This is a genomic window from Myxococcus sp. AS-1-15, from assembly GCF_020037055.1.
GTDB lineage: Bacteria > Myxococcota > Myxococcia > Myxococcales > Myxococcaceae > Myxococcus > Myxococcus fulvus.
Genome location: NZ_JAIQDF010000001.1, coordinates 513,883 through 571,078, shown reverse-complemented (window position 1 = coordinate 571,078; position 57,196 = coordinate 513,883). Strand labels below are relative to the sequence as shown.

Annotated in this window: 48 protein-coding genes (2 of these 48 running past the window's edge); 28 read left to right on the top strand and 20 right to left on the bottom strand. The window is 70.3% G+C overall.

The genetic code is table 11. From position 1 onward, the window contains the following. Positions 1 to 1,964, top strand: the 3' portion of a protein-coding gene (locus K8625_RS02385) for a U32 family peptidase (RefSeq protein ID WP_223748073.1). It extends 658 nt beyond the left edge of the window; only the last 1,964 of its 2,622 coding nucleotides appear in the window; its start codon lies beyond the left edge, outside the window; it ends in the stop codon at positions 1,962 to 1,964. Positions 1,965 to 1,967: 3 nt separating this feature from the next. On the opposite strand, the gene K8625_RS02380 is transcribed toward K8625_RS02385, so the two are convergent. The 3 genes from K8625_RS02380 to dnaE all read right to left on the bottom strand — a co-directional run bounded on the left by K8625_RS02380 (position 1,968) and on the right by dnaE (position 7,491). After that, a complete protein-coding gene (locus K8625_RS02380) occupies positions 1,968 to 3,005 on the bottom strand; it encodes a prephenate dehydrogenase/arogenate dehydrogenase family protein (protein ID WP_223748072.1) in 1,038 nt (345 codons plus the stop codon). A gap of 35 nt (positions 3,006 to 3,040) precedes the next feature. Then, complete coding sequence (locus K8625_RS02375) at positions 3,041 to 3,868, bottom strand: crotonase/enoyl-CoA hydratase family protein (protein WP_223748071.1); 828 nt, start codon at positions 3,866 to 3,868, stop codon at positions 3,041 to 3,043. A 71-nt stretch (positions 3,869 to 3,939) separates the two neighbouring features. After that, positions 3,940 to 7,491, bottom strand: coding sequence for a DNA polymerase III subunit alpha (dnaE, locus tag K8625_RS02370; protein ID WP_223781723.1), 3,552 nt, complete (start codon positions 7,489 to 7,491; stop codon positions 3,940 to 3,942). A gap of 341 nt (positions 7,492 to 7,832) precedes the next feature. On the opposite strand from dnaE, the gene K8625_RS02365 reads away from it, so the two are divergent. The 3 genes from K8625_RS02365 to K8625_RS02355 all read left to right on the top strand — a co-directional run bounded on the left by K8625_RS02365 (position 7,833) and on the right by K8625_RS02355 (position 10,140). Then, positions 7,833 to 8,282, top strand: coding sequence for a Spy/CpxP family protein refolding chaperone (locus K8625_RS02365; protein WP_141325788.1), 450 nt, complete (start codon positions 7,833 to 7,835; stop codon positions 8,280 to 8,282). 87 nt (positions 8,283 to 8,369) lie between these two features. After that, positions 8,370 to 9,176, top strand: coding sequence for a M14 family metallocarboxypeptidase (locus K8625_RS02360; protein WP_141325789.1), 807 nt, complete (start codon positions 8,370 to 8,372; stop codon positions 9,174 to 9,176). Between the two features lie 73 nt (positions 9,177 to 9,249). After that, complete coding sequence (locus K8625_RS02355) at positions 9,250 to 10,140, top strand: aldo/keto reductase (RefSeq protein ID WP_223781722.1); 891 nt, start codon at positions 9,250 to 9,252, stop codon at positions 10,138 to 10,140. Between the two features lie 21 nt (positions 10,141 to 10,161). On the opposite strand, the gene K8625_RS02350 is transcribed toward K8625_RS02355, so the two are convergent. After that, positions 10,162 to 11,979 carry a glycoside hydrolase family 88 protein gene (locus K8625_RS02350; protein WP_223781721.1) on the bottom strand — a complete coding sequence of 606 codons (1,818 nt, stop codon included), beginning with the start codon at positions 11,977 to 11,979 and terminating at the stop codon, positions 10,162 to 10,164. Between the two features lie 157 nt (positions 11,980 to 12,136). Here K8625_RS02350 and K8625_RS02345 point away from each other — a divergent pair, with 157 nt between their 5' ends. Then, positions 12,137 to 12,808: a TIGR02269 family lipoprotein gene (locus tag K8625_RS02345; protein WP_223781720.1), complete on the top strand. Its 672-nt coding sequence runs from the start codon at positions 12,137 to 12,139 to the stop codon at positions 12,806 to 12,808. 6 nt (positions 12,809 to 12,814) lie between these two features. Next, complete coding sequence (locus K8625_RS02340) at positions 12,815 to 13,537, top strand: double-CXXCG motif protein (protein WP_223781719.1); 723 nt, start codon at positions 12,815 to 12,817, stop codon at positions 13,535 to 13,537. 9 nt (positions 13,538 to 13,546) lie between these two features. On the opposite strand, the gene K8625_RS02335 is transcribed toward K8625_RS02340, so the two are convergent. The 4 genes from K8625_RS02335 to eis all read right to left on the bottom strand — a co-directional run bounded on the left by K8625_RS02335 (position 13,547) and on the right by eis (position 17,978). Next, on the bottom strand, positions 13,547 to 14,758 hold the full coding sequence (locus K8625_RS02335; RefSeq protein WP_223781718.1) for a substrate-binding domain-containing protein: 1,212 nt from the start codon (positions 14,756 to 14,758) through the stop codon (positions 13,547 to 13,549). Between the two features lie 34 nt (positions 14,759 to 14,792). Continuing rightward, on the bottom strand, positions 14,793 to 15,650 hold the full coding sequence (locus tag K8625_RS02330; RefSeq protein ID WP_223781717.1) for a WGR domain-containing protein: 858 nt from the start codon (positions 15,648 to 15,650) through the stop codon (positions 14,793 to 14,795). A gap of 60 nt (positions 15,651 to 15,710) precedes the next feature. After that, positions 15,711 to 16,706 carry an NAD-dependent epimerase/dehydratase family protein gene (locus K8625_RS02325; RefSeq protein ID WP_223781716.1) on the bottom strand — a complete coding sequence of 332 codons (996 nt, stop codon included), beginning with the start codon at positions 16,704 to 16,706 and terminating at the stop codon, positions 15,711 to 15,713. Between the two features lie 90 nt (positions 16,707 to 16,796). Further along, positions 16,797 to 17,978 (bottom strand): GNAT family N-acetyltransferase, encoded by a 1,182-nt coding sequence (eis, locus tag K8625_RS02320; protein ID WP_223781715.1) that lies wholly within the window; start codon positions 17,976 to 17,978, stop codon positions 16,797 to 16,799. A gap of 392 nt (positions 17,979 to 18,370) precedes the next feature. Between eis and K8625_RS02315 the strand changes: the two genes are divergently transcribed. Further along, a complete protein-coding gene (locus tag K8625_RS02315; RefSeq protein ID WP_370640357.1) occupies positions 18,371 to 19,027 on the top strand; it encodes a DUF6310 domain-containing protein in 657 nt (218 codons plus the stop codon). After that, positions 19,024 to 19,779 (top strand): DUF5953 family protein, encoded by a 756-nt coding sequence (locus K8625_RS02310; protein ID WP_223748059.1) that lies wholly within the window; start codon positions 19,024 to 19,026, stop codon positions 19,777 to 19,779. Before K8625_RS02315 ends, K8625_RS02310 begins: the two co-directional genes overlap by 4 nt. Positions 19,780 to 19,786: 7 nt before the next feature. Here K8625_RS02310 and K8625_RS02305 read toward each other — a convergent pair whose 3' ends face one another. The 4 genes from K8625_RS02305 to K8625_RS02290 all read right to left on the bottom strand — a co-directional run bounded on the left by K8625_RS02305 (position 19,787) and on the right by K8625_RS02290 (position 24,300). After that, positions 19,787 to 20,314, bottom strand: coding sequence for an FHA domain-containing protein (locus tag K8625_RS02305; RefSeq protein WP_223781713.1), 528 nt, complete (start codon positions 20,312 to 20,314; stop codon positions 19,787 to 19,789). Between the two features lie 48 nt (positions 20,315 to 20,362). Next, complete coding sequence (locus K8625_RS02300; protein WP_223781712.1) at positions 20,363 to 21,499, bottom strand: hypothetical protein; 1,137 nt, start codon at positions 21,497 to 21,499, stop codon at positions 20,363 to 20,365. 103 nt (positions 21,500 to 21,602) lie between these two features. Next, positions 21,603 to 23,156 (bottom strand): GspE/PulE family protein, encoded by a 1,554-nt coding sequence (locus tag K8625_RS02295; RefSeq protein WP_223781711.1) that lies wholly within the window; start codon positions 23,154 to 23,156, stop codon positions 21,603 to 21,605. 52 nt (positions 23,157 to 23,208) lie between these two features. Then, the gene (locus K8625_RS02290; protein WP_223781710.1) at positions 23,209 to 24,300 is read right to left on the bottom strand and encodes a hypothetical protein; all 1,092 of its coding nucleotides are present in this window, start codon (positions 24,298 to 24,300) and stop codon (positions 23,209 to 23,211) included. A 122-nt stretch (positions 24,301 to 24,422) separates the two neighbouring features. Between K8625_RS02290 and K8625_RS02285 the strand changes: the two genes are divergently transcribed. The 7 genes from K8625_RS02285 (at position 24,423) to K8625_RS02255 (ending at position 34,190) form a co-directional block, all read left to right on the top strand. Beyond that, the gene (locus K8625_RS02285; protein WP_046715727.1) at positions 24,423 to 24,623 is read left to right on the top strand and encodes a hypothetical protein; all 201 of its coding nucleotides are present in this window, start codon (positions 24,423 to 24,425) and stop codon (positions 24,621 to 24,623) included. Continuing rightward, a complete protein-coding gene (locus K8625_RS02280) occupies positions 24,613 to 27,594 on the top strand; it encodes an ATP-binding protein (RefSeq protein WP_223781709.1) in 2,982 nt (993 codons plus the stop codon). Before K8625_RS02285 ends, K8625_RS02280 begins: the two co-directional genes overlap by 11 nt. After that, the gene (locus tag K8625_RS02275) at positions 27,591 to 28,949 is read left to right on the top strand and encodes a sigma-54 dependent transcriptional regulator (RefSeq protein ID WP_223748054.1); all 1,359 of its coding nucleotides are present in this window, start codon (positions 27,591 to 27,593) and stop codon (positions 28,947 to 28,949) included. The genes K8625_RS02280 and K8625_RS02275 overlap by 4 nt, the downstream gene beginning before the upstream one ends. A 187-nt stretch (positions 28,950 to 29,136) precedes the next feature. Continuing rightward, a complete protein-coding gene (locus K8625_RS02270; protein ID WP_223781708.1) occupies positions 29,137 to 30,246 on the top strand; it encodes a porin in 1,110 nt (369 codons plus the stop codon). A gap of 24 nt (positions 30,247 to 30,270) precedes the next feature. Beyond that, positions 30,271 to 32,235 (top strand): acetate--CoA ligase, encoded by a 1,965-nt coding sequence (gene acs, locus K8625_RS02265; RefSeq protein ID WP_223781707.1) that lies wholly within the window; start codon positions 30,271 to 30,273, stop codon positions 32,233 to 32,235. Positions 32,236 to 32,263: 28 nt separating this feature from the next. Further along, positions 32,264 to 32,542 (top strand): DUF485 domain-containing protein, encoded by a 279-nt coding sequence (locus tag K8625_RS02260; RefSeq protein ID WP_046715732.1) that lies wholly within the window; start codon positions 32,264 to 32,266, stop codon positions 32,540 to 32,542. A gap of 13 nt (positions 32,543 to 32,555) precedes the next feature. Further along, on the top strand, positions 32,556 to 34,190 hold the full coding sequence (locus K8625_RS02255) for a sodium/solute symporter (RefSeq protein WP_223748051.1): 1,635 nt from the start codon (positions 32,556 to 32,558) through the stop codon (positions 34,188 to 34,190). Positions 34,191 to 34,214: 24 nt separating this feature from the next. On the opposite strand, the gene K8625_RS02250 is transcribed toward K8625_RS02255, so the two are convergent. Both K8625_RS02250 and K8625_RS02245 read right to left on the bottom strand, forming a co-directional pair. Further along, positions 34,215 to 34,553 (bottom strand): RNA polymerase sigma factor, encoded by a 339-nt coding sequence (locus tag K8625_RS02250; protein WP_223781706.1) that lies wholly within the window; start codon positions 34,551 to 34,553, stop codon positions 34,215 to 34,217. A 57-nt stretch (positions 34,554 to 34,610) separates the two neighbouring features. Beyond that, positions 34,611 to 34,862, bottom strand: a complete 252-nt coding sequence (locus K8625_RS02245) for a hypothetical protein (RefSeq protein ID WP_223748050.1) — start codon at positions 34,860 to 34,862, stop codon at positions 34,611 to 34,613. 474 nt (positions 34,863 to 35,336) lie between these two features. Between K8625_RS02245 and K8625_RS02240 the strand changes: the two genes are divergently transcribed. The 4 genes from K8625_RS02240 (at position 35,337) to K8625_RS02225 (ending at position 38,638) form a co-directional block, all read left to right on the top strand. Next, positions 35,337 to 35,762, top strand: a complete 426-nt coding sequence (locus tag K8625_RS02240; protein ID WP_223781705.1) for a YeeE/YedE family protein — start codon at positions 35,337 to 35,339, stop codon at positions 35,760 to 35,762. Beyond that, positions 35,759 to 36,178: a DUF6691 family protein gene (locus tag K8625_RS02235; RefSeq protein WP_223781704.1), complete on the top strand. Its 420-nt coding sequence runs from the start codon at positions 35,759 to 35,761 to the stop codon at positions 36,176 to 36,178. Before K8625_RS02240 ends, K8625_RS02235 begins: the two co-directional genes overlap by 4 nt. 186 nt (positions 36,179 to 36,364) lie before the next feature. Then, the gene (locus tag K8625_RS02230; protein WP_141333196.1) at positions 36,365 to 37,948 is read left to right on the top strand and encodes a class I SAM-dependent DNA methyltransferase; all 1,584 of its coding nucleotides are present in this window, start codon (positions 36,365 to 36,367) and stop codon (positions 37,946 to 37,948) included. 105 nt (positions 37,949 to 38,053) lie between these two features. Next, positions 38,054 to 38,638 carry a superoxide dismutase family protein gene (locus K8625_RS02225; RefSeq protein ID WP_223781703.1) on the top strand — a complete coding sequence of 195 codons (585 nt, stop codon included), beginning with the start codon at positions 38,054 to 38,056 and terminating at the stop codon, positions 38,636 to 38,638. 73 nt (positions 38,639 to 38,711) lie between these two features. Here K8625_RS02225 and K8625_RS02220 read toward each other — a convergent pair whose 3' ends face one another. The 3 genes from K8625_RS02220 to K8625_RS02210 form a co-directional block, all read right to left on the bottom strand. Beyond that, on the bottom strand, positions 38,712 to 40,301 hold the full coding sequence (locus tag K8625_RS02220) for a serine hydrolase (protein ID WP_223781702.1): 1,590 nt from the start codon (positions 40,299 to 40,301) through the stop codon (positions 38,712 to 38,714). 85 nt (positions 40,302 to 40,386) lie between these two features. Continuing rightward, positions 40,387 to 42,666, bottom strand: a complete 2,280-nt coding sequence (locus K8625_RS02215; RefSeq protein ID WP_223781701.1) for a glutamine amidotransferase — start codon at positions 42,664 to 42,666, stop codon at positions 40,387 to 40,389. Positions 42,667 to 42,694: 28 nt separating this feature from the next. After that, a complete protein-coding gene (locus K8625_RS02210) occupies positions 42,695 to 43,453 on the bottom strand; it encodes a DUF4159 domain-containing protein (RefSeq protein WP_223748044.1) in 759 nt (252 codons plus the stop codon). Positions 43,454 to 43,510: 57 nt separating this feature from the next. Here K8625_RS02210 and K8625_RS02205 point away from each other — a divergent pair, with 57 nt between their 5' ends. The 4 genes from K8625_RS02205 (at position 43,511) to K8625_RS02190 (ending at position 47,678) form a co-directional block, all read left to right on the top strand. Continuing rightward, positions 43,511 to 43,774, top strand: coding sequence for a DUF2379 family protein (locus K8625_RS02205; RefSeq protein WP_223748043.1), 264 nt, complete (start codon positions 43,511 to 43,513; stop codon positions 43,772 to 43,774). Between the two features lie 70 nt (positions 43,775 to 43,844). Further along, entirely contained in the window at positions 43,845 to 44,555 is a 711-nt protein-coding gene (locus K8625_RS02200; protein ID WP_223748042.1) for a hypothetical protein, read from the top strand. Positions 44,556 to 44,648: 93 nt separating this feature from the next. Then, complete coding sequence (locus K8625_RS02195) at positions 44,649 to 46,088, top strand: hypothetical protein (RefSeq protein WP_223781700.1); 1,440 nt, start codon at positions 44,649 to 44,651, stop codon at positions 46,086 to 46,088. A 21-nt stretch (positions 46,089 to 46,109) separates the two neighbouring features. Then, entirely contained in the window at positions 46,110 to 47,678 is a 1,569-nt protein-coding gene (locus K8625_RS02190; protein ID WP_223781699.1) for a beta-ketoacyl synthase N-terminal-like domain-containing protein, read from the top strand. Between the two features lie 31 nt (positions 47,679 to 47,709). On the opposite strand, the gene K8625_RS02185 is transcribed toward K8625_RS02190, so the two are convergent. Next, positions 47,710 to 48,255 (bottom strand): hypothetical protein, encoded by a 546-nt coding sequence (locus tag K8625_RS02185; protein WP_223748039.1) that lies wholly within the window; start codon positions 48,253 to 48,255, stop codon positions 47,710 to 47,712. 87 nt (positions 48,256 to 48,342) lie between these two features. Then, positions 48,343 to 49,458 (bottom strand): RNA polymerase factor sigma-32, encoded by a 1,116-nt coding sequence (locus K8625_RS02180; RefSeq protein ID WP_223781698.1) that lies wholly within the window; start codon positions 49,456 to 49,458, stop codon positions 48,343 to 48,345. Positions 49,459 to 49,526: 68 nt separating this feature from the next. On the opposite strand from K8625_RS02180, the gene K8625_RS02175 reads away from it, so the two are divergent. After that, a complete protein-coding gene (locus K8625_RS02175) occupies positions 49,527 to 51,956 on the top strand; it encodes a DEAD/DEAH box helicase (protein ID WP_223748037.1) in 2,430 nt (809 codons plus the stop codon). A gap of 116 nt (positions 51,957 to 52,072) precedes the next feature. Here K8625_RS02175 and K8625_RS02170 read toward each other — a convergent pair whose 3' ends face one another. Further along, positions 52,073 to 52,570: a helix-turn-helix domain-containing protein gene (locus K8625_RS02170; RefSeq protein WP_223748036.1), complete on the bottom strand. Its 498-nt coding sequence runs from the start codon at positions 52,568 to 52,570 to the stop codon at positions 52,073 to 52,075. A gap of 93 nt (positions 52,571 to 52,663) precedes the next feature. On the opposite strand from K8625_RS02170, the gene K8625_RS02165 reads away from it, so the two are divergent. From K8625_RS02165 to K8625_RS02150, 4 genes are all read left to right on the top strand, one after another. Beyond that, positions 52,664 to 53,893, top strand: a complete 1,230-nt coding sequence (locus tag K8625_RS02165; protein WP_223748035.1) for a Glu/Leu/Phe/Val dehydrogenase — start codon at positions 52,664 to 52,666, stop codon at positions 53,891 to 53,893. A 127-nt stretch (positions 53,894 to 54,020) separates the two neighbouring features. Further along, entirely contained in the window at positions 54,021 to 55,238 is a 1,218-nt protein-coding gene (gene ilvA, locus K8625_RS02160; protein WP_223748034.1) for a threonine ammonia-lyase, read from the top strand. 49 nt (positions 55,239 to 55,287) lie between these two features. Next, on the top strand, positions 55,288 to 56,727 hold the full coding sequence (locus tag K8625_RS02155) for a hypothetical protein (protein ID WP_141323531.1): 1,440 nt from the start codon (positions 55,288 to 55,290) through the stop codon (positions 56,725 to 56,727). A 141-nt stretch (positions 56,728 to 56,868) separates the two neighbouring features. Continuing rightward, a protein-coding gene (locus K8625_RS02150; RefSeq protein ID WP_223781697.1) for a hypothetical protein crosses the window boundary here: on the top strand, positions 56,869 to 57,196 show its 5' portion. The gene runs 5,774 nt beyond the window's last position; the window shows 328 of its 6,102 coding nt (coding positions 1–328); it begins with the start codon at positions 56,869 to 56,871; its stop codon lies beyond the right edge, outside the window.

The following is a 57,196-nucleotide window of genomic DNA, read 5'->3' as shown; positions in this document are numbered from 1 at the left end:
TCAGCCCCAAGGACCTCGCGGGCGTCATGGCGGTGCCGAAGCTGGTCGAGGTCGGCGTGCACTCGCTGAAGATTGAAGGTCGGCAGAAGGGGCCGCAGTACGTGGCCACGGCGGTGCGGGGCTATCGGCGCTGGGTGGATGGAGTCGCCGCGGGACAGGGCGACACGGGCGCGCTGCGCAAGGACCTGGCCGACATGACGCTGTCGTACAGCCGGGGCTTTTCGCACGGGTTCTTCGCGGGCTCGGACCACCAGACGCTGGTGGAGGGGCGTTTCCCCAAGCACCGCGGTGCGTTCCTGGGCGTGGTGGAGTCGGTGCACGGCCGGGACGTGCGCGTCGTGGAGGACCCGAAGGGGCGTCCGTGGACGGGCGGGCTGGGCGCGGACTCGAGGGCCGGGGCGCCGCAGGGCAAGGTGTCGTCTCCGCTGGAGACGGAGGCGCCCGTGGCCGCCGAGCTGTCACCGCGTCCGGGCATGGGCGTGGTGTTCGACGACGGGCATCCCGAGGACAAGCACGAGGCCGGTGGGCCGCTGTTCCGCGTGGAGCGCAAGGGGCACGGGTGGGTGCTGGGCTTCGGCAACCCCGGGCCGGACATGTCGCGCGTCGCGGTGGGGCAGCGCGTCTGGGTGACGAGTGATCCCGCGCTGGTGAAGCAGACGGAGGAGCTGCTCGCGCAGGGGGAGCCCGAGGGGCGTGTGCCGCTGACGCTCACGGTGTCGGGCTCGGCGGGGACGCCGCTGGTGGTGACGGGCACGGCGCGCGGTGGGCATGTGGCCACGGCGTCGAGCACGACGCCGCTCGCGCAGGCGCGGGCGGGAGGACTGGACGCGGCGCTGCTGAAGGACAAGCTGGCGGCGCTGGGTGGGACACCGTTCCATCTGGCGGAGATAGAGGTGTCCGCGCTGGCGCCGGGGCTGCATCTGCCGGTGTCGGAAATCAAGGCGCTGCGGCGCTCGCTGGTGACGGAGCTGACGGAGTCGGTGTCCCGGGGCCTTCCGCGCACGGTGCGCGAGTCGTCCGTGCTTGACGAGGTGCGGGGCTCGGCGCGAGCGCGGGTCGTCGCCCGGTCGGTCGTCGAGGGCGCGCGGCTGTTGCCGCTGTGCCGGACGGACGAGCAGTTGGAGGCGGTGATTGCCGCGGGGCTGCCCGAGGTGGAGCTGGACTGGATGGAGCTGGTGGGGCTCCAGCGCGCGGTGGAGCGGGCGAAGGCGGCGGGGCTGAAGGTGACGATTGCGACGGTGCGGGTGCAGAAGCCCGGAGAGGAGGGCTACGACGCGCGCATCGCGAAGCTCAAGCCGGACGCGGTGCTGGCGCGGCACTGGGGCGCGATGATGCACTTCCTGGAGCGGCCGTTCGCGCCGGGCGAGACGCGGCCCGCGCTGCACGGGGACTTCTCGCTCAACGTGACCAACTCCGTGACGGCGCTGCACCTGTTGGGGTTGGGGTTGGACACGCTGACGTTCGCGCACGACCTGGACGCGGTGCAGCTGGGGGCGATGCTGGAGCACCTGCCCGCCGAGCGCTTCGCGGTGACGGTGCACCACCACATCTCGACGTTCCACACCGAGCACTGCGTGTATTCGCACACGCTGTCGCACGGGCGTGACTACCGCAGCTGTGGGCGGCCGTGTGAGAAGCACCGGCTGTCGCTGCGCGACCACAAGGGCCTGGAGCACCCGGTGGTGGTGGACGTGGGGTGTCGGAACACGGTGTTCAACGCGCAGGCGCAGAGCGCGGCGTCGCTGGTGCCCTCACTGCTGGCCCGTGGGGTGCGGCGCTTCCGCGTGGAGTTCGTGCGGGAGTCGCGCGAGGAGGCCACGCGGGTGCTGGGCGCGTATCAGGAGCTGCTCGCGGGAAGAATCTCCCCGGCGGAGACGGTGCGGCGCGCGGCCGTGCACGAGCAGTTCGGGGTGACGAAGGGGACGATGAAGGTGTTGAACCCCACGTTCACCGTGCAGCGCTGAGGGTCAGGGCTCCTCTTCGGGTTGGGTGACGGTGTCGCGGCACAGGCGCAGCACGGCGTGGAAGACCTCGTCGATGGAGCCGGTGTGGAGACCGTCGTGCTCGGCCCATGCGCGTCGGGTGTCGAGCATGGAGGCTTCCCGCTCGGCGTCGGGGAACGGGAGCCCGTGTTCGGACTTCACGCGGGCCGCGTCCTGGACGAGTCGAGCGCGGCGCGCGAGCAGTGAGACCAGCTCACGGTCGACCTGGTCGATGCGCTGGCGCACGTCGAGCAGGGCGGGAGGCGCGGTGGGGCTGCGCACGGCCTTCGCGGAGGCCTCGAGTCCCTGGTGGAGTTCGGTGAGGGCCGCGAGCAGCTCCGCGCGAGCCTCGCGGGCGTAGGGGTTCTCCGACTGCACGACGTTGAAGAGGTGGGGCACCTCGGTGCGTGCGTACTCCTCCAATCGGGCCACGGGTTGGAAGCTGGGCGGCGCGAAGGGGATGCCCTTCCCCACTCCGGCCTTCACGAGCCCGTGCGCGAGGAAGAACGTGAGCACATGCGTGCGAGCCATCAGCGCGTCGTGTGCCTCGGGAGTCATCTCCGTCACTTCACAGCCGAGCCGCTCGAACAGCGCGCGGGCCCGCTGTGCGGCCTCGGGGTGTAGCGAGTTGGGACACACCACGGTGCGCCGGGCGTCACCGCGCGCGAGGCTCGCGGGGCCAAAGAGCGGATGCGTGCCCACCCACGGGATGTCGCGTCCCAGGACGGAGGCAAGCGCCTGCACGGGGCTCACCTTCACGCTGCCCACGTCGATGACGAGCTGGGTGGGGGACAGCAAGGGGCGCAGCGAGGTCAGCGCGTCGTGCATGGCGGTGACGGGCATCGCCAGCACGAGCAGCGAGGAGCGAGTGGCCAGTTCCGCGAGCGAGCCGGCCTGGAGCTTGGGAGGGACTTCATCGAGCTTCGGGTCATGGACGCGGTGGGGGATGTCCGCGTCCGCGAGCAGCCCCGAGAGGGCGCGACCGAAGCGCCCATAGCCCAGCAAGCCAACCGTCTCCGTCATTCCGAGGGACTCCCGAGACTTGGACGTCGGTGGACTCAGCGGCCCAGGAACCTGGCGGGGCGGCGCTCGGCGAAGGCGGAGAAGGCCTCGGCGAGGTCGTGGGACTGGAGGAAGGCGGAGTTCCACACGGCGACGTAGCGCAGGCCGTCGGCGGTGGACTTGTCGGCGCAGTACTCCATGACCTGCTTGGCGCCCTGGACGACGAGGGGCGGATTGTCGGCGATGCGGCGCGCGGTGGCACGGGCCTGGGTGAGCATCTCCTCCGCGGAGGGGAACACCTCGTTGACGAGGCCCATGCGAAGGGCGCGCTCGGCGTCCACGTCGCCGCCGGTATAGGCGAGCTCGCGGGTGTGGCCCTCGCCGATGATGCGAGGCAGGCGCTGGAGAGCGCCCAGGTCCGCGACGATGCCGACCTTCACCTCGCGAAGGGAGAACTTCGCGTCGCGCGAGCAGTAGCGGAAGTCGCACGCGGCGATGAGGTCCATGCCTCCGCCGATGCACCAGCCGTGCACGGCGGCGATGAAGGGCTTGCGACAGCGGGCGACTCCCTCGGTGGCCTGCTGCATGTCGCCGATGAGCTTGAGCAGCCGGGTGCGCTCCAGGGCGAGGTTGTTGTCGCCGGTGAGCAGCGGCCCCAGGGACTCCATCATGCCCATGAGGTCCAGGCCGTAGGTGAAGTGGTCGCCGTTGCCACGGACGAGCACCACACGGACGGAGTCATCGTCATCGAGTGCGCGGATGGCCTCCGGCATCTCCCGCCAGAAGTCCGGGCCCATGGCATTGCCACGCCCAGGGCCCAGCAGAACCACCTCGGCGACTCCATCCGCCTTCTCGATGCGCAGCGACTTGTACGTGGCGTCCATCACGACCTCCCGCGAGAGTGAGCGCACCGTACCTCACCCACGCGAAAGCGGCGCGTGACAGCGCCCCTTCATCAGCCGAACTCGACCACCTTCATCCCGAACAGTCGGTCCACGGCGAGCAGCAGGTCGTCATGCACCTGGACCTTCAGGGACGTGTTCCCGATGAGCGCCTCCGCTTCACCAGGGAACAGCACGCTGACGGCCACGGGCGTGGCCCCCGCGTACTTCTTCGCCAGCTCGTTGAGCTTCGCCACCCGGTCCTCCGTCAGCAGGTCCGCCGGCACCCGCAGCTCCAGCCGCTTGGTGCGCTTCTCCCGGACCTCCTTCAGGCTCTGGATGTTGTCGACGATGAGCTCCGGCGTGGGCGAGTCCTCGTCACGCTGGCTGATCTGCACCGTCCCCGTCACAAGAATCGGGTCGTCCGACTTCAGCAGGTGCTCCCAGTTCTCGAACCCCGGCTTGGGCCCCTGCTTCGTCCACTTGCCATTGCTCCCCATCACGCTGCGCGTCCCCTCCTTGCCCGGGAAGCACACCAGCTCGATGGAGCCCGACAGGTCTTCAATCGTCACCCACGCCATGCGCTTGCCCGTCTTCGTGGGCCGCTCGCGCAGCACCGTGACGACGCCCGCCACCGTGAGCTTGTCGTCCTTGCGCGCGCGCTGCACCGCGGTAATCGGCTTCGCGTAGCGCTTGAGCTCCTTGTCGTACTGATGCAGCGGATGGCCCGACACGTAGAAGCCGATGGCCTCCTTCTCCAGCGCCAGCCGCTCCTTCTCCGACCACTCCTCCACCACCACGTAGTCGTCCTTCAGCCCCGCCCCGCCCGACGCCGGCCCCGCCAGCATCCCGAACAACGAGCTCTGCCCCGCCGCCTTGTCCTTCTGGCTGGCCGAGCCCCGGTTCATCGCCTTCTCGATGGTGTCGAAGATCTGCCGACGCGGCCGCTTCTCGAAGTCGAACGAGCCCGCCTTCACCAGCGCCTCGAGCACCTTGCGGTTCACCTTGCGGCTGTCCACCCGCTCGCAGAAGTCGAACAGGCTCTTGAAGTGCCCGTCCTTGCGCGCGTCCAGGATGGACTCGATGGCGCCCTCGCCCACGCCCTTGATGGCGCCCAGCCCGAAGCGGATCTTCCCGTCCACCGCGCCGAACTGCAGGTCCGACTGGTTCACGTCCGGCGGCAACACCTGCAGGCCCGACTCGCGCGCCTCGCCGATGTGCTTCACCACCTTGTCCGTGTTGTCCTTCTCGCTGGAGAGAAGGGCCGCCATGAACTCGCACGGGTAATGGGCCTTCAGCCAAGCCGTGTGAATCGTGACGAGGCCGTACGCCGCCGAGTGGCTCTTGTTGAAGCCGTACTCGGCGAACTTCTCCATCAGGTCGAAGATTTCGCCGGCGACCTTCAGGTCGACGCTGTTCTTCGCGCACCCCTCGAGGAAGCCGGCGCGCTCGGCCTGCATGACCTCGGCCTTCTTCTTGCCCATGGCGCGGCGAAGCAGGTCCGCGCGGCCCAGGGTGTAGCCACCCAGGACCTGCGAGATCTGCATCACCTGCTCCTGGTACACGATGACGCCGTACGTGTCCTTGAGCACCGGCTCCAGCGCGGGGTGCGGATACGACACCTTCTCGCGGCCGTGCTTGCGGTTGATGAAGACGTCCACCATGCCGGAGTCCAGCGGACCCGGGCGGTAGAGGGCGCCGGCGGCGATGACGTCTTCGAAGCAGGACGGCTTGAGCTTCACCACCATTTCCGTGAAGCCGCTGGACTCCATCTGGAAGACGCCGGCCGTGTCGCCCTTGGCCATCAGCTCCCAGACCTTGTCGTCGTTGAGCGGAATCTCGTGCCGGGGGATGTCCTTGCCGTGGTTGCGCTTGACCAGGTCCAGCGCGTGCTGAATCACCGTGAGCGTCTTCAGGCCGAGGAAGTCGAACTTCACCAGCCCCGCCGCCTCCACCTCGTCCTTGGCGAACTGGGTGATGAGCGTCTTCTCACCCGGCGGCTGGTAGACGGGCACGAACTCCCACAGGGGCTTGTCGGCGATGACCACGCCGGCCGCGTGCATGCCGGGCTGGCGGTGCAGTCCCTCCAGCGCGAGCGCGATTTCCAGCACGTCCTTCGTCGTGACGGGCTTGCCCTCCACCTCGCCGATGTTGCTGGGCTTCTCCATCATCTCCTTGAGGCGAGGCTCCATCTCGATGGCCTCCTTCAAGGTGATGTTGAGCACCTCCGGCACCAGCTTCGCGATGCGATCTCCCTCGCTGAACGGCAGCGCGAACACGCGGCACACGTCGCGCAGCACGCTCTTGGCCTTCAGCGAGCCGAAGGTGATGATCTGCCCCACGTTCATCTCGCCGTACTTGCGGCCGACGTACTGGATGACCTCGTCGCGCCGGTCCTGGCAGAAGTCGATATCGAAGTCGGGCATCGACACGCGCTCCGGATTCAGGAAGCGCTCGAACAGGAGGTTGTACGGGATGGGGTCCACGTCGGTGATGCGCAGCGCGTACGCCACCAGGCTGCCGGCGCCAGAGCCACGGCCCGGGCCCACGGGGATGCCCATCTTCTTCGCCCAGTTGATGAAGTCCTGGACGATGAGGAAGTAGCCGCTGAACCCCATCTTCTGGATGACGCCAATCTCCAGCGACAGGCGCGCCTGGTACTGCTCGCGGTCGATGGGGTAGGTCACCGTGGCCGCCAGCTCGTTGAAGCGCTCGCGCAGGCCCTCGTAGGCCAGCTCCGCCATGAAGCTGTCCGGCGTGTGGCTGTCGGGCACCTTGAAGGTGGGCAGCATGGGCTTGCCCAGCTTGAGCTCCAGGTTGCACTGCTCGGCGATGCGCTGGGTGTTGTGGACCGCCTCGGGCGTGTCCTTGAAGAACTCCAGCATCTCCGTGGGGCTGGTGACGTAGAGCTTGTCGGTGGCGTGCTTCAGGCGCTTGTTGTCCGCCAGCGTCTTGCCGCTGGCGATGCACATGAGCAGCTCGTGTGCGCGCGCGTCCTCGCGCTTGATGTAGTGCGCGTCCGCGGTGGCGCACAGCGGGATGTCCAGGTCCCGCGACAGCTGCATCAGGTTCTCGTTGGCCTTGTCCTGCTCGGGCATCCCGTTGGACTGCACCTCCAGGAAGAAGTGCCCGGGCTCGAAGATGTCCTTGTACTCCTGGGCCGCGCGGCGGGCGTGGTCCATGTCCCCGCGGAAGCACGCGCTCGTCACCTCGCCGCCCAGGCACGCCGTCAGCGCGAACAGGCCCTTGCTGTGGTCGGCGAGCACCTTCTTGTCGATGCGCGGGTGGTAGTAGAAGCCCTGCATGTACGCCGTGGATGACAGGTAGCGCAGGTTGGCGTAGCCCTCCGCGTTCTTCGCCACGAGGATGAGGTGGTGGGAGACCTTCTCCGAGCGGTCCTCACGCCCCTTGGGACCGGCGACGTACGCCTCCATGCCGAGGATGGGCTTGATGCCCGCGTCCTTCGCCTTCTTGTAGAAGTCGATGGCGCCGAACATGTTGCCGTGGTCCGTCACGGCGACACTCGTCATCCCCTTCTCCTTCACCGTCTTGATGAGGTCCTTCATCCGGATGGCCCCATCGAGCAGTGAGTACAGGGTGTGAAGGTGCAGGTGGGTAAAGGACATGGTGAGGCGAACAGTATGGCCCTCGCCCCCTGCTCGCCAGTCCAGTGTGCGCCCCGCGCGCGAGGGGCCCTGGAGGCCGGAAAATCGGCCTCTTGCGCCGTCGTGTCCCCGTCGGAAAATGGCGGCCCGGGGCCCTCGGAGAACTTGACTCCGCGCGCCTCCCCACCCGGCGTCCAGGCGAGCACGTCCGGGGCGGAACTCCGGGGGCGCACGGGCCTTCATGTTTCTTCACGCCCGGTACAAGCGCGCCCAAAACCCGGCCGGCACATTGGGCAGCGTCGCCAGTACGGCGCAGCCACCCGGGGCCGCTTTCGGCGCGCCCCTTTGCCGGAGAGAAGACCATGATGAAGAAGCTCGCCATCGCCAGTTCCGCCGTCGTCGCCGTCGTGCTGCTCAGCGGCTTCGCCTTTCGCGGAGGGCACCACGGCTGGGGCCACAACCCCGAGCGCATCAAGCAGGTGGTGACGTGGAAGCTCAACGACAAGCTGGATGACCTGGACGCGACGGAGGCCCAGCGTCAGTCCATCCACGCGGTGAAGGACCGCATGCTCGAGCAGGGCGCGAAGCTGGCCGAGGAGCAGCGCGGGGTGCGCTCGGAAGTGGTGGGCCAGCTGGAGTCCGCCACGCCCGACGCGAAGCGGCTGCACGCGCTGGTGGACGAGCGCATCGAGGCCCTGCGCGCGTTCGCCCACCAGGCGACGGACGCCGCGTTGGAGGTGCACGGCACGCTCACGCCCGAGCAGCGCAAGGCGCTGGCCACGGAGTTCCGCGAGCGCACCGGCCTGGAGTGAGGAGCCGCGTCCCCCACTCAACGGCCTTCGTCTGCCCGCGGGTAGGAATGGGTAGGCGACGAGGCGCGCCGCGCATAGGTTGGGAGCGTGAGATACCGGTACACCGACTACGCGCAACGCATCCGCTCCTTCGAGAACCTCGGTGAAGTGGCCGAATACGGACACGTCATCGAGGGCGGGCAGACCTACCCGCTCTTCCGCATCACCGTGCCCGGTGAGCGTTGGCTGGTCATCACCTCCGGCTTCCATGGTGAGGAGCCCGCGGGTCCGCTCACGCTGGCCGAGCGCCTGCCGGAGGTGGTGGCCTACGCGAAGGAGCGCGGCGTGGGGCTGCGCGTGTATCCGTGCATCAACCCCTCCGGCTTCGAGGACGGCACCCGCTACAACCGCAGCGGGGAGAAGCCGAACAACGACTTCATGCGCTACGAGGTGGCGCCGGGCGAGTGGCGCGGAGAGCTGAACCCCGGCCAGGCGCACCTGCGCTGGGCGCTCTACGACGGCGGGCCCAAGGAGACGCGGGCGGTGCGCGCGGACCTGGCGCGCTGGCCCGCGCCGAACGCCGCGCTGGACATCCACCAGGACAACTACCTGGGCGGCGCCGCGACATATGCGTACGTCTTCGGGGACAAGGCCGCGTACCTGCCGCTCGTCGACGCCGCGTCGAAGCACGCCACGGTGATTCGCAACCAGAAGGTGGACGAGAACAACTTCACCGATGACGCGGGCCTCATCTGGTACCACGACGGCAGCGTGACGGACTGGTACATGCGCCAGGGCGTGCCGTACACGGCGGCGCTGGAGACCACCACGCCCACGAGCCTGGACGCGTGCCACCAGGTGAACCTGGCCTGGATCCGGGGCTTCATCGACCTGGCCGCGCGCAAGGAGCGCTGACCGACGCGACGTGCGGCGTGACATGCTGGCTCGCCGGTCCGTTCCCTGCGGGTCGCGCGAGGAGGCTGTCACCGTGCAACGTCTGGAGCGCCGTCCGCTGGGGATGACGGGCCTGAAGGTGTCCGCGCTGGGGCTGGGCGCGGGGCCCTTGGGGAGCGCGGAGCTGGAGGACCGGGCGGTGGAGGCACTGCTGCTCGGCGCGCTGGACGCGGGGGTGAACCTCATCGACACGGCGCCGAGCTACGGCGCGTCCGAGGAGCGCATCGGCCGGTTCCTCGGTGCGCGCCGGGGCGACGTCGTCCTGTCCACCAAGTGTGGCTACGGCGTGCCGGGGGTGGAGGACTGGACGCCCGAGTGCATCACGCGAGGCGTGGACCAGGCGCTGCGGCGGCTGCGGACGGACTACGTCGACGTGATGCACCTGCACTCGTGTCCCGAGGAGGTGCTGCGGCGCACGGAGCTGGTGGATGCCCTGCGGCGCGCGGTCGCCCAGGGCAAGGTGCGCGTGGCGGCGTACTCGGGGGACAACGCCGCGCTCCAGGTGGCGCTGTCCAACGGGGCGTTCGGCTGCGTGCAGACCTCCGTGAATGTGTTCGACCAGCGGGCGCTGGAGGTGGCGGTGCCGCGCGCGGCGGGGATGGGCGTGGGCGTCATCGCCAAGCGGCCCCTGGGCAACACCGCGTGGCGCCATGACACGCGGCCCCAGGCGCACGACGTGGGGCAATACTGGGACAGGATGCGGGCGATGCACGTGGACCTGGGCGGGCTCGAGTGGGATGAGCTGGCGCTGCGCTTCGCGGCCCATGCGCCCGGGGTGAGCGCGTGCATCGTCGGCACCACCCAGGCGTCACGGCTGCGGCGCAACCTGGACATCCTGTCCAGGGGGCCGCTTGCCGAGTCACAGGTCGCCGGGCTGCGCGGGGTGTTCCGCCGCCATGACCAGGGATGGGACGGGGTGATTTGAGCGCCCCACCCCTGTCACGGGTCAGCGTCGCCGTCTCGTCGAGAGGCTCCGCTGAAGCAGGACCATGACGCCGAGCACGGTCAGCACTCCGGATGACGTGGCCCGACCGGGGGTCGCCCCACAGCCGAAGGACTCCTCGGCATCGCTCAGGGCCTCGGTGGACTCGTCACTCACGGACGCCGTGACGCCAGCCCTCACCTGGTGATTCAGGACGCGGAAGTCACTGTCCGCGATGAGGGTCCGGACGGAGGCGCGGCCGAGGTCGTCGATGGGCGGCGCCCCCGTGCGGAAGACAAACCGGTTCGCAATCTGCACCTCACTGCCTCCAGGCGGCCGCACCCAGACGCTGTAGCGACGCGCGGGCAGGTCCGCGAGGATGCGCACGTGGTACGTGCGGCCATTGACATACGGCACCCGGCTGAGTGACGCATACGCGCCTGCATTGCGCACGTCGAAGTACCCCTCCAGGTTCATGCGCACCGTCATGTTCAGCGAGGCGTAGTCCGTCACCGAGGTGGAGCTGTCCGTGTAGCCGATGGTTCCATCCTGCCGGGAGGCGAGCGGCGTCACGTCGAACTCGATGGTGCGCACGCCGGTGTTGCCACTGCCCAGCCGGTGCTGGCTCTCGAAGAAGGAGAGCTTCGAGTACCAGGGGTACGGAGGGTTGGGATTGAAGCGCAGCACCGCCTCCAGGAAGTAGTAGTCGCCGTAGATGAGGCTGACGTCGACCTCCTGGTTCGCGGGCAGGTGCCCCACGCCATGCAGCAGCAGTCCCGGGCTGTTGGTGCCCTGCGCGAAGTACGCGGGAGACACCAGGGTGTCGAGCGTGCGCAGGGCGGCGTCGCGGTAGCGCGTCTTGCGCGCGGCATCCGTCTCCAGCTGACTCAGCTCCAGCAGCGCCGAGGCGACGATGGCCGCTGCGGAGGAGTCCTTCTGCGTTCCTGGCGCATCGAAGTCCCACTTGGGCACCATGTCCGTCGGCACGCGCGACAGGTACCAGTCCGTCACCTTCCGCGCGGCGGCAAGCATCCGAGAGTCTCCCGTGTATCGGTACACCATGGTGTACCCATGGATGAGCCACGCGTGGCCGCGGGCCCAGGTGGAGTTGGTGGAGTACCCCTGGAAGGTGCCCTTGGAGCGGATGGCGCCGGTGGCGGCGTTGTAGTCCACATAGTGGAACGAGCTGCCATCCGGGCGCACCGCGTCTCGCAGCGTGGTGAGCGCATGATTGACGGCCATGGTGCGCAGCTCCGCGCGCCCGCCGTTCGCCGAGGCCCACAGGAGCAGCTCCAGGTTCATCATCGTGTCCGTGACGAGCGGCACGTCCCACGCGGAGTTCCAGTCACAACAGTCGATGATGCCGATGCGCGTGTTGTAGCGGGCCGCCAGGGACTCGGCGGAGGTCAGCAGCACGTTGCGGTAGTAGGCGTCTCCGGTGAGCCGGTAGGCATTGCCGAAGCTGAGGAACATCTTGAAGCCCAGGTCATGCGTCTTCCGGTTCGTCTTCTGCACCTCCAGGGGCCGCGTCCATCGGTCGGCCTTGCTCTGCCACGAGGGCTCCAGCCCCACCTGGTAGAGCTGCCACAGGCCGCCTGGGAAGAAGCCCTGCGTCCACGCGACCTCGTCCGTGTTGGCCACCGTCGTCCACGTCCCATCCGCGCGTGAGGCCTTCGGAGAGCGCGTCTCGTTCGGCATGGCGGCCGCGGACTTCCGAAGCTGCGTCCGCGCGAACCCCACCACCTTCAGCGCGTCCGCGTCATTGAACGCACGGGCCCCACTTCCGCCCAGGAGCAACACCAACCCCAACACCTTCCATGTCCAGGATGCCAACGCCCTCATGCCCCCTCCCCTCACCTGCGGCCAAGGTGGTCGCGAGCGCATCCGGAAGCCAGGGCGCCCAGCACGCGGGGCACTGAACGACGAGGGGAATGTGAAGCGCCGTTCGCGGCCCTCCTTCTCGAGGGCATGACAGATGCCCCTCGTACCATGCCAACCCATGCGAACCCTGCACGCCCCTCTGGTTGCGTTGGTCCTCGCGTCCTTCTCAGGCTGCACCACCCTCGGCAAGCCACCCATGCAGCAGGCCTGGGACGCAGCCGAGGTGGAATGCCACACACCCGAGGAAGACCAATGCGTCTCCCTCCTGTGTCTGGGCGAAGCCTGCGGCTTCTACCCCTGCGAACGCGCTCCCGGAGACATCGAGCTGGCGCGCTTCCCTCCGGCGCGTCCACCTGCGGCGAGCGCGGCTCCAGGCAGAGGGCCCAGGCGGAACTGGGGCGGAGCCCAACAACTCCCAGCAGGCGCGGTCATGGTCTTCCCGAACTGGAATGGCGCACCAGCGACGGTCATTCCGCCTTCACGCCAGCTCACTCCGGGGCGATGGGAGAAGCACCACATCTTCCCCCAGGCCCGAGACCTCGCCGACTGGTTCGAGCAACAAGGCGTCAAGATTCACAGCTACACGATGCCCATTCCCCTTCACGTGCACAGGCGAATCCATGACGGCACGGGGCGAGGTGGAGCCTGGAACGATGCGTGGCGTGACTTCATCCGAACCTCTCCCAGGGCAAGTCCCGAGGAGATCTTCCGGCATGCGGGAGAGCTGATTCATCGATTCGACCTCATCGGAGGTCCCATCCAGCCCTACTATTCCCGCCCAGGAGCCTAGGCACGCATGAGCCGTTACTTCTTGTTGGGCGAGGACAGGGCGGCCACCGCGAAGCACGGCGGGGAAGTCGATGCGACGCATCGGTGGCGACTTCCCGGAGTGAAGTGCCCTGCGTGCGGCGCCACCTGGAGCGACGTGGGGCATGACCATCCCTCCGTCGACCTCTCGGGCCTCGCCGAGCACCGCGCATTCGAGCGACCTCGACCGGAACCTCTCGCCGAGCTCAACCGACTGCGCGAGCTGGTGCGTCCCTTGTTACCTCCCCAAGCGGAGCTTCCACCCGGCACGCACTTCGGCCCGCTGGTGGGTCAGGCCTTCGGCGCCTTCGGTCCACTGGCCTGGGTCGGAGGAATCAGACTCCTCCTCCGGTCGGAGGTCCTGGAACAACTTCGCGCCGCCGGAGTCCGTGGACTCGTCGGCTGCCGCACCGAGCTCCGACACCGGCAGAAGAACCCCCCCGAGCTGCTGGAGCTTCAGCTTCGACCGACAGGCCGGCTGCACCCGAGCAGCCTCCCCGCGGACACGCCTCCGGCCTGCGCAACCTGCGGACGCCAGTCCTTCCGCTGGCCCGATGCGCCCATCCTGGAGGCAGCCACCCTCCCCACCGAGGCGGACCTGTTCCGGTTGGGCGACTTCGCCACGATGGTCATCTGCACGGAGCGGTTTCGCGATGCAGTGAGCCAACTCGCCCTGGAGGGCCTCACCTTCCGCGCGCTGCCGACGCGGTAGACGCTGTCCCTACCGGCCCGACGTCAGCACGCGCGACCAGAGCATCAACAAATCCCTGACCACGGGGCCCTCGGGCACCTCCGCCACGGGCGGCACGTCCACTTGAACTCCGTGGGACGCCAGCCGCGTGAACGGATTGTCCGGGTCCTCGGTCTTCAACGGCACCGCCGGGTCCGCCGGCCGGAAGCCGAACTGGAGCGCCCGCTCCTGCACCGGCCGGCTGTGCAGATAGCGCAGCCACTCCAGCGCCGCGTCCTTCTGCGCGGGCGTCACCCAGTCCCCCTGCAGCACCGCCGCCGGGTGGTCGCTCCACAACGTGAGCGCGGGATACGACACCTTCAGCTCACCCCACCGCCCCTGCGCCTGCGACACCTGCGCAATCGCCAGGTTCTCGTACACCACCGCGATGTCGTAGCGCGAAGGCCCGAAGCGGACCATGTCCGCCATGAAGGTCCCCGTCGAGGCCTCGAAGCGCGTCACCCCCCGCTCCAACGCCTTCATCCAATCCTGGTACCCCGGGTCCAGCAGGTCTTCCACCGTGAGCCCACCCCGCTTGCCGTAGTACTCCAGCGTCGCGAGCAGCAACGCCTGCAGCCCCGAGTTCGAGCGCGTCGGGTCCGTGTGGCCCAGCTTCACCAACCCCCACTCCCCCTTGCCCCCAATCGCCGGCCAGCCCCGAGGGCTCGTCACCGCCTTCTGGAGGACCTTCCACGACACCGCGCCGCCACCACTCGCCTTGCGCAGCACCTCCGCCCGGTCCGCCCACACCACGAACACCAACGGCGTTATCACCAGCGGACGCGGCGCCTGCTCACCGGCCTCCGCGAACAACGGCCGACGCGTGGCGTCCGTCGCCCAGTCCGACGCGAGCATCCGCAACACCGCGCTGTCCGCCGGGCTCCACACCGTGGGCTGCTCGCGGCCCTCCAGGATGGCCTGCGCGGCCTCCAGCGAGCCTCGCCCCACCAACGTCAGACGGATGGACGGGTTCGCGCGCTCGAAGTCCCGCGCCGCCGCCTCCACCCAGTCCTTCTTCTCCGTGCTGTAGAGGAAGGTGACGTCCACCACCTTGCCCGGCCTCGAGGGCCGGGACACCGAGGTGGGCAGCGGCGTCCCCGCCTCCGGGACCTCCGTCGACCGGGGCCCCCGCTCCGAGGTCAGGTACAGAACCCCACCCAGCGCGGCGATGAAGCCGACGACGATGAGAACCCTGGGTGTCATGTGCCGCCGCGTCCCCCATCCAGCATGTCGCGCCTCAGGCCTCCAGCCGGGAGAGTCGTCCCGCCAGCGGCGTCTCGCTTCCCGCACTCACGCCCTTGACCCACTCGGACAGCGAGCCGCCGGACTCGGACAGCTTCTTCTCCACGTGCGGCCGCAACTGATTCCAGCGCTTCGCCCAGCCCTCCTCGGAGGCGCTGCCCTTGAACCCGGGGCGCTCCGCCAACAGCAGCCCCAGCCGCAGCGCCAGCTCCGGCTCGCCCAGCGAGTCCGCGCGGCGCACCATGCCCAGCTCGCCCGACTCCGGCGCGGACTTCCACAGCGCCACCGCGCGGCTGAAGGCGGCCACGTCCAGCTCGCTCAACAACCCCAGCGCGTGGCGCAGCGGCAAGCGCCCCTCCTTCGGAGTCGCCACCACGCGCTTCATCAGCGCCTCGAAGACGGGGGCCAGCTGCGCGTGCGCGGCCGGGTCCACGCCGCCCAGGGCCCTGAGCGCCCTGCGCGCGCGACGGGCGCGAGAGGTGACCTCCCAGCTGCGCCAGCCCAGGCGGGCGCGGAGCCCCGCGAGCGCCTCGGCGGCGGCGTCCAGCGTCGCCTGCGTCGGCGTGGCCACGGGCACGCGGCGCGGCAGCGGCGTCTGCTTCGGCGCGGCGGCAGGCGCGGCCACGGCGACGGCGGGAGCGCCCCCTTCCGTCACCTCCTGGTAGCCCTCGCGCACCTTCTCTGCGACCTTCTTGTCGTACTCCTTCTGCGCGCTCGCGGCGTCGGCGAAGGCCTTCTCCTTGCGCTGCCCGGCGGTGCCGATGCGGCCGAAGGTGACGATGAAGACGTTGCCCTGAACCTCCGGCTGCCAGAACTTGGAGCTGGTTCCCTCGACGAACTCGAACCTACGCATGGCCCATCCTCCCGGTGCACTGGCCGCCCACAAGGCTACCGCACACGCACCCGGCGCGCCTCAGGCGGCCTGTGACGATTTCTCCTGGAACGCCGCCTCCATCTCCTTCAGTCCCATGGCGCGCGGCATCCGCCCCTCGTAGCCCAGCTCCTGGCGGGCCTTCTCGTCGCTCACCGTCACCTCGCGGCCGATGAGCAGCACCTCGGTGCGGCTGAGCGGCGGCCGGCCCGGAAGCCCGAAGGTCCCCCACGCGAGGTCCGCCACCGTGGCCACCACCGCCGCCAGGCCATACGGAATCGTGCTCGTGCCCGGGTCCACGCCCTGCGTCTTGAGCATCGCGGTGACGAAGTCCCGGAACACCACGGGCTCCCCGTCCGTGAGGAAGTACGCCTCGCCGCCCCGCCCCTTCTCCGCGGCCAGCAGCATGCCCTCCACGCAGTTGACCACGTGGCAGGTGGAGCTCAGGTAGCGCCCGTCTCCCACCCACTTGAAGCGTTTGGTGCGCACCGCGTCCACCATCTGCGGCAGCACCGACGTGTCGCCGAGCCCCCACACCAACCGGGGCCGCACCGCCACGGTGGTGAAGTCCGCCGAGTTCACGCTCAGCACCCGGCGCTCGGACTCGTTCTTGGTGGACGGGTAGTCGCCGATGGGGCGCTCGGGGAGCGGCCAGGACTCGTTGGCCTTCACCAGGGGCGTGCCGTCCGCGAGCACCGCCTCCGTGCTGACGTGCACGAAGCGCCGCACCCCTGCTGCGCGCGCGGCCTCCAGGACACGCTCCGTGCCGCGCACGTTGGCCTCGTAGTACTCCGCGCGAGGGGCCCACGACTTCACCAGCGCGGCCGAGTGGAAGACGGTGTCGCAGCCCTGCATGCCGCGCGCGAGGACGTCCACGTCGGACAGGTCGCCCTCGAAGGGCTCGCCTCCGGCGGCCGCCACGGTGGACATGGCGACGGGCGAGCGCGCCAGGGCACGCGCCGGCTCGCCGCGCGACTTGAGCGCCGCCAGGAGATACCTGCCCACGAAACCGGAACCGCCGGTGACGAACGCCCGCATGGACCGCTCCTCCACGAATGAGGTCCCGGGCTCCTACCACCTCCTGCCCTCGGGGCGGTAGCCACCCGGGCCCCTGGCGGGCCTGCCGTGTCAGAACATGTCGCGCAGGGACGGCTGGGGGCCGCCGAACAGGGCCATCGCCGAGCGCACCGAGGCGTCATCCGCCTCCACGAGCCCCACCGAGCGCAGCGCGGCCGCGGACTGGAAGCCCGTGTACAGCGTCGCGAGCTGGCGGATGTCCAGCTTCAGCCGGCCCTCGCCTCCGCGCGTCACGCGGCCCACGCCGTCCTGGACGTCGAGCACGAAGCGACCGCGGTTCTCCTCGAACAGCTCGTCGGCCACCTCGAGGTGCAGCGAGCCGGACAGCCCCGGCGTCCAGCCTCGCGACTCGAGCGCGCGCCGCACGTCGAGCACGCGCGCCATCCAGTGCATGTAGACCTTCACGGTGTACGACTGCTCGCGAAGGAGCAGGAGGAACGGGTCGTCCGGGCCGCCGTACCAGACGACCTCCGTGCCCAGGGAGTGGTGGTCACCGAGGAAGCGCAGGAGCCGGCGCGCCGCCGCCGGGGTGCTGGCGACCAGGTCGGTCAGGGCCAGTTCCTGGCGCAAATCCTTGAGGGGCCTGCGCGCGAGGTAGACATAGCCCTCGATGCCGGAGGCGCCCTCGACGAGATAGCCGTGGACCTGCTCGGAGCGGGGGTTTCGCACGCGGGTCCACGAGAACTCGCTGCGGTCCAACCAGCCCGGGCGGAGGCTCGCCTCGCGGTTGTAGCAGGCGGAGATGGCGGCCTCATCGCGCGGCTCGATGGCGCGGAGTGACAGCGTGCGCTCGCCCATCTCGAGCGCGGCCATCTGCACGCGGATCTCATAGCGGGCTCCAGCCTGTTCGTAGCCGGCGCGCCGGTAGAGCGGCTGGGTGGCGGGGTACAGGATGGACAGCGCGGCACCGGAGGCACGGGCCTCCTGGACCAGCCGGGTCATCAGGCGACTGGCGGTGCCCTGTCCGCGGTGGACAGGGGAGACACCCACGCCGCCCACGCCGACGACGGGCACGCTGCGTCCGCCGAACCACTGTCCCTTGCGGATGGAGACCAGGGTGCCGGCGACCTTGCCACCTTCGCGCAGCAGTCGGAGGTCGTTGGAGTCCAGGCGCTGTCGCCACGCGGCGCAGTCCGCGGGCGTCATGGCATAGGCATGCATCAAGATGTCCGACACGGCGGAGATTTCCTGCTCGTCTCTCGGCGGTCCAAAGTCGTCCGACGTCGCTTCCACGTCTGATGTCCTCCTGCCGGGCACATCCGCGAGCCCACGCGGCATCCTACCGGCGGTCCACCTCCTGCTCACGAAACTGGCGCGAGGCGGCTGACGCTGGCGGTAGCATGGGGTTCCCCCCCCGAAAGGACGTCGCCTTGCGATTCGGCGCCTGCGCCGTGGTTGTGCTGCTCCTGTCGGCCTGCGCGACGTCGGCACCTGAGCCTCGGGAGCGCACGTCCCGGAGCCCACGGCTCGCCAATCTCCAGCGAGCGGCCTCGCTGCCGTGGATGGACCAGGACCGGTGCGCCGTTCGCGAAGCCTCCCAGCCGTGGCCCCTGCTCGCGGAGCGGTGCTATCGGGCCCTTGACCATGACCGGCTCGAGTTCCGTGACACCACGGGGAGATGCTCGGTGGCCTCCACTGGCGCCGCCGCCGTGGCGCTCGGACTCTGTGTCCTGGCGGCTCCCGAAATCATCGTGGGCACCATCATCGTCCTGGGTGTCGTGGTGGTCGCCGCGGCCATTCACGATGCACTGGAGGTGCATGAGCTACGACACCGCTACGCCGAGGAAGCGGGAGATACCTCCGGAACGACGCAGACGCTCGGAGCAGCAGAAGGCAACCGGAAGCCTGAGCGGGCCCCCGAGGAGCAGGGCGCACAACCGCCTGTGCCACCTCTGCCCGTGGGCCGCTCGCGCCATCCCCACTGCGAGCCCGTTCCCGTGCCACGTGCCTCCAAGGATGTGGCCCACAATGCCTGTGCCGACAGCTTCCCACCCAATCGGTACCCCGGCATGGACGTGAGCGTGAACGGGATTCGCTTCGATGCACTGCAAGTCGGCGCGCGCGTGCTGTGGGAAATCAAGACCCACCGCTTCGACACATACAATGGCTTCATCCAGGAGCAGGAGCTCGCGAAGGAACTCGTGCAACTGAGCAAGGAGCGAGACACGGCCATCGACTGTGGATACGACTTTGTCGTCGGCGTGAGCACCGAGGCACACCGGGACGCGCTGCTCAAACAGGAATCCAACTTCACGATCGTCGTCACGGGATGCCAGAGATGACCCCGCAGAGCCCTCTCGTCCTCAATGTCTACGCGCCGGCGCTCACAGGTGCCGACCCACGGCCGCTCGCCACCGTCCAGGGGCTGGAGCACGCCTTGCCCGGCTTGCGCTTGGATCGGACGGTCACCGAAAGCCGACGGCTCGCCGCTCTGCCTCAACGCGATGAGTGGTTGACCGAAGCGGGCATGCGCGGCGAGTTCCCGTTCGTCTGCAACGGCGACGAGCGTCACCCGGTCATCATTTCGGGACGCCTCCGCTCAGCGAACGTGAGCCCGGGGAGGCGGCCACAACTCCAGGTCCATGCGAAGCTGCCGCTGGATGCGACGGTTGCCACTGCCGCATCAGCCGTGCTCGAAGCCGTGGCCGAGGGCGTACAAGCCTTCTGGGGTCATGCGACACCGGATGACGCCACACTGGACATCGCGTTCCAGACAGCCCCCACACGGGAGGGACCACCCGCGCCTCGCCGGGGACTGCCTGCCCTGAAGCTCTTCCAGCACATCCGTCTGCCCGAGATTCCCTATCACCTGGGATGGTTGAACTACTGGTCCGCGGACGCCGTGCGAGCCCTCGGATTCCCGGACCCTTCGCTCGACGCCGAGTTGCTGTCGCGAGCGCGTCGTACGGAGTCGGGCGGGTGGCTCGTGCAACTCACCGAGACTCCGCTCGACCTGGACAGCCCCGCCCACCTGGAGACGCTCCTGCGAACCTACGAGCGCTTCCCGGAGATAGGCGGACGCGTGTCACGCTGACTCCGCCTCACGTCCCGACGCGCTTCATCTTCGCGTAGAAGGACGGCGCCAGCAGGTACGCGAACGTCGCGTCGCCGAACCCCAGCAGGTCTCCGTCCCGCAGGTGCATCTCCCCCCCGGACTCCACCTCCTGGGCGTTCACGAACGTGCCGTTGCTCGACTTGAGGTCCACCAGCGTGCACCCCGCGGACGGTCCCCACCAGCACAGCTTCGCGTGACGCTTGGACACCGAGGGCTCGTTGACCACCAGGTCGCAGTCCGGCTGCCGCCCCACCGTGAGCACGTCCTGTCCGCCCACCGGCGGCAGCGTCGCCACCGTGAGCGCGTCGAAGTGCAGCCACAGCGCCACCTGCTGTCGCTCCAGGCTGGGGATGTCCCGCGCCATCGTCGTGCGCGCCGCGCCCATCTTCAGCGCCAGCTGCGCCATCACCGGACTGGGCGGCTTCTGCACCAACACGAACGGCCCCACCTGCTTGCAGAAGAAGGCCTCGGTCAGCCGCGAGCTCAACGCACGCAACTCCTGAACCGTCATCATCGCGACTCCCCCAGCGCTCTCACGCGCGCGATTCTGCGGGCACCCCCGTCACGCGTCGAGTCTTCTCGTCACCGAATCCTCCCACCCCTCCCCCAACGCCTTGAGCCGCAGGGGCACATCCAGCCGATGCGCGAGCCAGTGCCCCAGGTGCTCCACCGGCCTCCGGTCCACCGTGTCCCGCATCAACTCGAACGAGCCGTCGGCCGACCTCAGCCACAGCGAGAACACGATGTCCCCTCCGTCCTCCGAATCCTGACGGCGCCGCGTCACCTCGAGCCGCTCCACCGGATAGCGCACCGCGTGAATGCGTCCCAGCCCTCGCGACCTGCGCACCAGCGCCCCTGGACGCACCTCCCAGGCATTGACGCCTCGCAGCGTCCACAACGCGAACCGCAGCATCCACGCCGCCAGCCCTCCCAGCACCCCCATCAGCAACAAGGCCACGACGCTCGTCCCGTCGAAGAGCTGCCGCCAGCCCAGGAGCAGCATCGACAGCAGCAACACCATCCCCAACACCCCCTGCACCCAGGCCCAGCGGACCCGGGTCGTCCGAGCCGGCAGGACCCAGACACCTCCCTCCACGGCCACCACCTCCCGCCCCATCGGCGCGACGTGCCTCAGCTCCGAGACGGGCCCACCCAACCCCGACACCTCCCGCATCCGCGCCCACAGCGCTTGATGCTGCTCCGCCGTTCCCCCCTGGGACAAAGCCACCTCTTCTCCCGTGTGCCGCAGCCCCATCACCGCCTGGCCTTCACGTCGGAGATACACATCCACGAGCCCGGAGAAGTCGATCCGCGTGGACCGCCCCCACGGACCGACCATCGAGCGGCGCGTCACCCCTCGCGGGTCCACCGTCACCTCCTCCCGCACGAACATCGCCCACAGCAGCCCCACCTGCGCCACGAGGCCCACCGGAACCCAGACGCACAACCACAGCGCCAGGAACAGCACCGCCAGCACCGCGCCCCAGCTCGACGTGAAGCCTTGCGGCGCATCGACCGCCAGCGGGACGGACCTCAGCAGCGCGAGCACCAGCTTCCCGAGCGCCGCGCCGGGCACCACCACCCCCGCCAACCACCCCACCGTCCAGAACACCCAGCCGAGCCCCATCATCACCCGTGAGTGCGCGGAGGGCCCGAACCTCGCCCGCCAGACCTCGCCTTCCTGGGTGAGCCACGTCACGCGATGCCTCCTGATGAGCCTCCGTGTGCCCCGGTCACAAAGGCCCGTGCCCACGATGAAAAGTCTGTCACCCCGCTGTCACGTCCGCGACGACGAAGCGCGTTCATGCCTCCTCGTCGGACTCCTGGCCGTAGCGCTCGTCCCGCGTGGTGAGGATGTGGCGATAGGGCACCACGCGCACCAGCTCCGCCACCGTGGTGATGCCCGCGTCCACCTTGTCCAGCGCGTCCTCCACCAGCGTGCGCAGCCCATGAGCCCGCGCGTGCCGACGCAGGTGCACCGTGGGCTCGCCCCGGGCGATGAGGTCCTGCAGGTCCGGGTCCACCACCAGGAGCTCGAAGATGCCCAGACGCCCCTTGTAGCCCGTGTGGTTGCACGCGGCGCAGCCCTGCCCCACCTGCGTGCGCACGCCGTTCAACAGCCGCCCCAGCAGCTTCGACTGCTCGTCCGTGGGCCGCATGTCCACGGTGCACTGCGCGCAGATGCGCCGCACCAGTCGCTGCGTCAGCACCGCCAGCAGCGAGTCCGCCACGTCCACGTCGTCGAGCCCCAGGCCACGCAGGCGCGCCACCGCGCCCACCGCGTCCGCCGTGTGCAGCGTGCCCAGCACCACGTGCCCCGTGGCCGCGGCCGTCAGCGCCATGCTGCCCGTCTCCAGATCACGCACCTCGCCCACCAGCATCACGTTGGGGTCCTGGCGCAAGAGCGCGCGCAGCAACGTCGCGTACGGCATCTGCGGCGTCACCTGCTTCTGGTTCACCTTGGGGACGTAGTACTCGATGGGGTCCTCGGCGGTGACGATCTTCTTCAGCCCGTCGTTCAGCTGCGCCAGCGCCGAGTACAACGTCGTCGTCTTCCCGCTGCCCGTGGGCCCGGTGACGAGCACCAGTCCCTCCGGATTCGCCAGCAGTTGCAGGAAGACGGCCTGCATCGCGGGAGACATGCCCAGCTGCGCCACCGGCACCAGCCCCACGCTCGCGTCGAGGATGCGGATGACGACGTCCTCCCCCGCGGGGCTCGGCACCACGCTGACGCGGAAGTCCACCACCTTGCGCCCCTCGGGCCGCTCGACGAGCGCGCGCAGCCGCCCATCCTGGGGGCGCCGGCGCTCCGTGATGTCCAGTCCCGCCAGCACCTTCACCCGGCTGACGACGCCCGGCAGCGAGCGCGGGTCGATGTCCGTGTACGACTGGTGGAGGATGCCGTCGATGCGATAGCGCAGGTCCACGTCGTCGAAGTAGCTCTCCACGTGGATGTCGGAGGCCTTCAACTCCACGGCGCTCACCAGCACGTGCTCCACCAGCTCCACCGTGGTGGGCGGATTCGACATGCGCGTGCCGGGCGTCAGCACCACGTCCGCGGTGACACGCGGCCCCGCGCCGAAGCCCACCTCCAGCGCGGACTCGATTTCATACGGGTTGAGCCGCACCACGCGCAGCGGCCGGCGCAGGAACTCGGTGATGAGCTCCAGGACGGAGGGCTGGTCGGGGTTCGTCATGCCCACCGTCACCGGCGCGCCGTCAGCCTGGGGGTCCACCTTGTCCAGCACCGCGACCTGGTTGCGACGACAGAAGGACTCGGGCAGCCGGCGGAGCGAGGCACGGTCCAGGGTGAACTGCGCGAGCTCGGCGAACTGAGAGGGGGTGTCCTCGGCCATGTCCCGTCCGGCTTAGCAGCCTCGTCCCGGGGAGCGCCATCCTCTGGCGTCCCTACTCCTCGAGCTCTCGCTTGAACCGCACGCCGAGGCGCGGCGCCAGCCAATCGCCCAGGTGCTCCATGCGCGAGCGCTGCGAGCCGGCCTGGGACAGCTCCATCTGGCCCGAGCCCGTGCGAATCCACAGCGAGAACACCTCCCACGTGCTCCCGTCATGTTCGCTCTCGGTCCGTCGCAGCTCGAGCCACTTCACCTGATGACGCACGCGCTCGGGAGTCCCCAGGCCATGCCAGACACGCTCCAGTGAACCCGGGCGCAGCTCCCACTCCCATCGCGCCTGGAGCGCGGGCAGCGCGTTCAGCCCCGCCCAGATTGCCGCGGCCACGAGCACCACCGCGAGCAGCGTGTCCTCCACCGTGAGCCCATCGATGGACTGACGCCAGCCCACCATCGCCGCCGAGGACATCAGCAGGAGCGCCACCCCGCCGCGGACCCAGGCCTTCTGTGCCACATCCCCCCGGTCGTCGCGCAGCACCACGACGCCATCCGGGAGCGTCAGGGTCTCCTTCCCCCGGGGCACGCTCTTCTCGGGCTCCAGCGGCGTGGGCCCCAGCTCCGAGAGCGTGCACAGCATCTTCCACAGCGCATCGTGCTCCGACGACAGCCCCAGTGAAGCCAGCCGGACCACGCGGCCCGAGTGCAGTTGCAGCTCGACGCCGCCGATGGGCTTCGGCACGGCCGCCACCTCCGTGAACGGCAGGTAGCACCGCTCGCTGCCAGGGCCGTTCCACCGCCTCCACGTCACCCCTCGGGTGTCCATCGAGACCTGGTCCTCGCCCCAGAGCGAGCGCAGGAAGAAGCGCCCCACGCGGACGCCCACCACCAGCCACACCGTGAGGAAGGCGATGAGCGCCAGGCCTCCGAGCACCAGCCCCACCGCCTGGACGTTGCGCATGTCCGAACGGAGGCCCATCGGCGCGGGGTCGAACGACACCCGAAGCACCTCGACGAGGAGGTCCAGCCCCAGCTTCAGGCCCCCCAGCCCCACCGCGCACCAGACCAGCAGCATGACGCCATGGAGCGCGCGACGCTGAGGGTCCGCCTTCAGTCGCGTCTGCCAGACCGGTACCGCCCTCGCTTCGGCCATCCTGTGCTTCCCCCTCGATGCGCGACGAGCACGCGCTGCCTCCTCAGGCACTCGGGCCTCGTGAGGAAAGCGTGTCACCGCATTGTCACCCACCCGCCGTCGCGCTGCTATCCTCGGCCGCCATGAAGCGCCCCACGGAGCCGGACGCGCCCGCGATGCCGTCGCTGCTCGTCTTCGCCATCGCGGTGCTGCTCTTCGGCTCGCCGCTCCGGCGTCTGTGGTTGGCGGAGGACGCGCCCGGCTACCTGCCCTTCGTCGTCTGGCTGGGCGTCATCGCCCTGGGCGGTTGGGCCGCGTACCGGGGCGGTGGCCATGACGCTTGAGCTGGGCTCGCTCGTCGCCGCGTCCGTCGTCTACCTGCTCGTGCTGTTCCTCGTCGCCTACGCGGCGGAGCGGGGCCTCATCTCCTCGCGCATCACCCAGCACCCGCTGGTGTACGCGCTCGCCCTGGGCGTCTACGCCACGTCCTGGTCCTACTTCGGCAGCGTGGGCTACGCGGCCCGGCACGGCTACCGCTACCTGGGCATCTACCTGGGCGTCACCCTGGCGTGCCTGCTCGTGCCCGTGCTGTGGCGCCCGCTCCTGCGACTGACGCGTGAGCTGCAGCTCACCTCGCTCGCGGACCTGCTCGCCTTCCGCTACCCGGGACAGACGACGGGCACGGCGGTGACGCTGTTCATGCTGGCCGGCAGCCTCCCCTATCTCGCGCTCCAGGTGCGCGCGGTGGTGGAGTCCGCGAAGGTGCTCAGCCCGTCGGCCTCGCCCACGCTCGTCGGCATGGGCTTCTGCGCGGTGCTCGTCGTCTTCTCCGTCCTCTTCGGCGCGCGCCACCTCACCCCGCGCGAGCGACACGAAGGGCTGATGCTGGCCATCGCCTTCGAGTCCGCCGTGAAGGCGGTGGCGCTCGTCGCCGTGGGCGCGTGGGCGGTGTCGCAGGTGTTCGGCGGCGTGGACGGATTGTGGACGTGGCTGGAGGCGCATCCGGAGGCGGTGGAGCAATTGCAGCGCCCCGCGCGCGAGACGTCGTGGGCGCCCCTGCTGGTGCTCTCGTGCGCGGCGGCGTTCCTCACCCCGCGCAGCTACCACGTCGCCTTCACCGAGGCGCCCGAGAAGGACGCGCTGTCCACCGCGACGTGGGCCTTCCCGCTGGTGCTGCTGGTGATGAACCTCGCGGTCCCCGTGGTGCTGTGGAGCGGCGAGGCGCTGGGGCTGCCCTGGCCCGCGGACTTCCACCTGCTCGCGGTGCCCGCCTCGCGCGGCGCGACGGGACTGGCGCTGGTGGCCTTCCTGGGGGGCGTGTCCGCCTCCAGCGCCATGGTCATCGTCACCACGCTGGCCCTGGCGCCCATGTGCCTGACGCACCTGGTGCTGCCCCTGGGCTACGCGCGCGGCCAGCCGCACCTGTACGGCTGGCTGCTCTGGGCGCGGCGGCTGCTCATCGCGCTCATCATCCTGGCGGGCTACGGCTTCTACCGCCTGCTCGACACGCGGGGGATGGGGCTGGTGGACCTGGGCCTCGTGTCCTTCGTCGCGGTGGCGCAGTTCGCGCCCGGCGTGCTGGGGCTGCTCTTCTGGAAGCGGGCCACGCGCGCGGGGCTGCTCGCGGGCCTGGGCGCGGGCGCGGCGCTGTGGATGGTGACGCTGGTGGTGCCGCTGTGGGCCTCGCCGGGCGTGGTGGCGTGGACCCACCGCGTCTCGGCGCTGCTCGGCTTTCCGAGCGACGAGCCGTGGGGCTTCTCCACCTTCGCGTCGCTGACGCTCAACACGCTCGCCTTCGTGGGCGTGTCCCTGGTCACCCGACAATCGCAGGCGGAGACCGAGGCCGCGCGGGCGTGCACGCGGGAAGGCCCCGGGCTCGTGTCCGGCGGCGTGGAGGCCGGCTCGCCGCGTGAGTTCCGCGAGCGACTGGCACCCCTGCTCGGCGAGGAGGCCGCGTCGGCGGAGGTGGACCGCGCGCTGGAGTCGCTCGACATGTCCCCGGACGAGCGGCGCCCCTCCGAGCTGCGCCGCCTGCGCGACGGCGTGGAGCGGAACCTCTCGGGCCTGTTGGGTCCGGTGCTCGCGAGGCTCACGGTGGCGGAGGCGCTGCGGCTGGAGCCCGGCACCCGCGCGGCGCTGGCCGAGCAGCTGCGCTTCGTGGAGGAGCGCCTGCGCGACGCGCGCGGCATGCAGGGCCCGGTGCGCGCGGTGGAGGCGGTGCGGCGCTACCTCAATCGCATCCTCGAGGACCTGCCCCTGGGGGTGTGCACCGTGGGGCCCGACGGTGAGGTGGTCATCTGGAACGCCGCGCTGGAGCGGCTGTCCGGGGTGCGCGAGCACGCCTCGCGAGGCCACCCGCTGGCGGACCTCCCCGCGCCCTGGGGCTCGCTGTTGTCCGCCTTCTCGGCCGGCGCGGAGGCCGACACCGAGACGCGCGTCGTCGTGAATGGCGCCGAGCGCACGCTGCGGCTGCACCGCTCCCGACTGACACCCGACGAGGAGGGCGGCGGCACGTCCGAGGGCATGGCGCTGCTCGTGGAGGACCTGACGGAGAAGAAGGCCGTGGACGCGAAGCTCGCGCACCAGGACCGGCTGGCCTCGCTGGGCCGCGTGGCGGCGGGCGTGGCGCACGAGATTGGCAATCCCCTCACGGCCATCGCCAGCCTCACGCAGAACCTCAAGTACGAGCTGGACGACGCGGAGGCGGTGAAGGAGCGCACCGCGCTCATCCTCCAGCAGTGCCGACGCATCGACGCCATCGTCCGGGCGCTGGTGGGCTTCAGCCACGCCGGCACCGTGGGCGGCGAGGCTCGCCCCTTCGCGCGCGTGGAGGTGGGGCCGCTCCTGGCGGAGGCGCTCCAGCTCGCGCGGATGGCGCGCTCGGCGACGCGCTCCCGCGGGGTGAGCTTCGAGCACCGCGGCGCCGAGGGGCTGGTGGTGCTGGGCGACGCGCAGCGGCTGGAGCAGGTGCTCGTCAACCTGCTCACCAACGCGGTGGATGCCTCGCCCGAGGGTGGGCGCGTGGAGCTGGAGGCGCAGGCCCAGGAGGGCCGCGTGCACCTGCGCGTGCTGGACCGGGGACACGGCATCTCCTCGGAGCTCACCCAGCGCGTCTTCGAGCCCTTCTTCACGACGAAGCAGCCGGGCGAGGGCACGGGCCTGGGGCTCGCGTTGGTGGCGGGCATCGTGCGCGAGCACGGCGGCACCATCCAGGTGGACAACCGGCCCGGGGGAGGGACTAGCGTGACGGTGAGCCTGCCCGACGCGCGAAGCCACCCGCCCCCCGCGCGTCCCGTCCCGGGAGCCACCCTGTGAGCCGCATCCTGGTCATCGAGGACGAGCCCATCATCCGCACGGAGCTGCGCCGGCTGCTCGTGCGCGCCGGGCACGACGTGTCCGAGGCGGGCGCGGTGCAGGAGGCCGCGAGCGACTACGCGCTCGACTCCTTCGACCTGGTGCTGTCGGACCTGCGGCTGCCGGGCGCGCCGGGCACGGACGTCATCGCGCTGTGTCCCGGGGTGCCGGTGCTCATCATGACCAGCTACGCCACGGTGAAGTCCGCGGTGGACGCGATGAAGCTGGGCGCGGTGGACTACATCGCCAAGCCGTTCGACCACGACGAGCTGCTCCTCCAGGTGGAGCGCGTGCTGCGCGAGGGCAAGCTCACGCGGCAGAACGCGGCCCTCAAGCGCGAGGTGGAGCAGTCCTACTCGGTGAGCGGGATGGTGGGCGGCTCCGCGGCGATGCGCGACGTCTTCGAGCGCCTGCGCAAGGTGGCCCCCTCCCCCGCCACCGTGCTGGTGCTCGGGGAGTCCGGCACGGGCAAGGAGCTGGTGGCGCGCGCCCTCCACGCGCAGAGCCCTCGCGCGGACGGCCCCCTCATCTCCGTCAACTGCGCGGCCATCCCCGAGGGCCTCCTGGAGAGCGAGCTGTTCGGCCACGAGAAGGGAGCCTTCACCGGCGCGCTCACCGCGCACGCGGGCCTGGTGGAGGCCGCGCACGGCGGCACGCTCTTCCTGGACGAGGTGGGCGAATTGCCCGCGCCCGCGCAGGCGCGCCTGTTGCGCATGCTCCAGGACGGAGAGGTGCGGCGGGTGGGCTCCACGCGGCCTCGCAAGGTGGACGTGCGCATCGTCGCCGCCACGCATCGGGACTTGCCCCGCCGCGTGCAGGAGGGCGCATTTCGCCAGGACCTCTACTTCCGGCTGCGCGTGGTGGAGATCCGCCTGCCGCCCCTGCGCGAGCGCGGCGAGGACCTGCCCGTGCTGGCGAAGTACCTCCTGGAGAAGGCGTGCCGCAGAATCGGCCGCCCGCCCGCGACGCTGTCCCCCGAGTCCCTCCAGGCCCTGATGACGCACCCGTGGCCCGGCAACGTGCGCGAATTGGAGAACGCCCTGGAGCGCGCCGTCATCCTCTCCGAGGGCCCCGTCATCACCCCGGACCTGCTCGCGCTGGAGCTGCCCGGTGGCGAGCTGCTCGACGCCGCCGAGCCCGCCGAGCCGGAGCCCGAGGAGACGGGCGGCGGCTCCATGGAGGAGTACTTCCGCCGCTTCGTGCTCGAGAACCAGGAGCACATGGGCGAGACGGAGCTGGCCAGGCGTCTGGGCATCAGCCGCAAGGCCCTGTGGGAGAAGCGCCAGAAGCTCGGCCTCCCTCGCACCCGCGCATGACGCACCGCCGCGCCGTCCTCGACGCGACAGGTCGCTTGCGCACGATTCGTTACGACGCATTGCGCGATTCGTTACCGAGGTAACGCACACGTCACCTTCCGTAACACCCTGACGCGCCGAGCCAACCTGCAACGTCCCGAATCTTGTCGGAGGCGGGGTTGGCCGGAGTGTTGCTCAAGGAGGGTGCATGCCCCCCTCCCCCCTGCGCTCGTCGCCGCTCCTGGTCGCGCTCGCCGTGGTCCTCCTCCCGCTGGGCTCCGCAATCGCAGGCAAGATAACCATCAACGACGAAGCGAACCTCAACATCAACCTGCTGCTCCAATCGCAGGCACAGGTCATCAAGGACGGGGCGCCCAGCGGGGGCGTGGGCACGGACTTCTTCATCCGCCGGGTGCGGCTGCTCGTCTATGGCAACGTGACGAAGCGCCTGTCCTTCTTCATGGAGACGGACCAGCCCAACTTCGGCAAGGACAACAACTACAACGTCGACTTCTTCGTCCAGGACGCGTTCGTGTCCTACGAGTTCGCGGACAAGCTCTGGGTGGACGTGGGCATGCTCATCGCCCCGTTCTCGCGCCACAACCTCCAGGGCGCCATCGCGCTCAACTCGGTGGACTACCACTCGAGCGTCATCCGCTTCACCGCGGGGGTGGGGAAGATATGGCGGGACATGGGCGTGCAGCTGCGCGGCTTCGCGGGGCCGGTGGGCTTTCGCGCCGCCATCATGAACGGCGCCGAGGGCACCAAGCGCGAGGACGCGCCCGCCGTCAACCCGGATGACCTGCCGCGCGGCGTGGCGATGGTGCGCTGGAACTTCCTCACCCGCGAGGAGGACCTCTTCTTCCAGGGCATCTACTTCACCGACAAGCCGCACCTGTCCGTGGGCGTGGGCGCGGACTACCAGCCCTCCGCCATCGCCACCGCGTCGGGCGTGCACGACTCGGTGGCCTTCTCCGCGGACACCTTCCTGGACTGGCCCATGGGCCATGACCAGGAGCTGGTGTTCCAGACGGGCGTGTTCCACTACCGCCAGGGCATGGACAACCCGCAGAGCGGCACGGGCGTCCAGGCGGAGCTGGGCTACCGCATCGCCAAGGTGGAGCCCCTGGTGTCCGTCGAGTACTTCAACTCGCGCGTCACGAACCAGGACTCGCTCATCTTCCGGCCCGGCTTCAACGTCTGGTTCCAGAAGCACACGTTCAACCTGAGGACCGAGGTCGCCATCGCGCGCGTGGGCGACCTGTCCAACGCGGACACCGGCGTCACCGGCACCGCGCAGCTCCAGTTCTTCTACTGACCCCCTGCCCGTCGAGGACCCCCGATGACTGCCCAGAAGGATTCGTTCGTCGCGCCCAAGGAGCACTTCTCCCGCCAGGCGCACGTGAAGAGCATCGACGAGTACCGCGCCCTCCACGAGAAGAGCCTGCGCGAGCCCGAGGCGTTCTGGGGCGAGCAGGCCCAAAGGCTCACCTGGTTCCACCCGCCGGAGGCCATCCGCGAGGTGGACGCGGAGCAGGTGGACTTCTCCTGGTTCAGCGGCGGCAAGCTCAACGTGGCCTACAACTGCGTGGACCGCCACGCGCGCGAGCGCCCCGGCAAGGCCGCCATCATCTGGGCGAAGAACGAGCCGGGCGAGTACGAGACCATCACCTTCCGCGACCTGCAGCACCACGTGGGACGCGTGGCCAACGTGCTCAAGGCCCACGGCGTGAAGAAGGGCGACCGCGTCTGCATCTACCTGCCGATGATTCCGGAGCTGGCGTACACCATGCTGGCGTGCGCGCGCATCGGCGCGGTGCACTCGGTGGTGTTCGCGGGCTTCTCGTCGGAGTCCTTGCGCGAGCGCATCCTGGACTCGGGCGCGAGGGTGCTGGTCACCGCGAACGAGGGGCCTCGCGGTCCCAAGAGCGTGCCCACCAAGGCCATCGCCGACGAGGCGGTGGAGGGGCTCACCCAGGTGTCCTCCGTGCTGGTGGTGCGCCGCACCTCGCGCGAGGTGCCCATGGTGGAGGGCCGTGATTCATGGCTGGACCAGGAGATGTCGCGCCACCGCGGCGTGTGTCCGGCCGAGTGGATGGACGCGGAGGACCCGCTCTTCATCCTCTACACCTCCGGCTCCACCGGGAAGCCCAAGGGGGTGCTGCACACCACGGGCGGCTACCTGGTGTACGCGGCGACGACGCACCACTACGTCTTCGACGTGCGCCCCGACGACGTGCACTTCTGCACCGCGGACCTGGGCTGGGTGACGGGCCACAGCTACCTCCTGTACGGCCCGCTCACCAACGGCACCACCACCGTGCTCTTCGAGTCCACGCCGTCCTATCCGGACTCCGGCCGGCTCTGGCAGGTGGTGGACGACGTGAAGGCCACCGTCCTCTACACCGCGCCCACCGCGCTGCGCGCGCTCATCAAGGAGGGCGACGGCTTCGTGAAGAGGTCCTCGCGCAGGTCGCTGCGGCTGCTCGGCAGCGTGGGCGAGCCCATCAACCCGGAGGTATGGCGCTGGTACCACGACGTGGTGGGCGAGGGCCGCTGCCCTATCATCGACACGTGGTGGCAGACGGAGACGGGCGGCATCCTCATCTCCCCGCTGCCGGGCGCGACGCCGTGCAAGCCGGGGAGCGCCACCCTGCCCTTCTTCGGTGTGGAGCCGGTGCTGCTGGACGACGAGGGCCGCGTCATCGAGGGCAACGGCGTCAGCGGCAACCTGTGCCTGGCGCGCTCGTGGCCGGGGCAGGCGCGCACGCTGTACGGCCACCACCAGCGCTTCGTGGAGACGTACTACTCGCGCTTCCCCAACCTGTACTTCACCGGCGACGGCTGCCGGCGCGACGAGGACGGCTACTACTGGATTACGGGCCGCGTGGACGACGTGCTCAACGTGTCCGGCCACCGGCTGGGGACGGCGGAGGTGGAGAGCGCGCTGGTGGCGCACGAGGCCGTGGCCGAGGCCGCCGTGGTGGGCTTCCCCCACGACATCAAGGGCACCGGCGTGTGCGCCTTCGTCACCGTGAAGCCCGACTGGCAGGAGACCTCCAGCGAGCAGATGGTGGGCGCGCTCAAGGAGCAGGTGCGTCACGTCATCGGCCCCATCGCCACGCCGGACCGCGTCGTGGTGGTCAACGGCCTGCCCAAGACGCGCTCGGGCAAGATCCTGCGGCGCATGTTGCGCAAGATTGCGTCGGGCGAGACGGAGAACCTGGGTGACTCCACCACCCTGGCGGACCCGACGGTGCTGGACGAATTGCTCACCAAGGCCACGCCCGTGCAGGCGCGGCGCTGATTCCCACCCCTACCCAGGAGCTCAAGCGATGTCCTCCCCATCCCAAGAAGAGGCGTTGGAAAGACTCGCGGCCGCGCGCTGGCGGGTGGCCGCCGTCCTCACCGTGGCCACGCTGGTGGCCTACTTCGGCTTCATCCTGCTGGTGGCCTTCAACAAGCCGTTGATGGGCCAGCAGCTCGTCCCCGGTCTGTCGGTGGGCATCCTCCTGGGCGCGCTCGTCATCGTGACGGCCTGGGCACTGACGGGCATCTACATGATCTGGGCGAACGGCAAGTACGACCGGGCCCTGCGCGAACTGCGTCGTTGAGAGGAGAATCCGCATGAATCCCCCTTCGGCAACGGGCACGCAGCTGGGCCAGCCCAACTCCACGGCCATCCTCTTCTTCCTGCTCTTCGTGGGCGTCACCCTGGCAATCACGTACTGGGCGGCGCGCAAGACGAAGACGACGTCCGAGTTCTTCGCGGCGGGCGGCGGGGTGAGCGCGCTGCAGAACGGCTTCGCGCTGGCGGGCGACTACATGAGCGCCGCCAGCTTCCTGGGCATCGCGGGCCTGGTCGCCATGTCGGGCTTCGACGGCCTCATCTACTCGGTGGGCTGGCTGGTGGGCTGGCCGGTGGTGACGTTCCTCATCGCCGAGCCCCTGCGCAACCTGGGCAAGTACACCTTCGCGGACGTCGTGGCGTACCGGCTCAAGCAGACGCCGGTGCGGCTGGCCGCGGCGCTGGGCACGCTCACGGTGGTGAGCTTCTACCTGATTGCGCAGATGGTGGGCGCCGGCAACCTCATCCACCTGCTCTTCGGGCTGTCCTACGAGGTCGCCGTCGTCATCGTCGGCGCGGTGATGATCCTCTACGTGCTCTTCGGCGGGATGATCGCCACCACGTGGGTGCAGATCGTGAAGGCGGTGCTGCTGCTGGCGGGCGCGTCCGCGCTGGCGCTGGCGGTGCTCTACAAGTTCGGCTTCAGCCCGCTGGCGCTCTTCAGCGAGGCCACCCGCCAGTACGGGGAGAAGACGCTGGCGCCGGGCACGCTGGTGAGCAACCCGCTGGAGACGATTTCGCTGGGCCTGGCGCTGATGTTCGGCACCGCGGGCCTGCCGCACATCCTGATGCGCTTCTACACGGTGCCGGACGCGAAGGCCGCGCGCAGCAGCGTGTTCTATGCCACGGGCCTCATCGGGTACTTCTACCTGGTGACGTTCATCCTCGGCTTCGGCGCGTCGGTGCTGGTGGGCCGGCAGGCGATCACGAGCGTGGACAAGGGCGGCAACATGGCGGCGCCCATGCTCGCCGAAGTCGTGGGGGGCACGGGCTTCCTGGGCTTCATCTCCGCGGTGGCCTTCGCCACCATCCTCGCGGTGGTCGCGGGCCTGACGCTGTCCGGCGCGGCGGCGCTGTCCCATGACTTGTGGTCCAGCGTGGTGCGCAAGGGCCAGGCCCCCGAGCACGAGCAGCTCAAGGTGGCGCGGCTGGCGAGCCTGTTGCTGGGCGTGCTCGCCATCATCCTGGGCGTGGCCTTCAAGGGACAGAACGTGGCCTTCATGGTGGGGCTGGCGTTCGCGATTGCCGCGAGCGCCAACTTCCCCGCGCTGCTGTTGTCCATGGCGTGGAAGAAGTTCACCACCTACGGCGCGGTGGCGAGCATGTTGACGGGCTCGTTCAGCGCGGTGGTGCTCATCTTCCTGTCGCCCACCGTACAAGTGGACCTGCTCAAGAACACGAGCGCCCTGTTCCCGCTGAAGAATCCAGGCATCATCACCATGCCATTGGCTTTCATCGTGGGGGTGCTCGTGTCGCTGATGTTCCCGGAGCGCGAGTCCAGCGAGCGCTTCGCCGAGGTGAAGCACCGCATGCACATGGGCGCGGGCAGGCCCTTGGGGGCGGCGCCCGAGGCCGCGGCGGCCTCGGTGGAACACACAGGTCGGACACCGACTCCCACGCCCAGCAAGGCTTGATGCCATCGAGATAGCCCTCCTCCGTCACTGCTCCTGGGGAGGAGGGCGGGGGTGGGCGCCGGGCCTCCAAGGGGCCCGGGGCCCGCCCCTCTTGCTCAATCCCTGACAGCAGACACGCTGGAGCGCTGCTCCCGCTGGCGCGTGCGCGCGGTGCAGACGGCGCTTGTGCGCGGGCACGTCGATGCCCGACGGGCGCGCGGCCTCCTCCGCGGACAGGCCCTCCAAGCCCCGGAGGCGCAGCGCCTGCCGGTCCGACGCGGACAGTGTCCCGGGCGCATCCCAAAGCACCGCCCCCGACTCACGCGCGTGCGCCACGCCGTCGAGCGCGGGCCCGGAGGAGACCACCGGCCGCCCCTGATTCACGCGCGTGCGCCACGCCGTCGAGCACAGGCCCGGAGGAGACCACCGGCCGCCCCTGATTCACGCGTGCGCCACGTCGTCGAGCGCGGGCTCGGGGAGACCACCGGCCGCCCCCGATTCGCGCGTGCGCCACGTCGTCGAGCACGGGCTCGGGGAGACCACCGGCCACCCCTGAGTCACACGCGTGCGCCACGTCGTCGAGCGCCGGCTCAGGGAGACCATCGGCCGCGCCTGATTCACGCGCGTGCGCCACGTCGTCGAGCGCCGGCTCAGGGAGACCACCTGCCGCGCCACGGGCGCATCGAGCGACACGCGAGCCCCTTCCGCGCGCCTCCTTCCGGCGCTCCCGTGAGCAGTCAGCGCGCGCCACCGGGTAGAGCCATGTCGACAGCCGCGCCTGCTCCCGGAACGCCGTCACCAGCGTTTCCTGGAGCAGGTCCCTGGAGCCGCACAGGCGCAGCAGCCCGAAGCCGTGCACCGAGGGGAGGCTCATCGGGCGAGCAGCGCCTCCCGGTCCCCCCGCGTCGCCGCGGAGACGAGCACCGCGTCGCCGCGCCCCTTCGCCCTTCGTCTCACCACCGCGGCCCTGTCCTCTCCGCGCGTCGAGGCCCCGAGGGAGCCCGCGCGCCATGCCCGCCGGCCTGGGAGAACCCACCCGCCTCAACACGGGCCCCTGGGTGCTTTTCCCGGGGGCGGGCTCTCACATCCTGACCGGCGGCGTGCCACGCTCCTGAGCCGGTCGCACCCGCTTGCCTCGATTCTCTTCCTCGTCAGGTGCCTGCATCGATGAACACGTTCCTCCTTCCGCTCCTGGGCGGTGTCCTGCTGGGCCTGGGCGCGGCCCTCCTGCTCCTCTTCAACGGCCGCATCGCCGGCATCAGCGGCATCGCCGGTGGGCTCTGGGCGCCCGCGTCGGGTGACACCGGGTGGCGCGTAGCCTTCATCGGTGGGCTGATGCTGGGCGGCTTGGTGCTCGCGGCCGTGCGGCCGGAGGTGCTCGGCGCGCCGGTGCTCACTGGGGTGGCCACCCCGCTCATCGCCGGGCTGTGCGTGGGCTTCGGCACGCGGCTGGGCAGCGGCTGCACCAGCGGCCACGGCGTGTGTGGCCTGGCGCGGGGCTCCAAGCGCTCGCTGGTGGCCACGCTGACGTTCATGGCGGCGGGCGCGGCCACCGTCTTCGTCACCCGGCATCTCGTGGGAGGTGCGTCATGAAGCAGGCCCTCACGGCGGGCGCCGCGGGGCTGCTCTTCGCGCTGGGGCTGGGCTTGGGCGGCATGACGGACCCGGCGAAGGTGGTGGGTTTCCTCGACGTGGCGGGCGCTTGGGACCCCAGCCTCGCCTTCGTCATGGCGGGCGCGCTGGGCGCGTACGCGCTGGCGCGCGGGCTCATCCTCCGCCGCGCGGCCCCTGTGCTGGCGGACGCCTTCCCGAAGGCGCCCTCCGCCTCGGTGGATGGACGCCTGGTGGCGGGCGCGGTGCTCTTCGGCGTGGGCTGGGGCTTGTCGGGCTACTGCCCGGGACCGGCCCTGGTGGTGTTGCCGGTGGGCGGACTGACGGTGGCGCTCTTCGTGGTGGGGATGGTGGCCGGTATGGGCGTGTTCCGCGCCCTGGTGAAGCAACCTGGGTGAGCAGGCCCATCACACACAACCCCCACGGGTGTACGGTGCGGGCTGAAGTCACGCATTGCGGGGCGCCAAATCTCAGACTTCCGGGCATGTGAAGTGATTGGGACATCACATCCGGACATTTGAGTGCATTTGCAAAGCTTTGAGTGGATCACCGCGAGGGGCGGGGGTGGCTAGGATGACTCCTCAATGCCACGCGCCGCGAATAGGTTGCTGGACGTCGACGAAGAGAAGCTCGTCCACCAGTTCCCCGGAATCGACCGCAAGGCGGTGGGGGCGTTCTTCACGCCCGCGCCCCTGGTGGAACGCACGCTATCGCTCGCGATGGCGCACCTGGGAGCAGGGCCGCTCACGGTGATTGACCCGGCTTGTGGAGCCGGGGCCTTCCTGTCGGCGGCCTCGAAGCTCTGGCCCGGAGCCCGCCTGTGCGGCCTGGAGCTGGACCCGGCCGTGGCCCGGCTGTGTCAGGCCCGCGTCCCCGAGGCGGACGTAAAGGAGGGCGACACGCTGCGAGGCGGGCTGGAGCCCATGCTCGCCGCCACGCCGCCCGAGCACCGCGAGCTGTGGGTGGGCAATCCGCCCTACAACGGCACCTCGCCGGTGCTGAAGGACGCGGGCGCGTACGCGAAGCTGCGTGCCTTGTTGCCGCTGGCGCTGCCGCCGGGCACCAGCCTGCGCGACGACTTCGCCTTCTTCCTGCTCGTCGCCGCGCACCGGCTGTCCACGCGGCCCGGCGTGCTCGCCTTCATCACGCCCGCGAGCCTGCTGGACGCGTTCCTCTACGCGCCCTTGCGCCAGTCGCTCTTGCGCATGTTGACGCTGCGCGAGGTGGTGGACCTGGGGCCGGGCGCCTTCGCCGGCACGCAGGTGCGCACGTGCATCACCGTGTGGTCCTCGCTGCCGGGCCACGTGGACCCGCCGCGCTTCGAGCGCCGGGGGGCGTGGCAGCACTTCACCCCCGAGGCGCCCGAGTGGCGGCTGGCGCCCACGACGCCGGAGGCGAGCGCGCTGGACGCGCGGTGGAGCGCGGAGGGCGAGCCGCTCACCACGCTCGTCCCCGTGAGCCTGCCCGGGGTGAAGACGCGCTTCGACGAGCTCCTGGTGGACGCGGACCCGGAGCGGCTGCTCGCGCGCATCCGCGCCTTCGCGGCGTCCTCGCTGGACGACCTGCCGGACTTCGCGCGGGTGCATGGGCTGTCCGAGGAGCTGCTCCCGAAGCTGCGCGCGCTGAAGGTGGGCCCCGCGCTGGAGGTGGACGCCAGGCACCTGCGGCCCTTCTTCCGGTATGGCGGCGCTCGGCACCGGGGCACGCTGCCTCCAGAGACGCGGGCGTACTGCTACCTGGACCGGCGGCTGATTCCGCGCGGAGACCACCGGCTGCGCGGGCCGTACGACCCGCACGTGGGCGCGGTGAAGCTGCTCTTCAACGTGCGAGAGCTGCCCCTGTCCGCGGCGCTGCTGCAGGAGGAGGGCTGCGTCCACGACCACCGGCACGCGCGCTTCGCGCCGCTGTTCGTTCCCAAGCGGCTGCGCGACGAGGGCCTGCGCGTGACGCGCTCGTCCGCGTCCGCCGAGGAGCTGGGGCCGCTGGTGCCCAACCTGTCGCCGCGAGGCCTCGAGTGGGCGGAGACGCTGGGAGGTCCTGAGGAGGCCTTCAAGGCCATCGTGCGATTCCTCAACGGCCCCGAGGTTCAGCGCACCTGGGCGCCGGCCTTCGGCGCTTCACGCGTGGTGCCGGTGCCGCTGGTAGTGCCGCCCATCGGACAGGAGTGAGGAGGCGGTGGGCGGCCCGCATGGTTTCCCTGCGGGCTGCGCGGACAACCGCTAGTGTCCACCTTCGCTGAGCAGCATTTCCCCTCTGGAGGAGGACCCCGACCCATGAAGATTCGCGCGCTGCTGACCGCCACCGTTCTCACCGCCGCCGCGCCCGCGCTGGCCCAGGCCCCCGCGGCGACGCCCCCCGCGCCCGCCCAGGCCGCCCCCGCCGCCGCGGCGCCGGCGAAGAAGGAGGCGCCCAAGGGCGAGACGGCGAAGGCGACGGTGAAGGACGCGCAGGGCAAGGACGTGGGCGAAATCACCTTCGAGCAGGCCAAGCAGGGCGTCCTCATCAAGGGCACGCTGCACGACCTGCCCCCCGGCCAGCACGCCTTCCACATCCACGAGACGGGCAAGTGCGAGGCGCCGGAGTTCAAGACGGCCGGCGCGCACTTCAACCCGACGAAGAAGGCGCACGGGATGATGGCCCACAAGGGCAAGCACCTGGGCGACCTGCCCAACCTCTACGTGGGCCAGGACGGCAAGGTGCAGTTCGACACGTTCGCCCAGGGCGGGCTGACGGTGAAGTCGCTGTTCGACAAGGACGGCTCGGCCGTCGTCGTCCACGTCAAGGAGGACGACTACGCCACGGACCCGACCGGTGACGCTGGCGGTCGCCTGGCGTGCGGCGTGGTGGAGAAGCAGTAGCGGCCCGATTCACCCGGTGACGCGCCCGTCTGGCATTGCTGGCCGGACGGGCGAGTCCCAGAGCGGCCCCTCTTCAGGGCACGGGCTTCGCGACGGCGTCAGGCGCCTTCTTCACGGGCGTGAAGCGCAGGTCCTGGAAGTCGAAGCTGAAGTCGGTGAGCGGTGAGACGGGCTGCATGCGCATCTCCCCCACCGCGCCGTCGGGCTTGAGCGAGAAGGACACGAACGCGTCCGCGTTGAGCGAGCGGTCCTTCCAGCGCGCGACGAAGGTGTCGTATTGCCAGTGCTCCACCTCACCCACGAGGCCCGGCGTCCGGCTGAAGCGCAGCACCAGCTTGTCCGCCTCCCGCGTCAGCGTCACGTCGCCGTACCAAGCGTCGCGGAACGTGCCGGTGTACGCGTCGAGCGGGAGCGACGGCTTGCTCTGGGCGTTGCGGCTGCCGCGGAGCCCCGCCACCTGGGCCTCCGCCTTGGCGCGCTTCGCGTCGTCATCCGCCTTGAACGCGGCCACCCAGTCCGTGGCGGGCCCGCCCATGAACGCGTCCAGCACCGTCCACATCGGCGCCTCGATGGCCCCGCGCTCCTCCTGGTTCGTCAGCACCGCGACGCCCAGGTTCAGCTCCGGCACCAGCATCACCCGGGAGTAGTAGCCCGGCAGCGCGCCGCCGTGGCCCACCAGCTTGTGGCCCTTGTAGTCGCGCAAGGACCAGCCCAGCGCGTACGCGGCGAAGTTCGCGCGCAGCCCGGCGAGCGGCTTGGACGGCTCGGTGACGTTCATCACCGTCTGCGCCGCCCACATCTCCTTCGACTGCGCCTCGCTGAACAGCCGCTTCTTGCCGTCCGTCCCCGGAATCACGCCCAAGGCCAGCTGCGTCATCATCCACTTGGACAGGTCGTTGACGCTGGAGTTGATGGCCGCCGCGGGCGCGTTGTTCTCGAAGCCCATGGGCGAGATGGCCTTGAGCACCCCGTCCGCCTTCGCGTGCGGCGTGGCCACGTTGCCGCTCACGCGCAACGCCTTGAAGAGCGTGCTGCTGTCGCGCATGCCCACCGGCACGAAGATGCGCTCACGCACGAAGTCGCGCCAGTGACGGCCGCTCACCTTCTCGATGACCTTGCCCGCCACGAGGTAGAGGATGTTGTCGTACGCGTACTTGCTGCGGAAGCTCGACGCCGGGGGGAGGTGGCGCAGCTTCGAGACAATCTCGTCCTCGGTGAACGTCGACTGCGGGAAGTAGAGCAAGTCCCCCGCGCCCAGCCCCAGCCCGCTGCGGTGCACGAGCAGGTCGCGAATCGTCAGCTCGCGCGTGACGTACGCATCGTGCATCTGGAACGACGGCAGGTGGTCCACCACGCGGTCATCCCACTGCAGCTTGCCCTCCTCGACGAGCATGGCCAGCGCCGCCGCCGTGAAGGCCTTGCTGTTGGACGCGATGCCGAACAGCGTGTCCGCCGTCACCGGCGTCTTGTCCCCGAGCTTGCGCACGCCATAGCCCTTGGACAGCACCACCTTGCCGTCCTTCACCACGGCCACGGCGATGCCGGGCACGTCGAAGGTCTTCATCGCCTTCTCGAGGGTGGCGTCGAAGTCGGCGGGCAGCGACTGCGCGAAGGCCGGGGACAGCGGAAGGACGACGAGGAGTAGCGCGAGGACGTGACGCAAGAAGGGCTCCAGGCAGGGGCTCGAAGTCCCCTCTCTACCGCACCTGGCGAACACGCCCCAGCCGCCCTTGTTCCGGGCCCGTGCGTCAGACGTAGCCGAAGCGGCGCCGCGCGAACCACTCCGCGCCGAGCAGCCCGATGAGGGCCACCAGGTAGTACCAGCGGTCCCACAGCGGCTGGTCCTTGGCGCGGCCCACCTCCACCACGGGCGGGTCCAACAGCGGAACATCCGGCAGGCTCTCCTGGGGCAGCTTGTACGCCTTGCCGCCCGTCACCTTGGCCACCTGCTCCATCAGCTCCGGCCGCACCGACGCGTCCGACAGCTCCGGGCCCACGGCGCGCACCGCCACCGCGTCCTCGCCCTGGCCCAGCTCCGTGTCGCCCTTCTTCGCCGTGGCGAGGAGCTTGTAGGGGCCCGGCTCCGGCGGCGCGAACTCCAGCCGCACCACGCCGTCCGGCCCCGTCGCCCCCGTCTGCACCGCCACCGGCTTCTGCGCGGCCACGGAGAACAGCTCCACGCGCACCTGCGCGTCCTGCGCCGGCTGGTAGTCCGCGCTGCGCGCCTGCACCACCACCGCCACCGGACGCCCCGGCTCCACCGAGGGCGGGTCCGCCGTCACCTTCAGCGTCGTCAGGTCCGGGTCCCTCACCAGCCAGCGCAGCGCGTTGCCCCAGAAGCGGTCATACGCGCGGCTGGGCGAGCCATCCCGGTGCGCCGCGAAGGCCCAGTACCACGACGCATCCGTGGCCATCACCAGCGCGCGCCCCCGGCCGTAATCCCACACGGCGACGAGCGGCGCGTTCTTCCCGTCCGAGGTGAGATGCGGATGCTCCAGCAACACGGTGGCGCCCTGCCGCGCGCGCGTCAGGTTGATGCCGGGGATGGGCGGCAGCTCGCCCCACGCGGCCTCGGTGCTGGAGGCGCCGGTGCCGATGGCCGTCACCGGGTGGCGCAGGCCCTCCGGCGTCAGGCGCGCGGTGAACGCGTCCAGGTTGGCGGGGCCCGCGGCGGCCACGGGCAGCGCGTCCATCAGCGTGGGCATGGTGGCGCGGCCCTCGCCCAGCACGCTGTCGCCGCCAATCATCACGAAGGCGCCGCCGTTGTGGATGTAGCGCTCCAGGTTGCGCTCGTACTCGGCGATGGACAGCGACGGGTCCGAGTGCCCGAAGTTCTGGAAGATGACGACGTCGAAGGTGTCCAGCTTCGTGTCGAAGATCTCCTCCATGGGGAACGGGATGAGCGACAGCTCCCGGTCGTTCGACGTCCCCGGGTCGTCCGACAGCGTGCGCAGGATGTAGAACGAGATGAGGTCCACGTTCGCGTCCTGCTTGAGCAGCCCGCGCAGGTAGCGCTCGTCCCACGAGGGGCGGCCCACCACCAGCAGCACGCGCACCCGGTCCCGGATGACCTTCAGCGTGAAGGAGCGGCTGTTGTTGTCCGCCACCGCCTCGTCCGGGAAGGTGGGCACCGACACCGTGTAGACGAAGCGGCCCGTCTGGTCCGGCGTGAAGGTGAAGGACACCGGCTTCACGTCGTCGTTCGTCTCCAGGCGCACCGTCTTGGTGGCCACCGTCTTGCCCTCCTGGCTGAGGACGACGGGAATCTCCTTGCCCCGGAAGCCCTTGCCGTGGATCTCCGCCTCCACCGTGAGCGAGTTGCGCACGAAGGCGAAGTCATCGACCTTGAGGCCTTCAATCGCCAGGTCCTTGAGCGCCTCCTGGCCCACGGTGAAGGTGGACACCGGCACGCCCAGGTCCGCGAGCGCCGCGCGCGCGCGGCCCACCACGCCCGCCTTCAGCTCCGCGTTGTCCGCGCCGTCGCTGAACAGCAGCACGCCGGACAGCTTGCGAGCGCCCTGCCCCGCCCCCGCCGACGCACGCAGCGCGGCGAGCAGGTCCGTGGTGCCCGCCCGGGGCGGCTCCTTGGCGAGCGACGCGGGCGTCACCGGCGAAAGCTCCGGGTCCACGCCGTACATCTCCACCGTGAAGCGGTCCTGCAGCGCCGCGAACGCCGGGCCCGCCTTCTCCAGGAACGCGGCCACCTGCGCGTTGCGCGTGGGCCCGCCCGGCTCGGTGGGAAAGCCCATGGACGCCGAGCGGTCCACCAGCACCGCCACCCGGTTCTTCATCCGCGCGACCTGGAGGTGACGGATGCCAGGCTCCAGCAGGAAGAAGAGCGCGGCCACGCCCGCGCCCACGCGCAGGGCCCACAAGAGGATGCGACGGCCACGCGCGGGCTCGCGGCGCACGCCCCAGGCCGCCAGCCCCACGCCCAACAGCAGCCCGAGCGCGAGGAACACCAGCGCCCACGAGGGCAGCGGAGAGAGGCTGACGAGCTTCCAGGCGTTGAAGGTGGGGGAGTTCATCCAGGCTCTTGAGGTGAGGCCCTTCGCGTCAGCGCCGCTTGTTGAGGATGAGCTGCAGGTGGACCGCGTCGTCCTTGTAGTCCAGGCAGAGCGCGTACATGCAGACGTTGATGCCCAGGCGCACCGCCAGCTCGCGCTGCGGCTCGCCGCCGGGGCTCACGTCGAACTCGTAGTCGCCCGTCTCGTTGCGGCTCCACGCCCCCGCCACGTCGTTCTGCGAGTACAGCACCGCGGCGCGCTTGCCCAGGTTGGCCGCCAGGAGCTGCGGCTTGTTGAGCAGCCGCCCGGGCGCCGCGTCCAGCATGAAGAAGGACTTGAACACCACGTGCGTGGAGGGCACCTCGGTGAGCGGGCTCTGCGGCAGCACGCGCCGCATCTCCCGGCGGAAGCTGGCGTCGAAGCCGTCCCCGTCGCTGCCGTCGTTGGCGTCCGCCAGCATGAAGCCGCCGTACGTCAGGTAGCGGCGCAGGTTGGTCACCTCCGCCTCGCTGAGCGCGGGGAACGCGCCGTCGCCGCCGAAGTACAGGAAGGGGTACTCGAAGAGGTCGGGGCTGCTCAGCGCGAACGGGCGCGCGTCCGGCACCACCTCCACCGAGGTGCGCCGCTGCAGCTCCCACGCAATCCGACGCAGGCCCGACAGCCGCCCGTCCCAGCGGCCGCCGTGCTTCGCCACCGCGGGGATGAAGCGGTTCTTCTCACCGAAGGCGCGCGCACGCCCAGACAGCAGCGGGACGAGCGCGGAGGTGCCGAGCAGGAGGTTTCGTCGGGTCAGGCGCCGCGCGGACATAGAGCGCATCTATATACCGTCGACGGGTGCTCGCATTCCCCGGTATACAGCGGGCCCATGGCGAAAGGCGGACAGACGCCCGAGCCGCCCGGCGCCCCCGAGGTCCGCGCGGCCTGGGCCCTCAAGGAGGCCGGTGACGTCGCCGGGGCCCGACGCCAGGCCGAGCGTCTGTTGGCGAGCAATCCCGCCCCCCAGGACCGCGCCCAGGCCGAGGAGCTCTTGCGCCGCACGTCCACGCCCCGGGCCCTCTACGGCTTCGCGGCCCTGGGCGCCGCCGTCTTCGTGGTGCTGCTGCTGTTGGCGCTGAAGCGCTACGCTTAAGCTACATCGTCGGCGCCCGCGCCCCTCGGGGGCGGCTCGAGCCGCGCCGCAATGCGAAGGAGTCGGAGTCATGGAAGGCCTCCTCCAGGCACTCAGGGCCTATCAGGAGTTCAATCCGTCGGGCTGGGTCGCCATCTACCGGCTCCTGCCGATGTGGGCGGGCATCGTCTGCTGTGTCCTCGGGGTGACGCTGCTCCTGGTCGGCGGAGGCCCCCGGGTGTTCCGGGTGCTCGCCGGTCCCATCGGCGCGCTGCTCGGGCTGGTGTGGACGGGCGCGGTGGCCGTGAAGCTGGGCCTGCCGGACCTGGACCCCAGGGCGCCGTCCATCGCCGCGGGGGTGCTGCTGGTGCTGGGCTTCCTCTTCCCGCCCGCCATCACCTTCGTGGGCCTGGGCGTGCCGCTGGGCCTGGTGGCCGGGCAGATCGCCGGCCCGCAGGACTTCCTGCTCGGCTTCGCGCCGGGGTTCATCATCGGCGGGCTGGTGGGCGCGCTCCTGCACCGGGTGGTCAGCGCGCTCGTCGCCTCCGCGGCGGGCGGGTGGGTGCTCGTCATCGGCGCGCTGGCGGCGCTGCACCAGTTCGGCAGCCTGGTGGAGGCGGTGGCGAGCCGCCCCTGGGGCGTCATCGTCGCGGCGGGCATGTTCGCCATCGCGGGCTCCGTCTACCAGCTGGCCATGCGCCCCTCCCCCGAGGAGGCCGACAAGCAGCGCGCGGAGAAGGAGCGCGTGAAGCTGCGGCAGGCGGAGCAACGGGCGCTCGAGAAACGTTGGGGGGTCAAGTAGCCGGCCTCCCCCGGTCGTCGGCCGTGCTTTACCTCCACCCGGGTGGCGCGTAGATTCCGCCGCCTTTCCCCCCGGAAAACCCCCGAAGGATTGATGGGCCAGGCCAGGCGCAAGGAGAAGGAGAAGCAGGAGTCCCCCCCGGAGCCATCCCCCGGGCAGGAGCCCCTGGCTCAGGGAGCCTGGGTGAAGCCCGAGGGACTGTCGCGCCGGGGCTGGGCCGTGCTCGTCGGCCTCATCCTCGTCATCCAGTTCCCCCTCATCCACTACGTCCTCTTCCGCGGTGACGCGGAGGTGACGGCGACAATCCCCTACACCCAGGACTTCAGCGACCCGGGCGTGGTGAAGCGCGACTTCTTCACCACGGGCGGCTACTGGCGGGTGATTCAGGGCGAGCTGCTGGCGCCGGGGGTGAAGAACAACCCGCTGTGGCTGCAGGCGCCGCTGCCGGACGACGTGGCGGTGGAGCTGGACGTGCGCTCGGAGCTGCCCGAGGGCGACATCCGGGTGGAGCTCTTCGGCAACGGCGTGGACCCGGCTTCCGGCTACGTGCTGATGCAGGGCGGCCAGAACAACTCCGTGTCGGCCATCGCCCGGCTGGACTTGAACGCGCCCACGCTGGACGCGCTCCAGCGCCGCGCGCAGCGCAAGGCGGAGTCGTCGGGCGCCGCCGCGGACCTGGCTTCCGTGTTCAAGGACGACACCCGGGTGAAGGTGGAGGCGCGGGGCACGCCGGTGCAGGCGGGCCGCACGTACCACTGGCGCATCGAGCGCCGGGGCACGCTCTTGCGCTGGTCCATCGACGGGGAGCTGTTCCTGGAGCTGGATGACCCGCGCCCGCTCAAGGGGCCGGGGCACGACCGGCTGGGCCTGTCCGGCTTCGAGTCGCAGATCTTCTGGGACAACCTGCGCGTGGACGCGCCGGACCGGCTGCCCGCCAAGGTCGCGGCCGCGACGCCGGCCATCCCCCCGGGTCCGTACGCGGACGACTTCGAGCGCGACACGCTCGGCGACGCGTGGAACGTCACCAACCCCACCGCGACGCGCATCGTCGACGGCGCGCTGGTGGTGGAGCAGCTCCACAACCGCCCCGTGTGGCTCAAGCGCCCTTTGCCCCGCGACGCGGTCATCGAGTTCGACGCATGGACGGACAGCCCGCAGGGCGACATCAAGGTGGAGGCCTGGGGCGACGGCCGCTCGTTCTACGCGGGTGATTTGCGGCTGCAGTACACCGCCACCGGCTACGTGTTCATCTTCGGCGGCTGGAAGAACACCCAGTCCGCCATCGCCCGCAGGAGCGAGCACACGCCCGACCGCGTCACGCGGGATGGGGCCGCGGTGGTGCCGGGCAAGCGCCACCACTTCAAGCTGACCCGCCGCGGTGACACCCTCGCCTGGGAGCTGGACGGCCAGCCGTTCCTGACCCTCAAAGACGCCACGCCCCTCGAGGGCTCGCGCAACCAGTACTTCGGGTTCTCGGGCTGGCAGACCCGCGTCCACTTCGACAATTTGAAGATTGAGCCGCTCGCCCCCTAGCGGCCCAAGGAAAGTCACACCGTGCGCAGAGTTGGCATCTTCGGCTGGGGCGTCGTCGCCCCCCGGTCCAGGAACATCGAGGCGTTCGAGAGGAACCTCGCGTCCTCCGAGAGCTGGCTGTCCCCCTTCAACGGCTTCGGGCCGGACAACTTCCTGGTCGGTACGCCGGACTTCCAGCTGGCGGACTACAAGCCGTGGATCGACGAGCGCTTCCCCGCCAACCGCTTCTCCCAGCTGGAGCGGAAGATGGGGCAGCCGACGCAGTTCGCCATCGGCGCGTTCATCCAGTCGCTCGCGCAGAACCCGGGCCTGGAGCAGGAGCTGCAAGCCCTGGGGCCCCGCGCGCACGTGTACGTGGGCACGGGCCTGGGGGACCTGCCCACCATCCAATCCATCTCGCTGGATTTGTACCGCGCCCAGCGCCGGTGGGACCGCTTCTGGTCCGCGCCCGAGCGCAACGCGGTGCTGCGCCAGTGGCTGGAGACGCGCGAGCCCGCCGAGGGCGTGCCGCCCGAGCCGTCCACGGTGGACGAGGGCGTGCGCGACGAGGCCGAGGACGCGTGGTGGCACTACTGGACGGGCCGCTCCACGGAGCTGCGCGAGTACCTGGCGGAGCTGCGCGACATCGAGGCCATCGGCGTGCCGGACGGCGCGGACGTGGAGTCCGCGAAGCTGGCCGTCATCAAGGAGAAGCGCACGCGCAACGGCCGGCTGCAGAAGAAGTGGAACGCGCCCGAGCCGCCCTGGAACGCCGTGTCCTCCAACGTGCTGTGGAACATCCACAACACGCCCGCCTCGCAGATTTCGATGCTCGGCCGCATCACCGGCATGACGTTCGCGCCGGTGGCCGCGTGCTCGTCGTTCGGCTACGGGCTGAAGCTGGCGATGAACGCCCTGCAGCTGGGTGAGGCGAAGGCCGTCGTCATGGGCATGACGGACGCGGCGCCCAACCCGCTCGTCGTGGGCGGCTTCTACAACGCGCGCGTCATCTCCGCGGACGCGGCCATCTCCAAGCCCCTCACCGCCCTGCGCGGCACGCACATCGCGGGCGGCGCGGTGGTCTGGGTGCTGGGCGACTACGACTACTTCACGGCCAAGGGCTTCAAGCCCCTGGGCATGGAGCCCGTCTCCGTGGGCGTCACCGCGGACGCGGACCACATCATCACCCCGTCCAAGGAGGGCCCCACGCTGGCCATCCGCGAGGCGCTGGCCCAGGCGGGCTGCGGCCCCGCCGACGTGGGCAGCTGGGACCTGCACGCCACCGCGACGCCGGGGGACTACCTGGAGGTCCAGAACCTGCGCGACGTGATGCCGGAGTCGGTGCTCATCACCGCGCGCAAGGGCACCTTCGGCCACGGCATGTCCGCGGGCGGCGGCTGGGAGCTGACGGCGCAGTACCTGGGCTACGGGCGCGGGCAGGTGTTCCCCACGCCGCTGAAGAAGACGGAGCTCAACCAGCAGATTTCGCGCGTCCACGGCCGCTTCGTCTTCGACGAGGCCCAGGCCGCGCCCGAAGGCTGCGCGGGCAAGCTGTCCATGGGCGTGGGCGGCATCAACGCCTGCGTCATCTCCCGCCCCTGGAAGAAGTGACGCGCCGGGCGGCGCTGGGAGGGCCCCTGGTTCAGGGGTACTCGAGCGCCGCCTGCTGCGCCAGCCGGCCGGCCGCGTCGGGCTCGATGCGCCGCAAGAGCTCCAGCTCCAGCTCCAAGTCCCTCGCGTAGCTCTGCTGCGTGGGCAGCACGCCGGTGGTGTTGGCGTTGGCGCGCGCCACGGCCTGCTCCTCCTGCGCGCGGGCGGAGCCTCCCTGGGCGATTCGCTGCTCCACGTTGCCCCCGCCGATGGCCTGCGACATCCGGTTGCCGCGCATCACCCGGAGGATGCTGCCGCCGTTGGGCAGCGTGTGGCCCTCAATCAGGAAGCGCGAGGACGACGTGGGCCCCAGCGTGCCGCCCCCCGCGTCGCGCCACTCCGTCTCCAGCACGTAGCGGCCCGGCATCTCCTTCCAGGAGTAGCCCTCCTTCTGGAGGTGCGCCTTCACCTCCGGCCACAGGTCCGGCAGCGTGCGCTGGTAGACATGGCTGGCCGCCTTGTCGCGCTGGTAGTTCTCCCGGAGCGAGCGGGAGCACCCCGCCAGCAGGCACAGCACGACGACGAGCAGACTGCGCATGGAGCAACCTCCGACCCGCGGAGACGGGGGCGCCCAGCATAACGCCCCCACCTCTCCACCGGGCAGCCCCCCGCCCGGGCCGGTCCGTCAGCTCTTGGGCGTGGCCACCAGGTCGAAGTCCGGGATGTGTTCGCGCATGAACTCCCGCATCCGCGCAATCAGGGCGGCCTCAATCTGACGGGCGCGCTCGCGGCTGACGCCGTACTTGTCGCCGATGTCCTGCAGCGTCAGGGGCTCGTCGGAGGTGAGGCGGTTCTCGAAGATGAAGCGCTCCTTGCCCTCCAGCGTCCGGGAGAACTCGGCGAGCTTCTCGCGGAACAGGGCCTTGAGCTGCTCGGCGCCCAGCCGCTCGTCGGCGGGCACCGCGCCCGACGGCAGGTAGCGGTCCGCGCGCGTGGCCCGCGAGCCCTCGTCGTCCCCGCCCAGCGGCGCGTCGATGGACACCTCGTCGTGCCCCAGCCGCTGGTCCATCTCCATCACGTCCTGCTCGGAGACGTTGAGCCGCTCCGCCAGCAGCTTGGGGCTCGCCTCGAAGCCCTGGGCGATGAGCTTCTCCTGCTCCTGGCGCAGCTTGAAGAAGAGCTTGCGCTGGGCCTCGGTGGTCCCCAGCTTCACCATCTTCCAGTTGTCCATGATGTAGCGGAGGATGTACGCGCGTATCCACCAGGCCGCGTAGCTGGAGAGCTTCACGCCCCGCTCCGGGTCGTACTTCTTCACCGCCTGCATCAGCCCGATGTTCCCCTCCTGCACCAGATCCAGCAGGGACAGGGGGTTGCGGTGGTACTCGTGGGCCAGCTTCACCACCAGCCGCAGGTTGGAGGCCACCAGCCGGTACGCCGTCCTGACGTCCCCCGTCTCGCGGTAGTGCCGCGACAGGGCCAGCTCCTCCTCGCGCGTCAAAAGGGGGTGGCGCGTCACCTCGGCCATGTAGGCCTGCAGCGGGTCCCGGTTGGACAGCCCCGACTCGCTCGCCCGGACCAGGGCCTGGGCGGGCGCGGGCCGGGGAGCGGCCTCCTCCTCGGGCTCCACGTCGGTCAGCTCGGCCTCGTCCGGCTCCAGGGAATCCGGGTCTGGGGAGGCCTCCACCCCGGTGTCCTCGACCTCGGCGTCGACGGTATCCGCCCTGGCGGGGGCGCTCGCGGGCGCCCGCTTCGCCCGGCGTCCGGGCGACGTTCCTTTGGTTCTCTTCCCTCCACTCGCCATCGGCTCTCCATACCCCAAAGTGCCGCGATTGTTGCCAGAGGGTAATGCAGGGGCTATGCCCCTGCTTGATGAGCGACATCCAAGAGCCCACCGCGCCGGGCAGCCCGGCCACTGACGAAGCCCCGACGCGTCCCGCCGAATACATCGCGGACATCGGCTTCGACGACATGAATCTGTCCGAGCCCCTCCGCCGCGCGCTGGCGGAGCGCGGCTACACCCACCCCACCCCTGTCCAGGCGCGCGCCTTCCGGCCCGCCATCGAGGGAAAGGACCTGATTGTCCGCAGCAAGACGGGCACGGGGAAGACGGCCGCGTTCGGCCTGCCGCTGCTGGAGAAGATTCCCGCGGATGAGAAGCGCGTGCGCGCGCTCATCCTCTGCCCCACGCGCGAGCTGGCGCTGCAGGTGGCGGAGGAGCTGACGCTCCTGGCCAAGTACAAGGGCGTGAAGGTGGCGGCCATCTACGGCGGCGCCTCCATGAAGCAGCAGGAGGACGCGCTCGAGGAGGGCACGCCCATCATCGTGGGCACGCCCGGCCGCGTGTTCGACCACATCAACCGCGGCAACCTGAAGCTGGACGGGTGCGACCACGCGGTGCTGGACGAAGCCGACGAGATGCTCAACCAGGGCTTCTACGAGGAGGTCACCCGCATCCTCGACCGCCTCCCGAAGTCGCGCCAGGTGCTGCTCTTCAGCGCCACCGTCCCCACGGACATCCAGAACCTCATCGCCCGGTACACGACGAACGCGGAGACGCTCTTGCTCTCCGGCGACGTCTTCACCGTGGAGCACATCCACCACGTCCGCTACGACGTGTCGGACGCCTTCCCCAAGCCGCGCAACCTCATCTACATCCTGGAGAAGGAGGAGCCGCCCAACGCCATCATCTTCTGCAACACGCGGGATGACACGGCGCTGGTGACGGCGGTGCTCAACCGCAACGGCTTCGACGCGGAGCTGCTCAACGGAGACCTGCCGCAGAAGGAGCGCGAGCGGGTGATGGGCAAGGTCAAGCGCGGCGAGGTGGCCTTCATGGTCGCCACGGACATCGCGGCGCGCGGCATCGACATCTCCGGGCTGGAGTACGTCATCAACTACTCGCTGCCCGAGGACCCGGCCGTCTACCTGCACCGCGTGGGCCGCACCGGCCGCATCGGCAACAAGGGCACGGCCATCAACCTCTTCTCCGGGCGCGAGCTGGCCACGTACACCGCGCTGGAGAAGAAGTACGGCATCAAGTTCGACAAGCAGGAGATGCCCGCCCCCGAGGAGGCGATGCGCCTTTGGACCGAGCGCCACGTGCGCGAAATCCAGGAGGCCGCCGGCGGCTCGATTTTCGAGGGCTTCCTGCCCCTGGCCGCGCAGTTGAAGAACCGCCCCAACGCGGATGACCTGGTCGCGTTCCTGCTCAAGTACTTCTTCAGCCACCTGCGCATGGAGAAGCTGCAGGCGGCCCAGGAGACGGAGCGCCGCGAGCCCGCGCCCGAGCGCAAGTCCAGCGGCGGCGAGGGCCGTCGTCGGGACCGCGAGGAGCGCGGTGGCCGGGGCGAGCGTCGTGAGCGCGAGGACCGTCGCGAGCGCGGTGAGAAGCCCATGGCGCGTCCGGAGCATCCGGACCGCGAGCGCCGTCCGCGCCGCGACGAGCCCCGGCGGGAGCGTGACTCCGGCCGTGGCGGCGCCGCCGCGCTGGAGGCGGGCCCCGGCGAGGCGAAGCTGTGGGTGAACCTGGGGACCGCGGATGGCCTGGGGCCGGGCAGCATCGCCACGGCGCTGGAGGACGCGGGCGCGCCCCTGGGGAAGGTGGTGCGCGCGGAGCTGCGCCCCACGTTCGCGTACGTCTTCGTCGCGGAGGAGGACAGCGCGGCGTTCGAGACGCTCAACGGCAAGCAGCACGGGACGAAGACGCTGCGCGTGGAGAAGAGCAAGCCGCGCACCGAGCGTGAGCCCGGCACCCGTCCGCCCCCGTCCCCGGACGCGGGCCCCGGCGAGGTGAAGCTGTGGACCAACCTGGGCATGGACGACGGGATGGACGAGGCGAAGCTGCCCGCCGCCCTGGAGGCCGCGGGGGCTCCCGCCGGCAAGGTGCTCAAGGCGCTGCTGCGCCCCACCTACGGCTACGCGTACGTGGCCGAGGCGGACGCGGCGGGCTTCGAGGCGCTCAACGGAAAGCAGCACGGCGAGAAGGTGCTGAAGATTGAACGGCACCGTCCGCGCGGTTCACGCGAGGAGCGTCGCCCGCGTCACGAGGCGCTGCCGGACCTGCCGGGCCAGGTGCGCCTGTGGGTGGGCCTGGGCAAGCAGGACGGCCTGGACGAGGCGGGCGTCACCAGCGCGCTCGAGGCCGCCGGGGCTCCGGCCGGCAAGGTGGTGCGCATGGACCTGCGCCCCACGTACGCGTACGTGTTCGTCGCGGACGAGGACGCCGCGGGCTTCGAGGCGACGCACGGCAAGCAGCACGGTGAGCGCACGCTGAAGGTCGAGCGCGCTCGCAAGAAGTAGTCGCACCGCATGGGCGTCCGGCGGGCCTTCGGGCCATGCCGGACGCCATGGGCGCGGAGGGCTCGGACAGGGCCCCGCGCGTCAGTCCCAGGCGGGCCGTGCGCCAAGCCCTCCTCTCAGGGTTCCTCGGACGCGGCGGCCTTCCTGCGCCGCTCCCGGTGGTAGTGCGCGGTGCACAGGCCCCGGGCCAGCACGGGCCGCTCGCAGCCCGCTTGCGAGCACGGGACGGGCTCGGGCCGCGCGGGCCGCGTCGCCGACGGGCCGCCGCTGAACATCACCTCCGCCACCTCGAGCAGCCGGTCCACGTCCGGACGGGAGAGGTGACGGGTGCGCGCGAAGCCCTCCAGCCGGTGGCCCCCGGCGTCGTCCACGTCCTCCACCCGGAGCAGCTCCCACAGGGGCATCTCCAGCGCGGAGGCCACCTGGAGGAGCGTCTCGTAGCTGGGGCTGCGCTCCCCGCGCTCCAGCAGCGACGCGAAGGACACGGAGATGCCGCACCGGACGGCGAAGTCCTCCTGGGTGAGGCCCCGGCGCTCCCTCAGCGCGCGAATCCGTCGGGCCAGGCCCTGCAGGTGTCCGTTCACCGTGGAAGCATCCGGGGGACCGGGTGACATGGCAGTTTCCTATGGTAGCGCACCCCTTCTGTTAAGGTCTCGCGCGCGGTGCGGGCCCACCCGGGTCCACCGCCACCAGGAGCCCTGCGAATCATGAGCGCCGTCGAGGGTACCAACTACTACTTCCGCAAGGCCGCGCGGATCATGGACGTGGGAACCCCCATCGAAACGCTGCTCGCCACGCCCCTGCGCGAGGTGAAGGTCCAGGTCTCCATCGAGATGGACTCCGGGGAGATTCGCACCTTCCTCGGCTACCGCATCCAGCACGACAACAGCCGCGGCCCCATGAAGGGCGGCCTGCGCTACCACCCCGCGCTGAACCAGGACGAGTCCTCGTCGCTCGCGTCGCTGATGACGTGGAAGACGGCCGTGGTGAACGTGCCCTACGGCGGCGCCAAGGGCGGCATCGCGTGCGACCCGTCGCAGCTGAGCCTCAAGGAGCTGGAGCGGCTGACGCGCAAGTTCGTCGACCAGATCCAGGACGTCATCGGTCCCACGCGGGACATCCCCGCCCCCGACGTCAACACCAACCCCCAGGTGATGGCGTGGATCATGGACCAGTACTCGCGCTACCACGGCCACTCGCCCGCCGTCGTCACGGGCAAGCCGCTGGAGCTGTACGGCTCCAAGGGCCGCGAGGCGGCCACCGGGCGCGGCCTGTTGTACGTGTGCCGTGAAATCCTGAGGGATTTGGGCCTGCCGGTGAAGGGCACGCGCTTCGCGGTGCAGGGCTTCGGCAACGTGGGCAGCCACACCGCGCAGCTGTTGTGGGAGGACGGCGGCGTGGTGGTGGCCGTGGCGGACGTGCTGGGCGGCATCCGCAACCCCGCGGGCCTGGACATCCCGTCGCTCTTCGAGCACGTCAAGCGCACCGGCACGGTGACGGGCTTCACGGGCGGCACGGCGTGCACCAACGAGGAGGTGCTCGCGGCCGACTGCGAGGTGCTCATCCCCGCCGCGCTGGGCCACGTGCTCACCCGCGACAACGCCAACCATGTCCGCGCGCGGCTCATCATCGAGGGCGCCAACGGCCCCACCCAGCCGGAGGCGGACGAAATCTTCGAGAAGCGCGGCATCTTCGTGGTGCCGGACGTGCTCGCCAGCTCCGGCGGCGTCACGGTGAGCTACTTCGAGTGGGTGCAGAACCTCCAGCACCTGTCCTGGGAAGAGGACCGCGTCAACGCGGAGCTGGAGAAGACGATGAAGGAGGCCTACGAGCGCGTGGCGCAGATTGCCCGCTCGCGCAAGGTCTCCATGCGGACGGCGGCCTACATCCTCGCCATCGGCCGGGTGGGCAAGGCCACCGTGCTGCGCGGCATCTGATACTCCGGGCGCCCGTCCGTCCCCCGGGCGGGCGAGCCTGCCGCATCGCGGCAACGCGTCGGGGCCCCAGGTCCGGTGCAGGCTGTCCCTTCCGCCCGGGGCGCGCTTCCGCTAGACGCGCACGCTCATGGTCACCCTCCAGGACATCCTCACCGCGCGGGAGCGTCTGCGCGACGCCATCCGGCCCACGCCCTGCCCCGCCTCGGACTACTTCACCGAGCGCACCGAGTGCGGCGCGGTGTACTTCAAGCTGGAGAACCTCCAGCGCACCGGCGCCTTCAAGGAGCGCGGCGCGCTCAACAAGCTCTTGACGCTGTCGCCGGAGGAGCGCCAGCGGGGCGTCATCGCCGCGTCCGCCGGCAACCACGCGCAGGGCGTCGCGTACCACGCGCGCCGGCTGGGGGTGAAGGCCACCATCGTCATGCCGGAGCGCACGCCGCTCATCAAGGTGTCTCGCACGCGCGACGACTACGGCGCGCGCGTGGTGCTCAAGGGCACCAACTACGACGAGGCCTACGCGGAGGCGCTGCGCATCCAGCAGGCCGAGGGGCTGGTCTTCGTGCACCCCTTCAACGACCCGCACGTCATCGCGGGCCAGGGCACCATCGGCCTGGAGCTGCTCGAGCAGTGGCCGGACGTGGAGGTGGTGCTGGTGCCCATCGGCGGCGGCGGGCTCATCTCCGGCATCGCCTGCGCGCTGAAGGAGAAGAAGCCCGGCATCCAGGTCATCGGCGTGCAGACGTCCACCATCGACAGCATGAAGGCCTCCGTCGCGGCGGGGAAGCTGATGGAGCTGCCGGCGGCGGGGACCACCATCGCGGACGGCATCGCGGTGAAGCGGGTGGGCGAGCTCACCTTCGAGATGGTGCGCAGGTACGTGGACACCATCGTGTCGGTGGACGAGGAGGAGATCGCCGCCGCCATCCTCACGCTGCTCGAGCAGGAGAAGAGCGTGGTGGAGGGCGCGGGCGCGGTGGGCGTGGCCGCGGTGCTCAACGGGCACGTGCCCCAGGCGAAGGGCAAGCGCACCGCCATCATCCTGAGCGGCGGCAACATCGACATGAACGTCATCAGCCGCATCATCGAGCGGGGCCTGGTGAAGGCGGGCCGCCTGGTGCAGCTCGAGGTGCGGCTGCCGGACCGGCCCGGCATGCTCGCGCGGCTGACGACGCGCATCGCGGACCTGAGGGCCAACGTGGTGGACCTGCACCACGAGCGCGCCTTCTCCAAGGCGGGGCTGGGCGAGGCCATGGTGGAGGTGACGCTGGAGACCACGGGCCCCTCTCACATCCGCGAGCTGGAGCAGGCCCTGGAGGAGCTGGGCTGGCAGGTGGCCCGGAAGTAACGGGAGGGGGCCTTGCACGCGGCCCGAGGGGGTCGGCCATACTGGGCCCATGCGTTCCCTGCTCGTCGCGCTGCTGGTCGCCGCCACTCCGCAAACCCCCGCCCAGAAGGCGAAGGAGCTCTCCGGACAGAAGGCCTGGGAGGAGCTGTACCTGGCCTTCTCCTCCGGTGACGCGACGGCGGTGCCCCCCGAGCAGCGCGCCGGGGTGTCCGGCGCGCTCGTGAAGGGCTGCCAGGCCCTGCTGAAGGACGACGCGGTGATGGCGTACTCGCTGGGCGAGCGCGCCGTGGTGTTCCAGGAGTCCGCTCCCGCGCTGCGCTGCCTGGCGAGCGCGGCCCGGAAGACCGAGCAGCGCGCCGCGGCCGAGGCGACCCTGGTCAAGGGCGTGACGCTCTTCCCCAAGGACGGCGCCTTCCCGCTGGAGTTGGGCAAGCTGCTGCTGGAGGAGCAGGACTCGGCGGGCGCCCAGGCGGCGCTGGAGAAGGTGCCCCCGCGCAGCCGCGAGGCCGCGGAGGCGAAGAAGCTGCTCCAGCAGGCGCGGCAGCAGACGCTGCAGGAGGACTCGGCGCGGGCGGAGGCGTCGCGCATCGAGAAGAAGCTCGGGGGCTCCCCCTCCCGGGGCGCTGAGACACGGCCGGCGAGCGCCCAGGCGGGCGACGACTCCACCGTCGTGGCCCTGGAGACGCGGCCAGGGATGAGCGTGCGCACGCCGCGCGTCGGCTTCGAGTCCGGCGTGAACTCCCTGGGCATGCGCGTGCGCGCCAACAGCCGGTACGTCATCACCTACTTCAACAACGACCGGGACTTCGCCCAGCGCGCCGAGTACGAGGGCCGCATCGTCGAGATACTCGATACGGCGCACCACTTCGTCCAGAAGGTCCTGGGCGAGACGCGTGAGCAGCCCGTGACGGTCGTCCTCTACACGTCGGCGGAGTTCCGCGTCGTGTTCGGTGACAGGGTCGCCAACAGCGTCGCGGGCATCTACAAGACCAACGCCATCCACATCAACAACGCCGCCGAACTGAACAGCCAGAACAAGGCGACCATCGTCCATGAGTACGTCCATGCCGTCATGGCGGAGATCTGCGGCAGTGGTGACCTCGACACCGCCTTCCTCCCCATGTGGTTCAGCGAGGGCGTGGCCATGTTCGTGGAGTGGAAGTACCTGGACATCCCGGGCCCCACCCCGGACATGATGGAGCAGATTCACGCCCTCCTCTCCACGTCGGACGTTCGCGTCATGAGCCTCCGGTCGATGACGAAGATCCCCCCTATCCGGATGGGGAACGCGGGGATGGCGTACGACATCTCCGGACTGGGGGTTAAGGAGCTGATGCGCCGTGAGGGGGCCTACCGCCTGATGACCCTCACCCGAGCCGTATGCAGGGGCCGGGGGCAGCCCTCCTTCGAGAAGGCGTTACTGACCCACTATGGGATGACCATGGATGACCTCGAAAAAGAGGTCGAGGAGTCGGTCCAGAAGAGGTAGCGGCCGGGCAAGCTCGGTCCATTTGGTTTACCCCTCCCCGGGAGTCACCTACACTCGCAGCCCCCCCCATTTGCGCTGCGACGGTAACCGGGCAGTCCGCCGTCCGCAGCAAGGTGACGGATGTCGGACACGCGCGCGGCAATGAGAGAGTTTCGCTTCCTCGACGAGAAGCGAAAGCTGGGAAGCCTGTCTCCCGTGGAGGAGGCTCGCTGGGGTGAGCTGCGTGGGCTCCTCGGCATCCAGGATGCGCCCGCCGACGCCTCCGCGTGGCAGCAGCCGGAGGCCGCGCCCCAGGGCTACTACGGCGCCGATGGCCAGTGGTACGCCTACCCCGCCGGCTACGACCCCAACCAGGCCTATGCCCAGCAGGCCCAGGGCTACTACGGCGCCGACGGCCAGTGGTACGCCTACCCCGCCGGCTACGACCCCAACCAGGCCCAGGGCTACTACGGCGCCGATGGCCAGTGGT

Excerpts from the sequence above, each read along its gene's own strand:
- K8625_RS02380 (WP_223748072.1), bottom strand. The coding sequence starts at position 3,005 with ATGACGGAGACGGTTGGCTTGCTGGGCTATGGGCGCTTCGGTCGCGCC.
- K8625_RS02375 (WP_223748071.1), bottom strand. The coding sequence starts at position 3,868 with ATGGACGCCACGTACAAGTCGCTGCGCATCGAGAAGGCGGATGGAGTC.
- dnaE (WP_223781723.1), bottom strand. The coding sequence starts at position 7,491 with ATGTCCTTTACCCACCTGCACCTTCACACCCTGTACTCACTGCTCGAT.
- K8625_RS02365 (WP_141325788.1), top strand. The coding sequence starts at position 7,833 with ATGATGAAGAAGCTCGCCATCGCCAGTTCCGCCGTCGTCGCCGTCGTG.
- K8625_RS02350 (WP_223781721.1), bottom strand. The coding sequence starts at position 11,979 with ATGAGGGCGTTGGCATCCTGGACATGGAAGGTGTTGGGGTTGGTGTTG.
- K8625_RS02345 (WP_223781720.1), top strand. The coding sequence starts at position 12,137 with ATGCGAACCCTGCACGCCCCTCTGGTTGCGTTGGTCCTCGCGTCCTTC.
- K8625_RS02340 (WP_223781719.1), top strand. The coding sequence starts at position 12,815 with ATGAGCCGTTACTTCTTGTTGGGCGAGGACAGGGCGGCCACCGCGAAG.
- K8625_RS02335 (WP_223781718.1), bottom strand. The coding sequence starts at position 14,758 with ATGACACCCAGGGTTCTCATCGTCGTCGGCTTCATCGCCGCGCTGGGT.
- K8625_RS02330 (WP_223781717.1), bottom strand. The coding sequence starts at position 15,650 with ATGCGTAGGTTCGAGTTCGTCGAGGGAACCAGCTCCAAGTTCTGGCAG.
- K8625_RS02325 (WP_223781716.1), bottom strand. The coding sequence starts at position 16,706 with ATGCGGGCGTTCGTCACCGGCGGTTCCGGTTTCGTGGGCAGGTATCTC.
- K8625_RS02310 (WP_223748059.1), top strand. The coding sequence starts at position 19,024 with ATGACCCCGCAGAGCCCTCTCGTCCTCAATGTCTACGCGCCGGCGCTC.
- K8625_RS02305 (WP_223781713.1), bottom strand. The coding sequence starts at position 20,314 with ATGATGACGGTTCAGGAGTTGCGTGCGTTGAGCTCGCGGCTGACCGAG.
- K8625_RS02295 (WP_223781711.1), bottom strand. The coding sequence starts at position 23,156 with ATGGCCGAGGACACCCCCTCTCAGTTCGCCGAGCTCGCGCAGTTCACC.
- K8625_RS02290 (WP_223781710.1), bottom strand. The coding sequence starts at position 24,300 with ATGGCCGAAGCGAGGGCGGTACCGGTCTGGCAGACGCGACTGAAGGCG.
- K8625_RS02285 (WP_046715727.1), top strand. The coding sequence starts at position 24,423 with ATGAAGCGCCCCACGGAGCCGGACGCGCCCGCGATGCCGTCGCTGCTC.
- K8625_RS02280 (WP_223781709.1), top strand. The coding sequence starts at position 24,613 with ATGACGCTTGAGCTGGGCTCGCTCGTCGCCGCGTCCGTCGTCTACCTG.
- K8625_RS02270 (WP_223781708.1), top strand. The coding sequence starts at position 29,137 with ATGCCCCCCTCCCCCCTGCGCTCGTCGCCGCTCCTGGTCGCGCTCGCC.
- acs (WP_223781707.1), top strand. The coding sequence starts at position 30,271 with ATGACTGCCCAGAAGGATTCGTTCGTCGCGCCCAAGGAGCACTTCTCC.
- K8625_RS02260 (WP_046715732.1), top strand. The coding sequence starts at position 32,264 with ATGTCCTCCCCATCCCAAGAAGAGGCGTTGGAAAGACTCGCGGCCGCG.
- K8625_RS02255 (WP_223748051.1), top strand. The coding sequence starts at position 32,556 with ATGAATCCCCCTTCGGCAACGGGCACGCAGCTGGGCCAGCCCAACTCC.
- K8625_RS02240 (WP_223781705.1), top strand. The coding sequence starts at position 35,337 with ATGAACACGTTCCTCCTTCCGCTCCTGGGCGGTGTCCTGCTGGGCCTG.
- K8625_RS02235 (WP_223781704.1), top strand. The coding sequence starts at position 35,759 with ATGAAGCAGGCCCTCACGGCGGGCGCCGCGGGGCTGCTCTTCGCGCTG.
- K8625_RS02230 (WP_141333196.1), top strand. The coding sequence starts at position 36,365 with ATGCCACGCGCCGCGAATAGGTTGCTGGACGTCGACGAAGAGAAGCTC.
- K8625_RS02225 (WP_223781703.1), top strand. The coding sequence starts at position 38,054 with ATGAAGATTCGCGCGCTGCTGACCGCCACCGTTCTCACCGCCGCCGCG.
- K8625_RS02215 (WP_223781701.1), bottom strand. The coding sequence starts at position 42,666 with ATGAACTCCCCCACCTTCAACGCCTGGAAGCTCGTCAGCCTCTCTCCG.
- K8625_RS02210 (WP_223748044.1), bottom strand. The coding sequence starts at position 43,453 with ATGTCCGCGCGGCGCCTGACCCGACGAAACCTCCTGCTCGGCACCTCC.
- K8625_RS02205 (WP_223748043.1), top strand. The coding sequence starts at position 43,511 with ATGGCGAAAGGCGGACAGACGCCCGAGCCGCCCGGCGCCCCCGAGGTC.
- K8625_RS02200 (WP_223748042.1), top strand. The coding sequence starts at position 43,845 with ATGGAAGGCCTCCTCCAGGCACTCAGGGCCTATCAGGAGTTCAATCCG.
- K8625_RS02195 (WP_223781700.1), top strand. The coding sequence starts at position 44,649 with ATGGGCCAGGCCAGGCGCAAGGAGAAGGAGAAGCAGGAGTCCCCCCCG.
- K8625_RS02185 (WP_223748039.1), bottom strand. The coding sequence starts at position 48,255 with ATGCGCAGTCTGCTCGTCGTCGTGCTGTGCCTGCTGGCGGGGTGCTCC.
- K8625_RS02180 (WP_223781698.1), bottom strand. The coding sequence starts at position 49,458 with ATGGCGAGTGGAGGGAAGAGAACCAAAGGAACGTCGCCCGGACGCCGG.
- K8625_RS02175 (WP_223748037.1), top strand. The coding sequence starts at position 49,527 with ATGAGCGACATCCAAGAGCCCACCGCGCCGGGCAGCCCGGCCACTGAC.
- K8625_RS02170 (WP_223748036.1), bottom strand. The coding sequence starts at position 52,570 with ATGTCACCCGGTCCCCCGGATGCTTCCACGGTGAACGGACACCTGCAG.
- K8625_RS02165 (WP_223748035.1), top strand. The coding sequence starts at position 52,664 with ATGAGCGCCGTCGAGGGTACCAACTACTACTTCCGCAAGGCCGCGCGG.
- ilvA (WP_223748034.1), top strand. The coding sequence starts at position 54,021 with ATGGTCACCCTCCAGGACATCCTCACCGCGCGGGAGCGTCTGCGCGAC.
- K8625_RS02155 (WP_141323531.1), top strand. The coding sequence starts at position 55,288 with ATGCGTTCCCTGCTCGTCGCGCTGCTGGTCGCCGCCACTCCGCAAACC.